Genomic DNA, 57,671 nt, shown 5'->3' with positions numbered 1-57,671 from the left:
TCCTAAAAATGGAAAGGGTTGCCGGATCCTCCCAGCGATCTCGCAAACAGGAAAGGTACAGCTCGTATTTTTCCTCCTCTAGCCTAATCTGTACGGGAACCGAGTATTCAGAATCGAAATACTCGATGTCCACGAGGTATTGCCCCAAGGCTTTGACCGTTTCCGTTTCCACGTTTTCGCCATGATAGATTTCGTTGCCGAGCAAGCCATCGCTGTAGACGGGCTTCTCGAACTCGAATGGCGTGAGCATGGGCACGTACAAGAACAATATCAGAGCTAAGGTGACTACGAGCGAAAGAGTGGACCACCCAGCGACAGCCCAGCCTGAAGCCTTCTGGCCAAGCTTTGCGAAGTGCGTCCGCAGCAGCTCGCCTTGCAGGTTTTCGGTTAGCAGGTAGGCGATCAAGCCGGTGAGCCCTCCCCAAGCGGCAGTTGGAATCTTGTCGAGCACGCTCTGCGGAATCTCGGATACGAGCCAGAAGTAGGAGAGGGTCAGTCCGAGGCCGAGCAGGTAAGTCTGGTTACGCTGCTTCTTGCGTCCGAGTTGAGAAAAGTTGAGCCCGAGTAGCGTCGTTGCCGCGAGCGGACCACCAATGAATGCGCCGATCCCTATTGCTTTGGCTGTGAAAAGTTTAGCGGACGGTGGCTCTACGTCTGGAATCGGAGAGGAGGAGGCTTCATTGCTCATGGCGGAGAGGGATTCGATCGTTTAGGGAATCAGAGCGATGCAGCATTCCCCGCACAACTGCAACCTTTCATCGCCAATTGGCGGCGGCCTCCGAAGGGCTCTCAAGCTAGGGCATTTTCAATGGCATGTAGGTCGAAGGCTAGCGACAAAATAGCCTGCCACCTCAAAACGGATGACAGGCCATCGACAAAAAGTCGCGATTCAAACGCGGCGCTTCTTTACCAGCTGAAAGTGTTGGTGAGCATGTAAGTGGTGGGTACGGCGAGCGAGTAGATGTTGTTGTCTATCACGGTGCCATCGGATGTCACGGATTCTGGATTTAAAGCTCGAACGCGCAAACCGTCCTTGTTGGAAGAGTCGATGAGACGAGTCGCGTTCAGCTGGATGTTCCAGTTGATGCGTCCATCGTTGATCTTTGTTCTGTATCCAATTTTCAATCCACCGGTTAGGATTGAGTCGCCGAAGATTGTGGCGTCGGGATCGCCCACCGTAGCGAAGAAGTCTTCTCCGGGCAGGTTCCCGAGAGCGGGCACGAAGTCGGCGACGGGTACGTCCTTCGTGTTGGACCCCAGAGCCTTTCCGTCCTCCCAAATCAAGTTGCCGCCCACGGAAAACCCTTTGAATCGACCATCGGTAAAGCTGTAGTTCGTCAAAAGCTTGGCGGTGTATTCAGAGATACCGAGATTCGGACGACCGTCATTCAACTTGGAGGTAACGTAACGGGGCATCACGCTGTTGAAGAATTGGCGCAGCAAGGTGCCGTCCGCAGCGGTCCCATCCGAGTTTAGGATATTTTCGGCAAGCGTGCCGTCCGTCTTGAGCCCTTCCTGAAAGAACGGGAGATAGTAAGGCGCTCGGGCAGCCAACCATGAGTCGATTTGAGCGCCTGCGTTGGAGCCTTCGTTCTCCAGGCGGCTGAAGTCGAATTTGAAGCGCCAATTTGGACTGGGGTTGTAGGTGCCCGAAAACTCGAAGCCCTTGGAGCGGGAGTCGAGGGTTGCATCCACATTTTCAGGACGTTGATAAGGGGCGCTCGAGAGCTGGGCGTTGGTGTCGTAAGTTTCCCATTCGTTGAGGCGTCCCGCCTCCTCGAGGGCGGAATAGAGGTTTTCCTCGAACCCGGGAAGGCTGATGGATGCGAGGAAGTTGAGACCGCCGTCGCTGGTGTTGACTTGCGCCGTGTCGTAGAAGGAGAGGCGAAGGTCGAGCTTGTTCTCCATGATGGTCGCGCCGATGCCGACCTCCTCCGTTTCGCCGCCTTGCGGAGCGATAATACGGCCGAAGTTGTCGGTGCGTGGAGCGGATACGTCGAAGTTCTCGGACCGGTTAGCAAACACACGCAGCTTGTCCGGCAGGATATGGAAGATCACGCTTTGCGTCGTCGTCGAAACGTCCTCCAAAGGATTGTTGGCGTCGCCACGAGGACTGTAGTACGCCTTGGAAATGTCCAAGGGGAAGAGCTCGCGTTCGGGGTCGTTGGGATCGATGCGTCCGATCGAATTGTCGAAAGCCTCGGAATCGATGGTGGAGCGGACGTAAGGATAAACCGAGTCGCTGCGGGCGCCCAGCAAGGTAACGATGCGGTCGTTCCACCAGAAGCTTTGGATGGAGCCGCTAATTCCCTTATTGATTTGCTCGCTGTAGTTTCCGCGGTCGATCGAACCGCGACGCAACTCGATAGCAGTGGGGGAGGTGCTGATGGTGTTCGCTCCCGTCCAGTAGTTGTAGCCGATGTCTTGCTCCTGCGCGAGTACGTTGGAGGGAAGCGAATTGATGTTGAGCGAGGTATCGCCGGGTTGTACGGGATCGCCGATGTACCAGAGGTTGTAGACGCGTCGTCCGGCATCGTTGAAGTTGTCTTCGCGTCCCGTTCGAAGGCCGGAGGTCAGAACGCCGTCTACCGTATTGTTGGCCCTGGTTTCCCAGCGGTATTCGAAGTTCTCCTGCCAGCCGTAAGTGTAGACCCCGGTGAGGCGATGCTTCCCGAGCCAGGAAAGTCGCTCGTTGATATCGCTGAAATCCAAGTCGTAATTGGCTTGGGCCTGGTACCCTTCGGTCGCCCTCTCACGGTAAAGTCCCAGCGGACGTCCGTAGATGAAGGGCCGCAGGAAGTTGGGATTCTCCACCTTCTCGCCATTCGCGTCGAGGAAAAGCATGTAGCGGTTGTTGTCCAGCTGGATGGCCTGCGTCTGGGCGATGATGGGGAAGTTCAGCTCGGCTGCGTAATCTTCTTTCATGCCGGAAACGCCGACGTAGAAGTTGTCGTTCACCTTGTGCTCAAGCGTGAAGCCTATCTTCTCGTCTTCTTCGTCGCGATAGTTGCCGGGCAAGGCATTCAAGTCGAACTTGTGGTAAGGGAAGATTCCTGAGTCGGTAACCTGCGGGTCGAGGAAGCCGCTGCGGTTTTCCAGGGGATGCGCGGTGCGGATCAGAGTGCGGCGTTCGGCATTTGGCCCGCGACCACCGTCCGGCAGGCGAGTGCCAGCCAGGTTCATCCCACCGAAGAGGGGCGTGTCCGGCGCATTTCCGTCGTAGTAGATGAGCAGGGCGTTGTCCTGCCCGTCCCAATCGTCACCCAGACGTACTTCACCTGCGGATACGCCGGTTCCAACGCCGTCAATGTCAGAGGTGGCCCCGATAACCCCGGTCGCCCGCCGCACCGTATCCATGTTTTGTGTACCATTGCTATTGCGTACGCCCGGATCGGTTGGATCCCACCAGAAGCCAGCGTCGAACAAAGACTGCTCGAGAGCGGCTCCACTCAATCCATTAGAAACCTGTTGCGCATAGAAGTCGTTGTAGACGGAGAGCCACCCGCTAACGTTGTCGTGTACTGGGCGATAGCCTGGCTGGCGGCTGTAGCGATCGATATTCTCGTAGAATCCAGTAATCGTCGTGTTTTGCGTAGGCCGGTAGGTAAACGTGGCAAAAGCTCGACGATCCAACTCGCGGGCATGTTCGACGTTGTATTGCTGATTCCCCCATTTGCCCGCAAGACGCACCGCGAGCTTGTCTTCCATTAGCACGCGGCTCGCATCGAAGGTCCCGCGCAAGGTGCCGAAGTTATCCGTCACAAAGCTGACATTGTTGATGTCTTGCCCTGTGTGAGCCGTTTTGGCTGCGTAGTTAATGAGTCCGCCTGGCTGTCCCAATCCGAAGAGAATTGAATTCGGTCCGCGCAGGAACTCAGCCCGCTCGATATTGTAACGGTCTCCGCCGATGATGACAGGCAAGAAGCCTTGGGTTTTCGAAGCGTCGCCGAGGCCGCGCACGCGAATCGATCCTTCCGAGGAACGCGGATCGCCGAAGTCGTTTCCGGAATATCCGTCGCCACCCACGATACGGTCGGAGGTACGATCGGTAAGGGCGTTGGTTTCGGCTCCAGCAACCTGCTCCAAAGCGGTCACGAGATCCGTAGCCCCCAAGTCGTCCATGAAGGCCTCCGTTAGCACGGATACCGAAGCGGCCACATCTTTCAGCTCCGTATTCAAGCGGCTTCCCGCAGTGGCGGATTCAGCGCGATAGCCTTCGTCCCTCGAGCCATCCACTTGGAAGGGGGACAAGGTAAATACATTTTCGTCCTCGTCCTGCTCGCCGCCAGCTTGGCCGTACAAGCTGAAGCAGGGGGCTGCGACGACCAGCGAGGCAGCGAGCCATGGCTTCGTTTTGTAGTATTTTTTCATATCTCGGTTTTTTGTAGTATTTGCAGTTTTGTAGTTACGCAGCTCCCCAAAGCTTTTCACATCGAGCCATTCGTCCCGGCATTCGCTTGCGACGAAACAGGCCCCGAAAAAACGGGGAGAGCAAGGGGGGTGGGCGGAGCCAACGAAGCCCGGGGAGATACTGGGCCAAGTCGCTTGCCATTGGAGAACGGGCGGATTTCCAGTCCGCCTCAGGATTCACCTATCCACTGGGCAAAAAGGGTAAACGGTAGAGGGACATGCGGTAGGGGGGGGTGGGTCGCATCGACCTGTTTGAAACGGAAACGGTGCATCCTACTCGATGCCATTTCGGTGGGAGTCTGTTTTTTCGTGCTTAAGGCTGCAGATGAGGGGCACCCGAAGGTAAATCGAGAGTCGCGCCGCACCTTAATGGGGTGTATTAAAAATCGCGCTACAGGAGCGAACCGTACAGAGGAATTCTGCGGATATATTTGTGCTTTTGAATCCGAAGCGGCGCTTCCAGACGAGCAGCATCCAGCGCTAATTGTAGGGGCTCGTGTCTGCGATTCTTAGCCCCTGATTCTCCCCGTAAAGATAGTCACTGCAAATGGCGTCTTTCTTGCTGTGGAGACGTATGCCACCGACCCGATCCTTTTTTCGCCACACCAAGATTATCGCGACCCTCGGCCCCGCCACGGACTCGAAGGAAATGCTCGCCAAGCTGATCACCGCAGGAGTGGACATCCTGCGGCTCAACATGGCGCACGCCAGCCACCAGTGGGTCGACGATGCCATGTGGCACATTCGAGAGGCATCTTCCGAAATTGGCCGCCATGTCGGTGTCATGATGGACGTCAAAGGCCCCGAGATAAGAACCGGCAGGGTCGAAGCCCCGATCAAGGTATCCGCGGGCGAGGTCTTCGAAATCCATTTGGAGGCGGCGATGCCAACCGGCGACGTGCCAGCTGTGTCCACTAACTATCCCGGCCTGCCGATGGACCTGGAGACGGGAGCCATCGTGCTGATTGACAGCGGACTCATTCGCATGCGAGTTCTTGCCAAGGACGAGCAACGGGTACGCCTCGAGGTTCTAACCCCTGGAGAAATCGGTTCCAAACGCCACATCAACCTGCCCGGCGTTTTCGTCAACTTGCCATGCCTGACACCCAAGGACGAAGAAGACCTGAAAGCCGGCGTGAAGGCGGGCATCGACTTCGTGGCTCTATCTTTCGTGCGGCAAGCCTCTGACATCAGAACCTTGCGGGCCTTCCTCGATGCTCTTGGTTCACCCGCTAAGATAATCGCCAAGATCGAAGATCAAGCGGGCGTACGCAACATGCAGGAGATCGTAGAGGAAGCCGACTGCATTATGGTTGCCCGCGGCGATCTCGGTATCGAAATCGACTACCATCGTTTGCCGTTGGTGCAACGCGATCTGGTTGCCGCCTGTAGGGCGGCGGGCAAACCCGTGATCATTGCGACCCATTTGCTCGAAACGATGATCAATTCTCCCATGCCTACCAGAGCCGAGATTTCCGATATTTCGAATGCAGTTCGCGAGCAAGCCGACGCCATCATGCTCTCCGGAGAGACCACCGTGGGCAAATATCCGCTGGAGTCGGTGCAGGTCATGAAAAACATCATCGAGAGCATAGAGCCATCCGTAAGCTACGACTTGAATCGAGACCTTACGCTGCCCAGCCCTAAGGCCAAGCTGCTACGATCCGCCGCAAAGCTGGCTCAAGACATGGAGCAGTCCGCGATTGTGGTTTTCACCCGCAGCGGCTACCTCGCCTATACCTTGGGAGCCCTGCGAGCTCGCGGCGCTCCCATTTTCGCTTTCACGGATGTCGAATCGATTTTCCGACAACTACTGCTGCCTTGGGGCGTCGAGCCCTTCCTCATCGAGTTCTTCGATGACCCGGAAGAGACCATCAGTCTCTCGCTAAAGATCTTGCGCAAGAAGGAGTGGGTGGAGAAGGGGACCACCGTAGCCGTGATCACCAATGCGCTGGCCGAAGGAAAGGTCATCGACACACTGCAGCTTCGCACCATCTAGCTCCAGAAAGGGAGCGCCGATATGACGACGCACTCGTATTTGGTAATTCCCTACGCAATCGGCGGAAGACGGCAATTTATTCCCTTTGGGTCTAATATCTCGAAGCTTGCTTCGACTCTTGAGGTGGATCGGCTTTGGGCGCTTCGCTTTGTCGGCAAGCCTCGGTACCGAATACGATTTCGCAATGGCGCCTTCGAAGAAGCCGCGCCACCTGTTTTTTGAATACCTCGCTGCCGCGCTCCGGCAGTCGACGAAATCGAGAGCTTGCTCCGAGGGTCTTTATTTACCTCGGAAGAGACGAGTGATCCCGAGGATCAAGCAAACCGCTCCGCCGAGCTGCAGCCAGATAGCCTTCTCGGAAGGGGATCCGGTGAACAGGCGGGAAAAGCTGGAGCTGATCGAATCCGCAGCGCTGAATCCATAGGCAAGAAGGATGATTCCGATGACAACGAGCGAAAGGGAGAGCGGCTTTTTCATGGGATGATAACTTGGTTCAGGTCGATTCGATGCGAAAGGGATATCACACAAACGTCCTCCCATATCAAACCGCTTTTTGCACGGCATGTTCTCTGCGGAACTAGCTCAGAATCAAGTGCAGTCCGAGCAGAACAGCAAAGGTCGCGACAGCGGCACACCCCAGAAGGTAGAGGTGGCGTGGCTTGGGACCCTCCACGCATTGCTCTCTTGGAGCCTTTGCAAAACGCCTCGAGCCCAACGTCAGTCCGACCATGGCGACCACGAAGCCGAAGAGATTCCACCAAAGCCAGCTCATCTGCGGCGCTGCCAGCCAAAGCGTCGCATTGGTCGCGATTCCAGCCGACAGGCACGCGACTCCCCAATAAGGGCTCTTGAGCTCGCGTCCTAGCAGAATGAATACGAAGCACGCGAGGATCGGTCCGTTGAATGCCGAGCTGATCGCGTTAACCAAAACAAGAACCGTCGCCTGAGACCCGCTGAAAAGGAAAGCCAAGCCGCAAGCTGCCAACCCAAAGACTACCGTCAGGCTGCGGGCCCGCACCAAGGGATGCCGTAGTCCCGGAAATGCGACTTCCTTGCCGCCTAGGAAGTCCTTTTCCAAGGCGGCGCTGAGCGAGTTGATATTCGAGTCCAAGCTCGACATAGCGGCTGCCAAAATCCCTGATACAATGATCCCTTTCAGTCCCGTCGGCATGTATTCGATGATAAAATACGGGGCGATGAAATCAGGGTTCTGCCCTTGCATCATCTGTTGCAACCACTCGGATTGCTGGTAAAACAACCCCAGAAGCACACCAAAGCTACAATAGGTCAGTACCAAGGGGAGGCGCAGCGTACCGTTCAGCAAAATCGCTTTGCGGGCTGTGGGAAGGTCCTTGGCGGCGAGCAAGCGTTGGGCTTGGCTTTGATCGCAGCCGTAGTAAGCGAGGTAGAGGAAAAAGCCTCCGATCAACATCGGCCATAGGCTATAGGCCGCTCCGTCGTTCAAGCCGTTGCCCGAAAGTTGGTAGATCGCGAGACGGCTTGAATCGAATGAGTTGAGAGCGTCACCCGGTGATTCGAGAAGGAAAAGCAGCACTACGGCGCAGGCAAGGGCGCTGAGCCAGAGGACGATCAACTGCATGATGTCGGAGTAAATATCCGCCTCGATTCCCCCGATGGTCGTGTAGACCATCGAAAGCCCGCCAACCACGAGGATGCTGTTGGAGACGGACAGGTCTAAGCAAACCGCGACCACCACCGACATGGCGTAGAGAGCCACGCCAGTTGCCAAGCCGCGTCCTGCGATGAAAAGCAGACTCAAGGTCTTGCGCGTCGCTGCACCCATTTGGCTTTCTACCGCGGAGAAGATCGTGGTGGTCCCAGCTTTTTTGTAACCAGAAACAAGATACAGAATTCCTATAGTCGCCAAGGGTACCGCCAACTCATACTGCAGCCACTTCAGCCCGCCTCCCTCCTTTATGGCGATGAAAGCAGGCGCGCCGATCAGGCTGATGGCGCTGCATTGGGTCGCGATCATCGAACCCGCGATCGACCAAGCTCCCAAGCGATTCCCAGCAAGGTAGTAGTCGCTCTGCTGTTTTTGTCGCAGTCCGATCCAGACGCTGAGCGCAACCACGCCAGCGAGGTAGACAATTACGATTAGCCAATCGAGGGGGTGCATACGCCCCCGAGCGAGCAACATCTGCGCCGGAGATGGAGCTGCTTAAAATCGTCACAGGCGAAAAGGGGTAAGGCGGTGGCGAAGGTCGCCTCGCTATTCAATCCCGGCGTTGAGGATAATTTGTACACTGATTTGAGCGCTGCATGTACGACGATCCCCCGCGGATGCCCATTTTCCAGCAGTCTCCCCTCTGCAGCTCCTCGCTTGGCGCAGTTCAAGTTTATCCTGAGGAGCAGCCTCATGCTGCCCTCTAAAAAAAACGAAACAATGATGTACAATTTACTGGCAGGATGGATAGGGATGGCCGCTGGCGTGCTCTCGGGAGCTGCGATCGGACTTTTCTTCCATCGAGACAAATGGCTAGGCGGATACAGCTCCTTCGAACGGCGAATGCTGCGTCTAGGACACATCGCCTTTTTCGGAATCGGATTTTTAAATATCCTTTTCGCACTGACGCTCGGCGAGGCTCAATTGGGCCACTGGGCTTTGGCTGGGAGTTGGGCCTTAGCGGCGACCAATCTTCTCATGCCGCTGAACTGCTTCCTTTCCGCATGGAAGAAAGCTTTTCGGCACCTCTTCTGCATTCCTGTTTTAGGAGCCTCATGGGGTGTCGCTACTGCAATTATCCATATTTTGAATACTTTATGAAAATCGTCTTTTTAGCCATGAGCGGCATTCGTGTCTTTGACCAAGAGCTGCTCGAAATCGGTCTTACGGTCCCGGGATTCGTCGAGCGAAGCAAGACCATCGCATCGTTGCCAAGCCTAGGGCTCCTCACTTTAGCGGCTCTCACTCCTTCGCATTGGGAAATAGAATACCGCGAGATTGATGAGATGAAAGAAGGGGACGTCGAAACCCTAGGCCTTGCAGATATCGTCGCCTTCAGCACCTTCACGGCTCGGGCTTTCGACGCCTACGCCTTGTCCGGATCGCTCAGGAAACGCGGCATTTACACGGTGATCGGAGGATTGCACGCGTCCCTCTGCCCAAGCGAATGCGCAGAACACTTCGATTGCGTGATTGAGGGGGAGGGCGAACCGGTTTGGAACGACCTGTTGTCAGATTTTGAATACGGTAGGCCGCGGTCCCATTATAAGGCGAATCGCGCCTACGATCTCTCCCAGGCGCCGATTCCCCGCTTCGACCTGCTCGAAGTCGAACGCTACAATCGGCTCACGGTGCAAACGACGAGAGGTTGCCCGTGGGAATGCGAGTTCTGCGCCGCCTCGATCAGACTCGGTGGGGGATACCGCTGCAAGCCAGTCGACAAGGTCTTGGCTGAGCTGGACGCCATCCGTTCCCATTGGCCGCACCCATTCGTCGAGTTCGCCGACGACAACACTTTCGCCAGCAAACGATACGGCCATCGCTTGATGGATGCCCTGCAGGGCTGCGACTTTCGCTGGTTTACGGAGACGGACATCTCTATCGCCCACGACTCAGCTCTGCTGGCAAAGATGAAAAAAGCTGGCTGCGCCCAAGTGCTGATCGGCCTTGAGGATCCCTCAGACGTGAGTGGCGTCGAGCTGAAAGCCGACTGGAAGGCGAAACAGCGAGCAAGCTACCTGGAATCCATAAAGCGGATACAGGACCACGGAATCACGGTAAACGGATGCTTCGTGCTTGGCTTTGACTCGCACAAGCCGGACGTTTTCGATCGCTACTGGGAGTTCATCCGCGAGAGCAATCTCTTCGAAGTGCAACTCACCTTCTTGACTCCCTTTCCTGGCACGCCGCTCTACGATCGCTTGGCAAAAGAGAATCGCTTGCTGCATGCCAATGACTGGCGACGTCGTACGCTCTTCGACATTTGTTTCGAGCCTAAGCAGATGAGCGCCGCGGAACTGCGAGACGGTTTCATCGACTTAGCGCGCAAAGTCTACGATGACGCGGAGGTCGATCGCCGCCGCAGGAACTTCATCCGTTCCAAGATGCTTGCGGATGTGGTGTGAGGGAGATTCCCGCTATCGATTCGCGGCACAAGGCCGCTTCCCACGTCAAGCGGCCAACTCTTCGGAAAGCTTCTCGAGGCGTTGCTTGACCTCCTGGAGGGCAGCGCGCACGTCCTTGATATCGAGTCCGGATTCCTTTAAGCGGCCCTGCGTAATGGTCCAGTAGGACTTCTCCCCTGGAGTCCCTCTGCCGAGATGCTCGGCGATGGCTCCAGAAAGAGCCAGCAAGTACGCGTGCACGTTTTTCTCGGGAGCTTCGTCTGGCGTGTACTGGTAGCGAAGGGCCTCAATGGCTCCCTCCGGAAAATTCCAGGCATCCAAAACGATGGCGGCGGCTTCTGGATTGGTGACGCCAAGGTTTTCCTCTTCCCAGAGGAGCAGCGGCGTTTCTTCTTTTGCGGAGAATCGAGGCGGCACCATGAACTTCTGCGAGCAAGCATCGATGATGGTCTTGCCCATGGTCTTGAGGAGACCCAGCGTGTAGGCCTCCTTCTCGTCGAGACCTCGAGCCTTAGCCAAGGCCTCCATCGCCAGACCAGTGGCCACGGCGTTTTCCCAGAAGAGCCATCCATCGATACCGTAGGTTTCGTTGCGGCGAGCAAATACGTTGGACGCGGCAGCCATGCCCACCACCTTGAAAAGCTCGGCGAATCCGACACGGCCCACCGCTTGCTCCAAGGTGTCCACCGGCTGGCCCAAGCTGAAGGCCATGCTGTTGGAGATCTTGAGGACCTTGGCGGTAAGCGAAGCGTCCGTTTTGACCAGCTCGACGATATCCTTGCTGACCGTATTGCGGTCCTTTAGCAGTCGAGTGAGCTTGGCAAATATCTGAGGGGAGGGAGGCAGCTTCTGGGCTGCGGCTTTTAGTTCCAGTTGGGAAATGCTGTAGGCCATAGGATTGAAAAATGCGGTGGTGGTTCACCCTAAAAACGGCAGCGAGCAAAGTCCCTGTAGAAGCCGAGTCGTTAAAGGGATTTTAAAAGCGCGCTGCCCTGCGGGGAGTGGGATTTGGGACGACTGAGATAGGCGTTTCACGTCGGTTCTGCAGGAAGGGCAATCGCCCTCGTCCGATGCCTATCAGCCTTTTCTGAGGTCGATTTTCCAAACAGTGGTCTTGTCTCCTGCGGGAGACTTGACGTAACGAACCGGAATTCGCTGGGACTCGCTCGCTCCGATGGTGTCTCCGGCTGGAATTGCTTCGCCGCGCTGAGCCACGTAGCTGAGCAGGTCGAAGAATCGTTCGACCGCAACGCTGGTTTCGTCCTGCGGAAATACCAGGTAGAGCTCGGGGAGACCTAGCTGGTTCATTCCCATGCTCAAGAAGCTCATGGAATGCTTGTTTTCTCGCCCGCGGCTAAACCCGTTCCAGAGGATGACGCGGGGCATCACGGAACAGTCGCCGGCTAGGGACAGGAAAAACTCTCGGGAGTGCGTCGCCCGCGAATTCCCCCAATAAACGCCGGTAGCGGAAGAGCTCTCCACGATTCCTGCAAGCAGGGACGTGAATGCATCGATCCCCTCCAGTGGGGTCGTTCCTTCGAGCGTCCCCAAGCTGGTGACCATCAAATGAGCCCTGTGCTCGATAGAGGCCTGCGGGGAACTGAGGGACTCGAGCGAATAGTCGCAGTGGTTCTCTGCTTCGTTGTTGGGAACCTTGGCGTCGACGAGGGCGATGAAGGCGGTTCCGAGTTTCGGCAAGGAAACAGTAATTATCTTTTGATTACCCTCACCTGAAGCTTCAACTACGAGCTCGCCTTGCCCGCAGTGGTACTTCGCGAAAGCCCTAGCCAATGCTTCGGCGGAAGGGAGGCTTGGCTCTTCGAGCAGGACGAAGGCGAGGTGATTGCGAACAGGTTCGATCTGTGGGGCTTTTTTGCCTCTCGCTTCGCTGAAAAATCCGAAAAAGCTCATAGCTACAAGGGTTGTGATTAATGAATGCGGTTTCACGATGTATTGAATAAACGGCTACGGTATTTAGCGACTGTCCAGTAGATAGGTTTTCTGTAGGGTTAGTCCTTGGTCCAGACCGCGTCGCGCTATGGAACGGGTTTGCGCTGCGGTCTGCAGCAAGCTGCAACCCTAGGAAGAAGAGTCGGTGTGTTTTTTCGCTTTGGGTTTAACACCTCGAAGCTTGCTTCGATTTTTGAGGTGGATCGGCTTCTCCGAAGACGATTTCGCGATAGCGTCTTCGGAGAAGCCGCGCCACCTGTTTTTTAAATACCTCGCTGCCGCTCCGGCAGTCGATGAAGTCGAGAGCTTGCTCCGAGGATCTTTATGACACAGTCTCATAGAGGAGTCTACCAAGGGAGTCGCCGGTGTCGAAACAGACCCCTTACTCGCCCGCTTGTCGCTTGAATTCGAAGGATTCGCCCTTGCGAAACCAACCGGCGAAAATGCGGGCTTCCAGAGTTTCCACAGACGGGTGCTCCACACCCGGGAAATAGGCGTCGACGATTTTCGTTACCTGGCCGGCCACTTCCAAGCCTTCTGCGTAGGCGAGGTAGTCAGGACCCAGCTCCGCGACGAGCAAGTAGGGAGCCACGTCCTCCTTGAGCAGATGATTGGATATGCCGAGGTAGTCGGTGCCGTTGATCTTTACCGAAGCCTTGGGACTAATGGCAAAGTCTGTCGCTGCTGGGTCCTTGGCCACCACGAGAAAAATAAGGCGCAGTCCGTGCGAGCGAGAGTGGAATCCCTTTTCGTTCAACCATTGCTTGCCGATTGGGTCGACGGACAAGAGATGGACGACCGAGGCTTCGCCTTGCTGCGAGGCCGGGAGCTTGAAGCTGGGAAAGCTTTCCGCCTGTAAGTGAGAAATCACTACAAAAAGGGTGAAGGCGAGTAGCATGAATTTCATGGCTTTGTATCAAGATTTTGGATTTTTCGGATTCTATGGGATGACACGAAAAGCCAGGATGGCATCGAGGCTCGCGTCCTCCCTTTGGGACAGGAGTAAGGTTTTGCTGCGGGCTTATGGTTCAGCTCGAAGGCGGATGAAGGTAGGGGGATCGACAAAGGGCAAAGTGAGCATGATTTCGCCTGAGCTTTCCTTTTTTAGCGATGGATACCCTCCCGCCAGCCACGCTTCGGGGACCATGCTCCAGCTGTCTTGCTGCAAGGTGCGAGAGTATTCGACGTAAACGTCGTCGTTACGGTAATCGCTTGGGATGCGCAACACAGCATTCCCGTGCTCGTAGCGCAAGGAAAGGGGAGCCTGCTGGTCGTCGCGGTAGGCCATGAACCCGAGGGCGTAGGCGAGGTAAAGAGGGACTCCTGCCTCGTTTTCCGAGTCGAGTTCGTTCCCATCGAAAGACCATTTGTTAAAGCTGTACCAGCTGCCGAAAGGAGTCGTCTCGCTATAGGAGTACGTCGCCGTGAGCTGTCCTGACTCCCGCAAGGTGAAGCTCGAATTTGACCCTTCGATAGTTTCGCTCTCCTCCTCGTCGAAGGAGAAGGTTAGGGTAAAGTTGAAGTGTTGCCCGTATAGGTCGTCCTTAATCCGCTCGACGGCGATGGTGGGAGAGCTTACAATTTCCTGTTCCGATGGTTCGACGGCGTAGTCAATCGTTTCCGTCTCTTGGACGTCCCCAATACCGATCGTAATGCTTCCGACACCTTGATCGCTGATCGCCGCTATATCATCGTCGTAGAGCTTTCCGTTCGCAGGATCGACACGTCCTCTGTCGCCAATCGTCATAAGCCGGGTACTTATTCCTTCGAACAGGAATGAGAAGCGAGTAGGAAAGGTTCCCAGCTCTTCGTAAGTCACGTCCGATTGAGTCTGCAGAGAGAAGTTCTCCCAGTAGATTCGGGAGCCGTCCAGGAAGGTGCATTCGGTGACCTCTAGCGTTTCTCGGTCAAAAGCCACCTTGGCATTCAGGATGCCCGAAAACCGTGGTGAAGCCGTGTCCTGTCCTCCTGTGGAAAAAGAGATGCTGTAGCTTATATCGCTTTCGCTTATCTCGAAAGGAACAGTGTATCTGAGCGTTTCCGAGAAGCTTGAGAAAAGGGGGGCCAATAGCCCAAGAGTAACGGCTGCTATGCGTTTCAAGTGTGGGACAGTGCTAAGAGGTTGGACGCTCGCAACAGAACCGCAATGCGCCTCGCAGGCAAGGCTTCACTGAGGAAAAGGAGCGAGCCGGTGGATGTACACGGCGGCCAGTCGGCAGCTTGGGACCCTTCGAGGCTAGGGGAGGGAGAGTTTTAACGGTCCGCTGTCATTAATTTCAACTACGGCCGCGTTAGCTCAAGGCCTCCGCGTTCCGCAATTCGGGCAGTGCTTGTAGCTCGCTTGCACGAAGAAACCGCATTTGCCGCAGTCGCAGCCCTCGTCTTCAGCGGCGATGGGCGGGCTTGGAACCGTCGTTTGCGTTCTCGCGGCGAATCGAGAGGGCGATCCGTCTCCAAACCAAAAAACACCAGTGAAAAGGCTCGTCTTGACCGTTGCGTAGATGGTTTCACCCTCAGGATTCAGGTAGGTGACCTCGTAGGTGCGGGAATTATCCTCGCCAAAGGATCCTTTTCCAAACGGTGACCAAGTCGCGGAAACCAGCTTGCAACCACTTTCTTCCAGTTCCACGGCGATGCGCTTGCGATCCCATTTGCCAGCCAAAATCCTCAAAGCGAGGATGCCCGCGATCACGCTGCCTACGATCCAAGGAAGGTAGTTCGGGTCAGCCTCTTTTCCAAAAACGTAAAACTCAGCGAGGACTGTCATGGGCGGCTTGGTTCTCTCGAGTCAGCGTGGAAACAGTGGCGTCTGCAAGCCAATGGGGCGATAGCGGGCGGACCTATCGTAGATCGATCGTTACCGAAAAGTCCTTCTTGAAGAAGCTGCCGCCCGGTTCCTTGTCCGAGCCGTAGCTCATCACCGTTACGGAATCCGCGGTCACGATATACTTGAACGGTTCGCCGATGTGGTCCTGCAGGTCTTCTTGGGGAAGCCCCAGCGCCTGGAGGGAGGTCGGCACCCGATCGTTCGTTTCAATGAAGGCCGTGATCGCTTTTTCGATACGATCGAGCCGATCAAGGGAGACTCGCTTCGGACTCTCCGCGTCGCCGTAGAAGACGAGCAGCAAGCCCATGGTCAAGGCGGCAGAGCCTATCGCTAGTCCGAATTTCAAATTTTGAGGAAGGGAACGCATCTGAGCCAAGCAAACTCCTATTTGCATCGTCACCTGTCAAGAGGGTGGAATGTGGCCTCAGCTAGAACCTGCCGCCAGTGAGGGCCACGCAGAGCCGAAAAACCATCGGAGCGCGCTACCTCGAGCAGGGAGACGACTCCCGCTTGGAGTCTGTCCCAAAACACCTCCAAGCCAGCAAATGCTTGATTTAACAAAAAGCCTCCTAGCTCCCGGAGCGGATTCGCCGCATCTTTTCGCGCTCGACCCGGAACTTCTCTCGGTTGCAGTTACAGTGCGGGCAGAGCGGGGTGTTGTAGAGAAGCACTATCTTTTCGCCGAGTTTTAAAGGACGCTCCTGTCCGCGCTCCACCATCTCCATCGCGGGGCCGCAGCTGGGAACGATCGAGCTTAACGCGCCGTAAAAGAGATCGCCCAGAGTCCGTGATTTTTCTTTCGGTTTATTACTCATGTTTCAGCGTAGTAGTCTTCCATTGAGAGCGGTTGCTCGGCAAGCCACCCCATGCGAGCGAACTGATTCATGCTCAGTCTAGCGAAGGCTTGAGCTTGTACGCAGCCAAACGGTAGAGGGCAGGTTTTTAGTGCGAAAATTTAGTACGGCTTGCAGGGACGTGTGAAGGTGTCGCTCCGTTTGGGACCAAGTCTGGCGCGCTGCAGGGCCAAGGGCATTACCCCGCCCTTCAAAACCTTATCTGCGTATTGCTCGAAAATCGGGCGTTCGGAACCTCGCCTGTGCTTTCGTAGCGAGCGATTGCAGCTTTCCAGTTCTCCAGCGTGTCGGATACGGACTTGTTGGTGTGATGCCGCGCAATGCCCAAGTCGAATCCGGTCCTCACCACGAATACGATAATATCAGACTCTGACAGGATCGCCTCGTCCTCGACGGCAAGGCCAATGAGCTCCAGAGCATATTCGCTTTCGGAGGGAATGGAGTGGGGCGGAAAGGCGACAATCTGAAGATAGGTTACGGAGCGAGACTCGTTGTTTGCCAAGCTGTAGCTTGTATTCAAATGTACCCCTGCTTGGCGAACGTTATCCTGCTGCTCCAGTTTTTCGTAAAGGGCGAGAACCTTGGTCAGATTGAAATTCTCCTCGGCCAAGTTGGATGCCCAAACCAGTACCGCAATAGACAAACCCGAGATTACGGAAAGAATTACGAAATGGCCTTTCCAAAGCCGCGCCACCTTCACTTCGCTCGCTCCAGGTTCCGCCCTTACGACATGGCTTCCGCAAAGAAAGTCGTGCAGGCTCCGACGTGTCCGGACGTTGAAAATCAGAAAGTAGCCTATGGCTCCGCCCACTCCGAAGATGGCGATTCCCAACACCAATGACACCGTGTGTTGATTTAATCCCAAATCAATATTCACCCCGTTCAGGAAAATGGGAGTGGCCACGATACCCTGGCGGATGAATGCCGTCGTGAAGGCGAGCGGCGCGCCCGCTTGATCAAGCACCTTGATCCCCATCATTCGCTTCCCAAGCGTCTGTCCTCCGCCTAGCTTGGAATTAAAGCTAGCAAAGTAGGCCATATAGATCGCGAGGCCATACAGTCTCCCCGTCTGTCCCAAGGACAGAAAGTACTCGTAGAAGGAGTAACCAATCGCTAAGCCCACTACTCCGAGCAAAATAGCGTCAATAGCGTAGGCCAAAACGCGACGCCAAAAGCCAGCGTAGCGGTAGCTTTGGGTTTCCGGTTCGACGTCTCTCGGCCCCGTCAGGCCCTCGTCTTTAGGTGTATTCATGAATTGGGGATATTGGCCCGCGGTTATATCACAGGTTGTTCGTTTTTGAATACGGCTTCTTGGAGGCGGAATTAGCCTTTTGGAGAATGCGCTCTGCTGGACTTGTGTGCGTCTCCGCCTTACCGCCACTCGCTGCGGCAACATGGGACCGAGCTCGCGTCAGCTGCTTTTCCAGATGGGCGTCCGAGTAATCGGCAGAAGTTTGCTTCCATCGTTTATGATAATCTAGGACCTCTTGAAACTGACCAAGCTGATTCATAGCAAAAAACAAGTTTCCCACGTAGCGTCTTTTTTCCGGGGCCATGCGAATGGCAGTTGCATAATGTTCGATTGCCTCCTCGTATTGACGATCCCATGACAGAGAATCAGCCAAGTAGAAATAGGTGCGATCGTCCGCATGTCGCTCGTATTTCAGCAACCAGCCTTTAGCGATATCCACCGCTTCCTCGTAGCGTTTCAATTCTATTAGGGTTACTGTGAAATTGACGAGCAAGGTAGCGTCCGCTGGGGCCAAGCCTAGCGCCTCCTTGAAACAGCGAGCTGCTTCATCGAAATTTTCTACGTCGAAATTGACGGCCCCCTGCATCTTCAGGAAGGCGGCGTCAATTTCACCTTTTTGCGACCAGTCTGAAGCCCATTCGACCGCCTCCTCCGACCTGCCTGCTCCCCGTAGCGAGCTGACATACTGGCTGGCGACATCCCCAGAGGGAGCAAGCTTGAGAGCCTTCAGAAGATAGGGAAGGGCTTCGTTATGATGATCCGCTTCAGCAAGCCCTTTGCCTACGTTCTCCCAGAAGTAGGCGTTCGGCTTGTTTTTGCTCGACCAAGCTTCCACAAATTCGTGTTGCGATTCAGGCCCTTCCACGACCGCCAGCAAGAAAGAGTGAGTCCCCGCCATGCGGGGGTCCTTTGGCAGGCGAGAGATACCGAGACGCGTAGCCTCGATCGCTTCCTCGTAGCGTCCCCACTTGGTGTAAAAGATCGCTATGTGCCGCAGCGTTCCTTTTGCCTTCGGGTTGTTTACCCAACGCCGGGCAACCGGCTCCGCTTGCTCAAATTCCTGCAGAACCTTGCTGTTGTAGAAAAACAAGTCGGTTGCGGTGGCGTCGTCGGGATCTGCCGCGATCGCTTGCTTCGCGTACTTGAGGCTTTCGGCGTATCGGTTTTCACCAAAGTAACACAGGGCCACTTCCCGCAATGTCCTCTGAGTTGGCTCTATGTCTTTGCCTATTGACTCGAACAGCGAAATGCCTTCGCCATTTCTCCCTTGTCTCTGGAGCTTTGCGATTTGGCGCTCGAGTGTTTTCTCCGGACTTCGACCTTCGCATCCGCTAGCGATCAACGCGAATATCAGAATAATGGGTAATGCCTTCATCGATGTAAGGGGATTTTTCCAACTAACGTCAGAGGTCGATGCTGAAGTCTATGTTCTCGATAACGGCCTCCACGAGGCTGCCGCCGACATCCACGAAATCCATGGCATTCTCAATTTCGGAAATCCGTTTCTTCCGTCCCCGGATTGCAACTACGAGGAAGTAAAGACCGATACCGGCAAGGAGGCTGAGCAGCCACGAGAACCCATCTGCAAGCTGCAGATAGATCATCGTCCCCAAGAGGGCGGATCCAATCGAGCCGACTAGGATTCGCGAGAAAGGGCTCGCGGTCGCGACCTTGAGATCTCGCAGCGTGCCGAGATCTAGGTCCCTTCGCGTGCGATCACGCTTCTTGTTGGCAGCCTTGACCGCCCGTTTGACGATAAGCTCTTGGTATTTATCGGGGTTCACAAGAATTGTGCCACAAGGCAGGGAGTAGAAACCGTTGTTTCGTGTATTTAAATTTCACAAGAGATGGATCAGTTGAAGAGAGAACACGATGCCCCAAAGATTGCCAGAGGGAAGTGCCAGGGCGTGTTCGCGGATAACCTTAAAGCTGGCAGGAAAACGGGTCCTGTCGCGAAGCGATCCGAGCCCAAGGCGAGGGTCACCCCGTCCGCCAAAGCCATCCGGCACTGGTGCCGCAAGGGATGGAAGATCCGGCGATTCCTAGCAAGGTGAAAAGGATGCAGCGCTTCCAACGATGCTGCCAAGAGCGTTGAGGATAGCGGTGGTCACTCGAGCTCTGTTGAAGACAATATCGCAGAGTGTCAGGAACAGGACACCGAGATAGACGAGGTAGGCAAATCCGGTGTAGTCGTTGTAAACGATGGTGAGCAGCCAATTTTGCTCGAACAAGTAGAAGTAAGAGCAAACCAAAGTGGTGAAAGTGAGCAGGCTGCCGGGCAGGAAGAGGTGCGCCATGGCTTGCGGCTTGGCGAAGGATACGAGCAAAAGGAGAAGAAATATAACAAAGTTGCTTCCTGTAAAAATGCGTATATCAGCTTTTAAATTGGTGGCGATTTCCGTGTATTTGTAGTGAATGAAATCAACCAACTTGTCGTTGGCAGACTGGAGGAGGTTCATTTCGAACTGGAATCCCCTTTTATAGTATTCGGCCCATTTGTCGCGACATTCGCAATCTAGATCTCTGATCTTAGCAATTGCGTCCGCCATGCGTTCATGCACCTCCAATCGAATCTTTTCCCTCAGTTCTTCGATGCGTTCCTGGTTTTTGCTCTGCAACGAGCGGGCAAAGGCCCCGATCAGACCTTCGCCTTGTGGCAATTGTAGTGAATCAATGGATTCATCAATCTTTTCGGTCGCTTTGCGCTCAATGAAATCAGCGGCGAACGTTTCGACCCAGTCCGGGATGGCATAGGTAAAGGTGAAGAAGATACCGAATACGACGATTCCACCAAGGCCGATCAGCCTGAGGACTATTCTTTGCAGCTTAGGATTCAATGGAGAGTTGGTGCTGTATGCTTCAAATAGTATAAGGGGACCTGCTTAAGAAGTTCGGAATCTGGAATCTTTGCAATGCTACCGGGCAGGGCGGTATCTCCAGTCGCCTACTCCAAGCGAGGATGCGACTAGCTCCTGCAAGGAAATTCCGAAATGTTCGACCAAGCTAGCTTCTCCGGCATCCGCCTTTTGAGCTCCGAGGACAAATGCGTCGAAAGGTGTCCTGTTTCTGATTAGTCGAAAAGTTAAAAGCTGTGCGAGGTGGTAGCTAAGCGCTTGAGTTTCGTCGGGAGTGTGAAATCCACTGCCATTCCAAAATAGTTGGATGTTCGTCTGGTTCCAGAATGAATCGATGTTCTCTCGAACGGTTTCCATGTCGAAGGACATGTACCCCGTGATTGACTCCTCGCAAATTTGAGTGAGGCCTTCGTTGAGCCACAGTGGAATGTCAGTGTTTCGCATCAAGGAGTGAGTCAGTTCGTGAGCGAGAGCTCCTCCCAAATTGTGTTTAGAACAATCAGGGATAGCAAAGTGCCCATAACCATCGTTTAGATAGATCCCGCCCGATGTAGCCCATTCGCCTTCGTCATAATAATTGGCGATGTACTCATAATAGTCGTCGTCGTTCCCGAAAACCAACACGGGTGTTTTGCCAACAAGCTCCGCATGGCCCAAAGGTCCGAGCCGCTTTTGAATTTTCTGCAGCGTAGCCTCCAGCCACTTGACCTGATCAATCGCTTGTTTCGGCGAGTAGGGCGAAATGAGCCAGAAGTGAGGAGATTCTGTGACCTTATAAGGAGCCTCGAAAAACTCGACCAGCAAGTCCATCCAACTGCTTCCCACATCGGTCCAAAATGCGTTCGAGTTTTCCGCTGGTTCACTTTTCTCAATCTCGGACCAATCGGGTATGGGCCATGTAAGCTTGTCGCGCAAGGGCAGTGGGGATCGCATTCGCTTCAGTTTATTGAGAGTTAGTCTAGTTGTACGAAACTTCTTAGTTCGCGGATCGAGTGGGCTCTCGGCTTAAAGGAAAAATCTCCGCGGTAACCATAAGGTGATCGGAAAGGGCGGAAGGCACTGCTTGGCTGTTTCGGATACTTAATTCGGAATCAACTAGAATCCAATCGATACCTCGGTCAGGCGCTTCCGAAGGAAAGGTCTTCCAACTCTTGAAATCAACGTCTGTCTTGAATCCATGCTGGTCCAATAGGGCATCAACAACAGTGCTGCCAGCATCCGACCTCTGTGAATTAAAGTCACCTAGCAAGACAGATGGCACGTTTGTTTTTTGGATATGTTCGAGGATCTTTGCAGCGCTGCCCATGCGTGTTTCGTAAGACCTCGTTTCGATATGAATGGCTACAAAGCGAAGTGCTTTATCGCTGAAACCAACAGTCGCTATCATTCCATTCTTCTTGCCAGCAAGGATGGGCTCCCAAGGTTTCACAGGAGGCAGCTCAATAAGAGAGATATCTTTCAAGGGAATTCGACTCAGAATCGCGTTGCCAAACTTCAAATCGAAAAAGGGAAAATCTATGTCGATGTTTGTCAGAGTGGATACAAATCGGTATCCGGCATTTTCAGCGATAAAACGAGCCTGATTGTGTCCTCCGCTCCAGCTCGCGTCAAAATCTACTTCGTTGAGTACTACCACATCCAGATTTTCCGCTCGTATTTGCTTCGCTATTTTTAACAGGTGAGCTTCTCCGAGCTTTCTGGTTTTACTGGTCCAATTGCTTTCGCCAAGTTTCCCCCCGCGACCATGGGCGATGTTGTAGGCTCCGACCCTCAACGAGTCACCTTTCGGCTCAACCTGGGAGATTGTTGGTATTTCGAAGGAATTAAGAGCGGTTGAACTCGCGGCTAATCGATGGACTCCATACCAGGCGATAGAGAGGACTACTAGTCCGAGCAGTAATTTGACTAGACGTAACAAAGTTTTTTTGAACATGAAATCTTTGTCTATGGCATACCTATGCGAACGATAGGAACTTAGGTTGGATGTAGGGTTAAAATAGCACAAGCGTGCAAGTACGAATTAGGGTAACTAAGAAGCGGCTCGATTCCGATCGGGTTTATCGCTATTCGAGTCCCTCGCGTAGATACTGTCGTTCGCAAACGAGAGTGCTACAATGCTGGCGAACTGCTCATCGATAAAAATGAATCCTGAGTTCGAGGATCATCGGTGCATATCTGTGTAATCAGTGGTTTAGAATCAAAAATTGGGAAAGCTCGCTATCGACGCGGCGTCATGGCCAGGATCTTATTGGCTGCGCGCGATACCGAGCGGCGGACGCCGGGGGAGAGGGGATCGATGAGCTCTGGGCTTAGGGAGAGCTTCACTTCGTCCGCAATTTCTGGATACTTCTCCACCGTAGAGGCGATGAACTGAAAGGCCTTCCAGCGTACGGAGGCTTGCTTCTCGGTATCCAGCCATTGGCGCATGGCCATGTCGAACAAGCGGCCTTCCTGCTCGTCGTTCAGGCTCATTTTTTCTACGATCTTCATGAGCTCCCGCCAATGGCCGTCCGGTTTGTCGGGCATGGCTGCGATAAGGCGATCGAGCGAACCGCGCACCCGGGCGTCGTTCTTCTCCATGCAATTCCCCACCATCCAAGCCGCCCGCCACGAGTAGCGTTCGCAATCTCCCACTGCCAAGTCGATGGCCTCGGGAAAATCTTCCGGATGCTCCTTCAGGTAGACTTCCATTTCCTTCGCATAGGCGTTGACCAGGATGTCTTCGAGCGGGGTGTTCATGGGTAGGGAGGGGAGCATGATCTCCTAGGCTCCGAGTCGAAGGAGGTCGAGCCCTTTTGCCCAATCAGAGGCTATCTGATGAATGGTTTTAAACCACTGATGGGAGCCGACAGGCACTGAGATTTAAGCTGCCTGAATTCCCCTCTATCCAAGCCATCGGTTTAGATCAGTGTTATGGGTGGCTCAAAGGGACCGCTCGCTGCCTGGAGCGACCTCAAGCATTACGAGTTGACCTCTTTGTCTGTCTCCTCTTTGGAAAGCCGCACTACGGATTAAATTTTTTAGGCAAAAAGGTCTCAGAACATGTATTCACTTCTCATTTCAGCGCTGGTCTCTGCCGCAATAGGCGGTGCCTTGATCGCCTCTCGGGCAAGCACCGGGGCGATCGTCACCCTAAGCGTAATCGGATTTTTCGCCACCTTCTTCCTCGTTGGCTTTCTGGTTCGGAGGAAGATGTCCAAGGCTCAGGACGCCCTCCAAGAGAGCATGCAGGCCGCTCAGAGGCGCATGCAGCGGAAGGTGCAGCAGTTCCAGAGCAAGCCGGGCGGAAACGTAAAGCAGATACAACGGCAGCTCGACATGGACCAGAAGGCCATGTTCCGAGAAGGACTGGAGCTCACCAAGGGGCTCGAACCGTTTCGGAACTGGTCATTGCTCACGGGCCGCCAGATTGCGACCATGCGCACGCAGTTTCACTATCAGCTCAAGGAGTACGATCAGGTTGACGAGATCCTTGCCACTTGCGGATTCTTGAGGGGTCCCATGATGATGGACCCCATGGCAGTCGCCATGCGAATGGCCCGCTGCTACAAGAACGACGACCTGGAAGGCGCCAAAAAGCTCTTCAAGCGCCGGATCAAGTGGTTTCGCGGCTCGCGCGGCACCTTGCTCTACGGCTTGATGTCGTGGATCTACGTCAAGGCAGGCGAGCCAGACGAAGCCCGTCGCCTTTTGCTAAAAGCCAAGGACGTAACCGGCGTCGAAACCTTCAAGCGGAACTGGGAGCACCTTTCCAACGATCGCGTAAAGAGCTTCTCCAATGCCGGTCTGGGAGACGAGTGGTACAGCCTCCACCTTGAAACGCCCCCTATGCCGAAGCAGCAGCGGATGCGCGGCAACGGTCGCAACATGCGCGGCTTCTAGAACGCGTATCCAGCGGGAAGCGCCGCTCCTGCAGCGCGGACGACGCAGAGGTCGTTCCTCCATTTACGCTTTGTCTGGGAGGACCGTCCGCCTCTTGTAGATCTTCCCCCAACTGGCTCCCGGTTCCCCAAGGCAAAAAGATACGCCGATCGCTTCCATCGAACTCGCGAGCCCGTTCAGCGTCCTGCAAAGCGCAAGCCGCGCCTTGCAGGCTGGAGGATTCTCAATTGATGACCTCGAGCTCGACGAGCCCGACACCATCGTCGACGAGTCCAATCTCACGCGCCGCGGCTCGCGACAGGTCGATGATTCTATTCCCTGAATGAGGGCCGCGATCGTTAACTTCCACGACTACGGATTCGCCCGTTTCCAGGTACGTCACGCGGACTTCCGTGCCGAACTCAAGCTCTGGGTGGGCGGCGGTAAGCTCCGTTCTATCATAGGGTTCGCCGCTAGCGGTCGGCTTGCCATGGAACTTGTCCGAGTAGTAGGAAGCCCGGCCTTTCATGCGATCACCATCTATGGTGAAGATTGCGATGAGCAGGAAGGCAGCAATCGCGCCGTAGAGTGTGAGTTTTTTATCTTTATGTTGCATGGCTAGACTTTCTGCTAATGCCGCGCCATCCGGGCGAACCCCAGTCTCGCCGCGGTCCGCATTGCTGCAAATAACACCCGCTCGCGATTTGCCAATGGAAGATGAATTTGGGGCAGGGTGGCTAGCCTTTCCAAATGCTGCAGCAACTGCGTCCTAGCGCCAAAACCACGCCTGTACGGCTCGCTGTTTCAGCGCTTTTAGCAAAAGCCGTCTTCTTCGCCAACGCTGGCGAGAGCTAGCAAGCGGACGACAGGCAATTCCCCATCGAATCCAGGAGCTTCTTGAAATCGACCGGCTTCCCTTGCAGGTCGTCGAAGCCGAGGGACTTCGCTTCCTTCCTGATTTCGTCGGTCAAGGAGGCGGTCACTGCAATCACTGGTTGCGTATAGCCTCTCTCCCTCAATGCCTGGAATACCTCGAATCCGCTGATTCCGGGTAGTTTCAGGTCGAGCAGGACGATATCGTACTTTTCTGCGCCGATCCGTTCCAACGCCTTTTCGCCCGTTTCTACTGTATCCACAATATAGTTGCAAATAGACAGGCCGCAACTCAGGAGCCGCCGGTTCGGTTCGATATCATCCACGTAAAGCACCCGTTTGCGCTCGCCGTCGCTCGCCAAGACCGAGCGAGAATTGACAACATCCTCGTCCGGCAGCTCTGAGGCAATCTGCCCCATCGGCATCGTGATTGTAAATTTCGTGCCTTTCCCGACCTCGCTTCGCAGCTCGATCTCGCCTTCGTGCAAGGTCACGATTCGATTCACGATAGCCAAGCCGAGCCCCGATCCAGACTCCAGTTCCGCGTCGAAAGGACTGACCTGTTCGAAGGGTTCGAAAATCCGGCCCTTCCATTCGTCAGGAATTCCACGGCCTTCGTCCCAAATCGTCATGCAAACCGCTTTTCCCTTCGCGTTAACCTCCATGCCAATCCGCTTTCCCGAGCCAGTGAATTTGATGGCGTTGCTCATGAGGTTGTGGATGACCTGGCGCAATCGCTTCCCGTCCGCTTCCACATACAGAGGCTTGTCCCCGTAGTCCGCGACCAGCGTCAGCTTCTTTTCCTCGATCGCTAACTTAAAGGTTCCCGCCGCCAGCTCCACGAGTTCGCGCAGGTCCAGGATTTGCTTGTCGAGCTGCATTTTTCCCGCCTCGATCCGCGCGAGGTCAAGGATGTCGTTGACCAATCCGAGCAAGTGCTTGCCTCCGGTGCGAATAAATCCGGCGTACTCGCGGATTTTCTCCTCATCCACCTTGCCGAGCTCGAAGTCGATCAGCTCGCTAAACCCGATCACGCTGTTCAAGGGCGAGCGAAGCTCATGGCTCATATTGGCTAGGAACTCGCTTTTGCAGGCGTTCGCCTTTTCCGCCGCTTCCTTCGCTTGAACCAGCTCATTGTGGTATTTTTCCCTGCTCAGGGTCGTTCCGATCGTTTCGCAGGCAATTTTCAGCAGGGCGAAGTCCCTTTCGCCCCACGAACGGAACTCCTTAACCGCGTCGAAGCCCACGAACCCGAGCAGGTCCTCGCCGTGAAACATGGGATAAACGATCAGCGACTTGATTGCCTGACTGTCGAGTATCTCCTTCAAGGGAGAATCCTCCATGTCCGGAATGGACGGCAGGTACACCCGGTCTCCACGCTCGAAATGATCCACCCATTCCCGCAAGTCCTCAATGCTGACGCTAGGCACTAAATCGATTTGGGGTTCCGTTCCCTCGGCGCACCATTCGAAATCGTAGTAGCTCAGACCCTCTTCGTAATTGAAAGTGAATACATAAACACGCTCCACCTGCGCGTAGCGGCCCAGTATGCCCAAGACCTCGTTGATGGTCTCGCCAAGCTGTCCCAGCTTGTTTTTGGCCAAGAGCAGCGAAACCTCGGTGGCTACCGAGTAGAACTCATTTAGTGATTCGAAATCGCCTCTATCCATCTTCCACGGGCAATAGGTTCTGCATTCGAAGCACAAACAATCAGCATTACGTATGATTGCGAGGCTAAAGGATAGCCCTATTATTCGGGCACATCGCTAGACTCGTCCCAGTGCACCGTCATACCAGTTCCTTGCACGTTTTCTATCCTGCAATCCTTCCGTAGGAAGCGACCTTGCATCGCGATCAAGCGGTCTCCAATCGCGACGCAAGATCGCTTCCCGCAAGACGTAATAAAAGCAAGGAACTTAGCTAACATCAAACCCTCGGGGAGCCCTAAGAGTCAGTCCAATAAAACACGCCCATCTCCTCTCCGTAGAGCAGCAGCTTGCTACAGACCGCAGTGCGAACCCGTTTCACAGCGCGACGCAGTTTGGAGCAAGGTCCAAGCCTACAAAAACTCGACCTATTGCACAGTACTCAAAGCACCCCGACTAAACGCGCTGCGTTTTTGTGCTCTCTATTCCGGTAGATCAGCCGCGCTGAGGCGACGCTCACTATAGGATAGCGCCTCGGCGCCACGTCCTGCCGCCTCGAAAGCCACCGACCCCTGCTCGTTTAAAAGGCCCCATCTACCTGGAGTCGCAGGAACGAATTTCCCCATTTCTCCAACGAGAGGTCGAGGGTGGCGCTTACCTGTTCGTAGGGGCCATCGGTTGCTGCCGTTGACTCGCTTAAAGCCGGATCGGTATTCGGTCCCAGTTGAGTCCATTGCTTCAGGTTCGATGACAAGAGGAAGTGGCCAGTCAAGCCAGGCATGTCGGAGCGGCGAAAATAGCGTAGTTGCGTTTTCACTTCACCGCTTTCCAGGACCTGTTGTACATCGATCGCGTCTTCGCTGTTCGTAAACTGGTTGGGATCGGTCCCCAGATAGAATTCCGCGATGGTTTTCAATCCGTCTTTGTCTGGATCCCCGATGGGGGATCCCAACGCGGCATCCTTCGCGAGGGCATCGCCAAACGCCGCTAGGAGGAAGCTTTCGTAAGGGGTCTCTCCGCCTTCAATCGAGAGCAATAGGGGTCGGGACCTGCTTTGAAAACCGTCGGATACCCAAACGTGCAGGGAGGCGGATCCGGAAAAGAACTCGGAAACCAATATCCTAAGGCTGCGTTCCGCTCCGGTCCCTTCCAGCCCGATGACAGACACCTTTTGCGGGTCCAGGGACTCAGCTTTTAGAGTCAGCTCCTCCACCGGCGTGTCGCCATCGGAAATGCTTACCTTTATCGTGTATTCTTCCCCAGGTTTCGAAAGAAGCGTTTCGAAAGGAGCAATCTGAGGGCTTTCAGGGCTGCTTTCGCCAATCAATCCGCCTGTTCCGTCGACGAAGTTCCAAGTCGCGGCAATCCGGTCCAGACCCGGACGCTGGTAGTGCATGGCCCACGCTTCGAAGGAGAACTCCACCGACTCCTGGATGGAAGCGTCGCTTCTCGCCTCACTCGGGTCGACCGTGGAGGTTTCGAGAGCGACCACGCTGGCATTGGTGAGCTCATAGCGAAGAAGGGCATCCCCTTCCTTTCCGATCGAGCGCTCGGACTCCAGGACAATCGAAGGAAACACACTCTGTTGGGCTGACGCTAAGAAAAGGTAGGGGGAGGCTGCGTCGAGGAGCTTGCCGACCTTCATTGAATCTGGGGAAGGAGCGCTGCTAGTCCGAGTCGACCCTGAAGCATCGGATCCCTTAGACCCGATGCCTGCGGAAAAGGACTGAAGCTCTATCCATCCCACGTGATCGGCATCTTGGGATTCGCCGTCGATATCGTCGATCTTGAGGTAGATTCCAGCGTGACCAGCGAATCCAAAGATTGAATACGAAAGGCTCAGCGCTGCCAAACGCAACCAGCGGATCGACAGGCCGCAATGATTTATCAGCATACTTGTAGGCATCGACTACACTCCCGCAGCGATGTCGTATTCGATTTCATGTTCGTCCCCTGCAGAGTGGTCGTCCGCTTGGACCACGTATTTGATATTAATCGTCTCGAACGATAGGCTAACTTCCTCGGACTGCTTGTCGTCCACGCTTGTCCCGCCCGTGACTTGGTAATTCGTGACGACGCAATTGCTCAAGGTGATCGTAAGGTAGGGGAAGCTCCCGCTGTCGGGGTTGGAACGAATAAAGGTTATGGTGATTTCATCAAACGACTTTCCCTGAGCAGCAGAGAGGAAAAGGTAGGGCGAGGAAGCGTCGTAATACTTTTTCAGGGTGATGGCGCTGACCTCCGCCCGGGCCCGTGTCCGTCCACTGCCATCGTCCGCAGCTTGGGCCTCCACGCCCCAGGAGATTCCATGAATGTCGATCTCGTCCTCGTGTTCCGCACGTTGAGACTCTCCAGGGATGTCCGGTATCTTAAGGTAACCCGTCAACGCTGCATGGCTCGCAGGGACGAAAGCGGCTACTGCCAGTAGGAACGTGGCCAATAGCCCACGTTTGGAAAGAAGGGGAAACAGGGTCGCTAAAATCATACGTAACGCTAGCGGCCTTAACTTCGGCTGTAAAGCCTTCGCAGATTATGTGGGCTAATTATGGTACGTAGATGGACTTATGAAAGAAGGATACGGTTGCTCTAAGGGACCTGGCCCTTGCCGTACTGGGGCAACCCCTAGGGGAGGGGCTTAAGAACAAGTCAGTGAGAAACAGGTGGGTGTAGTTGTTGTCTGACTACGTAATGACGTTTCATTCGCCGCGGGTCTTCGCACTGTTGCCGCTCAAAAGTTGAGTCCTTAACTTCTCTTGCTCACCTACAATGTCATCGAAGCTCAATAGAAGGGATTGGATTTCGTCGTATGCTTCCTCGCCGTAGGTGTAAGTGCCGTCGTCAAAGACTGCCCGGTGCTCCCAGTTTTCGTTGATAACCAGGAAGATCTTCTTCAATCCATCGATTAGTTCGAGTTCGTATTCATTGATGCCCAACACTAATCGCTTTTGTTTCTGGATCGTTGTTTCAAAACCTTCGTAGATCGATCCCGCTACCCGCTCGCTTAAACCGGATTTGGCGAGATGATCTTCGAAGTCGGTCTCGATTGTGTCGTAGTCATCAATAATGTTGATTACGCTATTGGTCAGAGTGTTTAAGATTTTGATCCGTTCCTCAATGTCTTCTTGGCTTTCTACAGTAGTGTAATCAGATTTTGGTGACTCGGTGAACTCGGCCATCTGCAGGGCGTAGTCACGAGCTCTTAGAATGATGGGTTTCATGAATTCGTTCGTAACTTCAGACGAACGACGTTGAGAAGGTGAAAGACTCTCGCTTGTACTGTCGAGTAGACCTGCGAGCTCTTCTTGGATGCGTACGATTTCACGAGGTTCGTCAGTATCCAGCAGTTGCAGTTTCAACTTTTGAATTTCTGTGCTGGTTTTCTCAAGCGCTTCTTGGTCCGAGCGCTGGTCAATGGCTTCCCCAATTCTAGGGAGCGAGATGAAAAGTGTTAAACCCCAAACGGTCAGTAAAACGATCGATTGTGCCCTGGAATTCCTCATACTCTTTGAGATCGCGATCAAGGCCATGACTATCGCAGGGAAAAAGACCACGGCCCCTATTACATATCCTATTTGGTAGTCAGGTCTAGAACTTGGTGCTGTAGCAATTGCCACTGCTAGCCGCAACGTTCCGACGATAACCAGTGCAACAAGGAGTTTCGTAGAGACTTTCGATTTATCCTCCTTGGGAGTTGTTTCGTTCGCTTCAAGGTTCGGTTCGCTCATTGGCTAATTGTTGTTTAGTTTGATTTCCATCCACGCTTGGTCAGGAGTTCGCGAATGAGCTCCTGGATTTCCTCTTCGTCGCTTTCGTAGTTCTCCAAAAGTTCTCGAGTTTTGGGATGGGCGTGGGTGCCGATGACTTCGAGGGTAGTATATTCCAGGAGTTCGTCTTCCATTTCAAGGAGCCGAAGGAGGAAGGATGGATCGGACTTTCTCCTTTTGTCACCAAAGGCCGAGATCGCATCCTGGAGAGCATTGGTGTCGCAAGAGCTAGCAATGATCTGCTTGGCTTTTGGTATGCTCATCGGCTGTGGTTCATTGATAGCTTCCCACTCTTTCCGTGCTTTGGCGCTATTGGGTTCCCCAATCGACCCACACGCAGGGCAGTAGCATGGTGTTGTCCTTTTCGCGTTAGGAGAGTAGCGCCAGCCGATAGGGCGGGACTGGTTGCGAATGCGAACGACTTCCTTAGGGGAAACTTTTCTCTCAAGGTAGAACTCGTATCCCATGGGGTCCTCCAGTTTCAAGAACTCGCCGATGGCTTCGGAGATGGGAAGATGTCTGTGTTCTAAGGCGTATTTGCCAGCCCATACCATTTGATCATCGGGTAAGCGAAAGTGCACGGCCGCGTAATTCTTCACGCCCTGTCTTTTCAGCTCGCGGCCCCGTTGATAGGATACCCTGAAGTTGGAACTGATTCGCATGAAGCAGACGAAGCGACTGTGCTTTCCAAGTCTGATCTCTGAATGTGGAATCGAAGCAGCGTTCTTTTCATCTATTATGCGAACTAGGATGGCACCCTTTTTTGGGTAAAGGTCTTGGAGACGGCTGTTTCCCAATATTGTTGTTCGATTTAATCTTTGGCGATCAATCCAGCCAGAAGAGCAGCTTTTTCCAGAAGGGCTTTGGCCCAGAAGACGATTTCGGCGTCTGATCAGAACCAGCATGAGAGAGCTCATTCGCTTTATTGATTGGAACTAACGGAGCAGGGATCTTTGGCTTAGCTTCAGGCTTTGCGCGGCGCTTGTGTTTTTGAACCATTCGAATCGCTTTTACCCTAGCTTGTAGCAGCTGGCCTTTTTCAGGCCTAACCATGGCGACAAAGTCCGCATAGCCTTGGATTGAGTTCAGCAAGTTTACGCTGTTGCCTTGCCAGGACTTACCTTCGATTCCGCTCTTTTCTATTTGATGAAGCAAGGCTCTAAACCTGCGCAGAGTATTACGATTGATACTGAGCGTTTCGTTTACTACCAATCCTGTGACTTCCTGGCGACGGCCCTTGCGCATTACGCGGAATTTGTCGGGGTGGAAGTTGAACCCTTCTTCCTCGATGATCTTTCGTACCTGCCAGATCAGTCTACAAATATCGGATACGGCTTCGCCTGAGGCAGACAGGGTGATGTCGTCAGCATAGCGAGTGTAGTTAAAGCCGAGCTTATCGGTTGCCCCTTTGATACGGCAGTCCAGCCGATAGCAGATCAGGTTGGTGATGGCTGGGCTAGTAGGAGCTCCTTGCGGCAGGTGGCGTTCACCCTGGTGGATGAACCAGCTTTCTCCGTCGAGCTTAGCTTGTTGCACTTCAGGTTCGGTGCAGAGCAGCGAGAAAATCGTAGAAATCTGATTGGAGTAACCGAGCGCGTTGAAGAGTCCTTGTACGCGTGATTGGCTTACCGTGGGGAAGAAGTCCTTGAGATCAATGTTAACGACAACGTCTTGTCCAACGTGTGGTGCGGCGTTCGTTTTGATCGATCGATCAGGCACGAATCCGTGAACGCACTCGTGCACGGGAATCTTGTATAGGATGCTGTGCAGAATCCAGTACTGAAGACGCTTGAGTCGAGGCATGGGCGCTGAAATCAACCGCTGCCCGCCGGATTTCTTCTTCATGAAGAATCGCTTGTAGTGGGAAACCTTGGACACCTTCCGGTTGTAGGCGAGGAACTTGAGCTCGCCTATGGGAACCTCCATGGAGGCCGCGAGGGCCTTGGCATTCACAAAGTTTGGAAGTTGGCGCTCGGCGAGCAGATCAGGACGTGGCTCCTTTTTGTTGAGCTGAGTGGATACGTCTTCGCCGAGATAGAGGATATCTTCCTCTTTGAGTTTTTTCCAGCGTTCGGCTTTCTCTATTCGTTCCCGCTCACGGCGTAGCTTGGTTTCCTTTTGGCGTTCTCGGGATTCAGCCATCCGCTTCTTTCGAATGTCGGCCAACAGGGTATCGCGATTGTTCATCCGCTCCTGCTTTCCGCGAAGCTCTCTCAGCTCCTTCGTTAGCCGGTCGTATTCCTTGAGCCAATCGTCAGCGACTTTAGGTTCCGGCGCGTTCGGGTTCCAGAAGCCGAGACGTTCCATCTCCGAACGGATGACCTCGTTTTTCGAGCTTTCTCGGATGCGCTCGTATAGCTCTTGGCGCGTGGCGGGTTGTGATTGATTCATTGGGATCGGCTTGTTGTTCCGGAATCATCACGGATGTCTTTCCAAATCGGGACGAACGAAGGCGCCTGACTTTCGCGTACTCTTATGACTGGTGCGGTCAACTCAAGCGAACACGCATAGGTGTGTCTGTTTAGACCCGCAGGGTCGGCACTGTAAACGACACACCTATGCGTGTTCGCACAGTGACGACCGTTCCAGTGAAGCGATGCTAGGCTGTGTGCATGAACGGCGATACGCCGCTCGGGTTGCAAAGCCAGGATCGCCTTCGTCGTCCCTCTTTTAAAATGATTTTTGGAAAGAGCAGTGATGGGAATAAAGATGGGTTGTAGAGGTTTGGCTAGGAAAATTTGGCGTAGTAGAAAATTAATTACTGCTTTCGCTGGTCGGCGATGCGGATAGCGATCATGTGTTCACACGGTCCTTTCCTTAGCCCGTTCTGTTGGGCGAAGTTACAGGTGCAGCTACCGGAAATAATGCGTTCGTCGGAATCGATAACCAGCTGCGGTTTGTGCTTTCGGTTATTGAATACAGTCTGCCCACTCATGTGCCGTTTTCCTTCGCGTTCCGTAACGGTTACGGTGGTTTTGCCAGTAGCGACGAGTTGATATGCCCGTTCTTCCCGCTCGTTGGAGAAGCGCAGCGTCGAAAGCGGCAGTGGGTCTTTTGCCAGCTCGCGAACGCGGTAGGTTCCGGTCGTTAGGTCAAGAATCACTCGGCCCGCTTGGGTGAGAATCGACAGTGCGCCTAAGACAGTCTCGCGATCGAGATTCGCGCGGCGGGCGAGTGTATCGGCTTCTTCGAACCAAGTTTCCCGTAGACGATCGTAAACGAGCTGTACTGTGCTTGGGTCGACTTCCGCTCGCGGGGCCATCAGGTCGAAATTTCCAAGCTTCGACCAATCGTTTGCCGTCCAGCCAGATAAGCCGAGCGTGAAGGTCATGTTCCCCATATCCGCTTCGTAGAATGAAGGCATGCCCTTGCCAAGCAGGGTGACACGAAAACGTTTGGTAATTGGGAGGAGGCGCTGAAGAATCAGCAGACGACGGCGGCCCCAGATGCGAATTTCGTCTTCGTGCTCGCCCTTGAAGATTGAACGCGGGCACTTGATCACGTAATTCCATGGGTCGACACTGACCCGGATCGGCTCTCCTGGTTTTAGAATAAATCGGAGCGACCGCGGCCCAACCTTCTCTTTGTTGCGGATAAGCAGGGCGCAGATGTTGTGCATATCCATGGGATGCAAGTCGAACTGAGTCGCCGGCAAGGTCATGGCCGAACTCACCTGAAGAAAGCCGCGCACCCAGCTGTCAGGAAGGTCGATTTTCATTTCCTTGAAGTCTTCCTCCTTTTCGGTGCTGATTTCGAAACCGCTCGGATCGATCTTGAAGTCGGTTTCCTTGTAGCTGCGAATCTTCTGAAACTCCTGATAGAGGGCGTCCGAGTAATCTATGTTAGTCGTGCCGCAAGCGAAACTGTCTATATTCTTGAACACATCATAGCTAATCGAGAGCTTTCCGTAGCTGGATTCGTCTTGGCTAAAGCACTCGAAAAACAGTTGGTCAGGGTGCACGGTGATCACTGGGTCGAGCACGAACCACCAGTCACGGTTCACCTTGTAGAGGTAATTGAAATATCGGCGTTGGGCTTTGTAGAACGGACTTAGGATGGCAGTCCGCTCAGTATTCATCGCATTGATACGTGCCTGAATTGCATCGATCTTCTTCTCCGCCTCCTTGCCTTCTGCCAAGGCTTGGGCAATCCAAATGTCCTCTTGGCTCTTGGCCCAACGCTTGTACTCTTCCTTGTCCTCCGGTTTCCAATTTAGATCGGAGACCACCACGTCGTGAAGCGTTGATATCGCTTCGCGAAAAGGGAGACTTTTATCAAGAGTTCCGACGAAGAAGGTTGGTTCGCGGTGGGTATCGGGAGCAAAGGAAAGCCCGGTCTTGGAGCCTGAGTTATTAACGCTAGAGCTACCGTGGTACTTGTATTCGAAGTTCATTACGTGCGAGTCCCTCCAGCTGACAGGGCTTCGACTTGCAGTTCACTTTGCAGGTTCGGGTACACAGTGGAAAGTTTGGCCATTAGTTGAATGCACTCTGTCTTGTCGCGCAGAGTGGAGGTTAGCGATTGACGTTCGAGAAGGCCAAGGGCGAGTTTTGCGGCGGATTCCGACTTTAAAGATTCATTTTCGAGGAATCGGTAGATGCGTCTTTTGGCTACCCGACCTTTGTTGATCAAAGAAAGCACACTCGTGAATAGGGGCTGTAGGGTTTGCAACATCTCAGGGTTTCCGGAGGCGTGCTTTTCGATGTAGTTAACGGCGAAGATCTGCATGTCGGCTGATGGATGTTCGCAGAGGCATTTCAAGTACTCCGGGCCGTCTTCTTTTTTGAAGTTTCGAGTAATCATCTCGCGTCCGTAGGCTTGAATGGGTTCTCGGATGCTGTCGCAAAGGCTGACCAGCAACTCCGGCGTCCATTCGTCCTCGGTCACGTTCTCTTTGAAAAACTCGATAGCGAAAGCCCGGGTGTCGTCCCAATCCGAATCGACGATGCTCAGCATCGTATCCAGATCTGCCTTTACTCGACCCACGTTTTGAGCGAACCAACGCTGAGCCGCTTCTCTGACTGTTAAGAGCTCGCAATTGGCGAGTTTGGCCAACTGGGAGTTGCTGAGCTTGTCAAGGTCGACGAAGCGGCTGAGGAGCTCCCAGCCGAGCTCTTGGCCGGCCCTGTGCTTGGACTCCAGCATGCGCAACGAGTACTCGATAGGGATTGTTTTTAGAAAGCCCTCCAATGGGCCTCGCAAAATGTTGAGCAAATCCTCGTGCATGCCTTCCCGCCGCTCCTTGCGTAGCAGCAGCGGGTAGTAGCTCTGGGTTAGCGCTTCGCCAAACGCTGGAGATTGTTCCGCCAATTTGGCTACGATCGAACGAACGGCAGCCCGGATTTCCGGATGTTCGGAAAGGCAGAAACTCGCCACAATATCTTGGCGTTTCATCAGCTCTTCGTCCGAGAACCGGTTGAAGAGCTCCACTGCCAAACGTCGTGCCTCTGGGTGTGGAGAGTTCAATGCCTTTTCGAGAAGGCCCGCTGGATAGGCGTCTGGAACGATGCTATGGATCGAGAGGATGCGCCCCGCTAGGATATGCAAGTCTGGGGATAAGTGGGAAAGCAGGTCCTCGATCACGCTGAGGTGCACTGTTGCGAGACGTTCCTGGCAAACGGCTAAAAGGGTGTCACCGACGCTACGGACAATTTCGTTCACGCTTTGCCCTTGGCTGTCAATGGTCAGCAACGCTGCGAGCACGCGCGTGATCACGATGTCCCAGTCGTCGCCAGAGAGTGGATACTTTTCTAAAAGGGCCTTGGCCTGATCGCGAACTGTCGCGTTCGATGCGGTAATGATGCCGCTGGCAAAGCGGCTGTCCTTGAGGAACTTTTCAGGAAGCTCGTTCACCCACTTGAAAGCAAGTTCCTGAGCGGGGCCAAAGGAGCTATTGACGAGGGCCAGCGCAAGTTCGCTCTCCACCGATTCGGCTGTAAACTTCTTTTCGATGATCTGAAAGGAAAGTTCCTGCGTGGAGGCGTAGCTGCTCTTCAACCAGTTGAGCAGATCCCGAGTCTCGACCTTTCGGCAGAAGGCATCCTCGTTTGCGAGGAAAACGTTTCGAGCGAATCGATGCACACGCTCCGACTTCGCTTCACAAAGCAGCTCTATTACTCGCGCCGGAGCTCTGTTCCAAAGTTCTGGATACGCTTCTCCTCGCTCCTTTTCGAATTCCTCGCCATCGCTAAAGCCTGGTTTGACGCGCCATTTCAAGCCACCCTGCAAAGCTTCGTACTTACGACTGTTTGAGTAGAGGAGGTAGTTGAAGGCGCAGAGGCGGGCATTGCCGTCATATTGAAAGGTGACGGTGACTGGATTTCGCCAGCCGGCGCTGTAGTCGACATGGGAATGCGTACTCGCTTCGCCAAAGTCATAGGCGTCATCGAAGCGCTTGAGGAAGCTCGTGGCGCTGCTTACGAAACTTTCAGCCAGTGCGGCTTCGCCTAGACGGCGGAAGTAGCGGGCCACACGAATAAGCAGGTAGTTCCGCGTCTTGTTCGAGAAGGCGAGTTTAGAGTTCGGAGATGTGAGCTCTCTTTTACCCGACTTGTAGAACTGTCCCTTGTGGTAAACGTAGTCGCCCCATTCAGGCATGCTGAAGCAGTGGGGAACCGTTTCGAAGCGATAGGCTAGCAAAGCGTAGAAGTCCGCGTCGTCGCGTAGCTCGGCCGCCTTGAAGATCCAGCGGATCGGCTTGAAGTAACCTGCTTCCAGCTTGCATTGCGACAGATGGAGGAGGAGGGCTTTTCTCAGTTTCGAATTTTCGAAACTAATGAGATAGAGGTGGAAAAGGAATAGGTAGGGCGGTTCGGCGCGCTCGCCCACGCCAGCAAAAGCAAGAGCCATCTCTTCGGGAGTATCCATAGCGAGGGCGTTGCGGAGATCGGCGTTGAACGCCCCTTCGAGCTCGGAACGAAGAGCTGTTTTCTTTTCTACGGAAGCCGCTTCCAGCAAACCTATGGTGGCTAGCCGAGATATTGGAGCCTCTGGAAAGGCCTCTTTAGACCGCAAGCTTTCAAAAAGCGAAACGGCATCTGGCGACTGCAGCCGAGCCAATGCCCAGACGACCGAATAGTCCTGCAAGTCAATTCCGCGAATTCCGATTTTGAGCAAATCGGAAACCGCTTCAGCGAGCCGGAGCTCTCCAGCTCGCCAGACGATACGTGAGAGTTTCCAGGTGCTGGGTAGCGGCTTGCCTTGCGCAGCGCTGCGCAAATAGTCCAGCACCCGTTGAGTCCGGAGCGAATCGGCCTTCGTATCGCGAGGGGAATCGAGCTCGTCGACACTCTCGTCGACAGATTGTTCTGTCGCCTGCGCCTCCTCATTTTTCATGTTCGGAATTTCGGATACATATCCCTTGCGTCGGTACTGCGCTACAAGGTTGCCGTAGATCTCGCGAGCTCGGGCTTGGTCCACTGGAAACACAGTGGCGGTATTTTCTCGGTAGACAGTATCGAGTCTACCTTGACGGTAGTTGACGACGTATTCGCCGTCGCCGCAGTCGCAAAGGTCAACTTGGTACAGCTCGATTTTCGAGTAAATGCGGAGGTAAAGGGTCGTTTGCTCCAGGAGTTTCACAGTTTGGATCGGAGTTGGAAAATCAAAGGAATGTTGTTCGGAAAACGATGCATAGGAAAGTGTCCAGACCGGGCATCTTACTTCCCCTTCAGCCGTACCGAGAAGATGGTTCCGGTGCCGTTTTTCTGCTTCTTGGTTTCGAAGCTGTCGATGGCGGCGAAGAGTTCGCTGAGCTTGGAGAAACCGTAGTTGCGGGAGTCGAAGGAGCCTTGGTTTTGGATGTGGTTGCCCACGGGGCCGAGACGAGCCCAGCCGTCGTCATCCGAACTGGCGTTCACGGCGTTGCGCAGCAAGTTCATGAGCTTGGTATCCCCCTTGAGCTTCTGGGTGGAGCTGGTCTTGTCGCGTTGCTTCACCTTGGCCTTCTTTTCGTCGTCGAGGTAGAGGAAGCGGGTGCAGCTGGCCACGAAGGGGTCGGGAGTCTTGGCGTCGCCGAAGCCGATGACTTGCTTGCCGTCGGCTCTCAGGCGCAGGACGAGCGGGGTGAAATCGCAATCGGAGGAGACGAGACAGAAGGTTTCGACGTTCTTGGTGTAGAGAATGTCCATGGCTTCGATGAGCAGGGCCATGTCGGATGCGTTCTTGCCCTTCACGATATCGAAGTGCTGGATGGGTTGGATCGCGTACTCGTGCAGCACCTTTTCCCAGCCGGCGAGCGTGGGCTTCTTCCAGTTTCCGTAAGCCCGGCGGATGCTGACGCTGCCGTAGCTGGCCAGTTCGGCGATGATGAAGTTGATCTTAGCGGCCGGCGCATTGTCGGCATCGATGAGCAGGGCTATGTTATCGCTTGCTTTTTCTATCATAGACAATTTTCAGGTCCCCGCTTCCTTTTCGGAGGGAAGCGGCTGGGAATCTTCTTGGTTCAAGGGAGCCAGTCGCGAATCCGTATGTTTCTGACGGATACGCTCATGGAGAGCATGGTTTTCGATTTCTGCTTGAGTGAGCGTCCAGGAGTCTCGGATACGATTCAACCACTGGTAAATCTCATGAGGAACGGCTCCCTCGTGAATGGTGCCAATTTCGTCGCGGCCTTCGTTTTCGCTCACCGTCCACGTTATTTCGTGCTCTTCAGAGAGAGCCTGCAGCAGTCCGATAATACGCTCCGCATCGATGAAGCACATGAGGGCGTTTTCCTGGAGCGGAATCTCTCGGCCGATAATGTGGATCTCGTCCTGGTCGACGGGATCGGGGCGAAAGAGCCGGGATTGCCCGGTCAGGCGGTCGGGATCGCTGATACGGTCGAACAGCCAAAGCGGCTCGTTCCACCATTCGAAAGCGCCTGCCATCTGGGCGGCTTGCTCGTAGATCTCGCTGCGGTAGTCGGCCTCGAACTTGTCGATCGAAACGTAGCTGAGGGAATCAGGGATGGAAACGGCCGGCTGACGAGGCAGCGCGTGTCTTACCTGGCGAGAGGTCGACTGTTCAACAGGGTTCGTGATTCCGGCAGGCAATAGGTCGCGTATGGCTCCCCAACGCCCGTGCTCGATCTCCGCCTTCAGCGTCTTGCCTCCGATCTTGAAGATGATAAACTGGCTGTTGCCGGCCTCCTTGAATGTGACGGACTGCAATTCGCTCATGTGCCAGCGTCGCTCACTCCCGAAAGACTTGGTGCGGATTTCCGTATCGGTCACGGTGATACGACTGGGACAGACGAAGGAAGCGTAGAGGAAGGTGAAAGGGAAGAACGGAATGGTAAACGCTAGAATACCGAAGGGCGGACCGAGGGCATTCATGAACTTTAAAACGTCGTCGAACGCGGTGTGGTCTGGCGCCTGATAGAGGAAGCTCGAAACCTCGTCCCGCGGTGCCTCGCCATAGAGAAGCCAAAATACGCAGTAGACTCCAATCCCTCCAATCACTGCGTACGAACCTGCCAGAATAAGGCGGGAGGAAATAGGCGAGGAGAGGCGGACCATGAAATGCGGGAGGTAGGATCTGGAAAAGGACGAAGCGATGAATACTTACCCAAGATTTCCAGAGCAAGATCTTTAACAGGAAATACGTAGACGAAGAGGCTCGGCGAGCAGCGAGGAACGATGCTTATCAAGGGACTAGGACTCTCGGTTCGTTTCGGGAGCCGCCCAAGCGTTGCTGCCAATCAAAGCATCAACCTTAGCGTCCGAGAGGCTAGCTTCGTGAGGGAGCGTAGGGCAGTATCTCCACCAAGCCTTTGAGTGAGCGAAACGGGCGCTCCGCTCTGCCGGATGGCAGTTTGTTTCTAAGTTGACTTTAGGTTACTCGAAAAGCGTCGTGATTCCTCGATCCTCTTCGCCCAGTCGATGAATTCTCCAGCGGATGAAGTAGGGGTAGGTTTCTGAAAGAAAAGGAAGTGTCGCGATCGTTTCGTCGTAGTGATCGTCAACGCTCTGCGTCTGCAGTTCTGGGCGAACGGGGAACCACTCCGCCAAGTCGTAACTGATTTCGTAAGAAATGGAGTACTCGCGCGAACGGGCAGATAGGAATCGAATGCTTGCCGTGGGCGATTGTGCTGTAACTTCGGATACATTCCAGGCGGGAAGGGTGCTTGCCTCCGTTGGTTCGAGCCCGAGCACAAACTCCATCCAATTCGAAATGCCATCCCCGTCCACGTCGCCCAGGGGCTCAAAACGAGATTCGGACGGTGGTGAGGTCGATTCAGTCGCTTTCGAACGTAGCCAATTCTCGTAGCTGAGTTCCGGCAGGCGGATGACGCGGGCTCGGTCGAGGCGCAAGCTGCGATTCAGTGGTCCGCCATTTTCTTCAAATTCAGATACCGATAATTCGATCCTCTGCGTGTTGGTCGGGCCGAAACGACGCGAGTGATGCGTCATCCAACGGTTTGCCTGAGGCTCATCGTTTACTCGTTCAAGGCTCGAAAGGTAGGAATAAATGCTCCAAATCGAAGGTGGGTCCACATCGATGACGATCGTCGATGTTTCGCCTGTCTCCAAGCTTCCGGATACGATGGAACTCGGCCCCTCGAGCGAGCGGCTGAAGTCGACCTGCCAAGGCTTGGGGCCGATTGTCGTAATGCGGGCTCCGGGGAAACCGATCGCTTCCGCGAGTCCGCTCTCGAGCAGCGACACGGTCGCAGTTTCGCTGGCGATGACCTCTCCGTTTGGAGATGTGGCTTCGGCATGATACACGCCTAGGTCCTGCTCAGTCACCGGGTCGATCAGGAGATGGGCGCCCTGAGAGGGAATCTCCTTGCCGTCCTTAAACCAACGCAACCCCAGAAAGTAAATATTGCCCTCCCTCGCATGAGCCTTGAGTTCGATTCTGGCGCCGATGTAGGTAGCGGTATTTTGCGGGTGAGTGATGAACATTCCCTTTCTCTCGTCTCGAAGGTCGTCTATCCAGACGCTGCTTTGCTCTGTCGATTCCGGTAGCGTTACAGAAACGCCGGGACCGACCAAAATATCCGTCCACTCGCCATTGGCGGGAATAGATATGGTTTCACCATCGAGACTATAGTGAATGTAGCCGCCCTCTGAAAACCCTCTCGTTCGGATTTTCAGTCGAGCATAATAAGCGCTAGTAGTAAGCCGTAATGAGTATGGGTTTCCATCGCCGAACGGGCCGTCGATCCTCAGGGAGGCGCTTCCTTTGGTCTTGATGTCGGTATCGTAATGATAAGTAGCGGGTTCACTGTCGCTGAGGTTAAGTCCGCCACTGGACGAATCGAGAACCTCCCGCATGTAGGAGCCTAGGGCATAGTGGACCGTATCGGAGGTTGACTTGTTGCCAAGCGAATCTTCGACTTCGATATAGTAATCTCCCCTGTCGGCGATACCTGAATCCCGCTCGAAGGGATAAGACTCACCCGAAATAAGGTTCGATACTTTCTTTAGGAGCGCCCCGTCCTTATACCATGATACGGTGAGCGGCTCAGCCCCTGCATAGGTCGCGAAGGGAACATACTGCTCATTGTAGTGGAGTTCCTCGTTCAAGCGCATCTTCGCCAGAGGACCGCTGCGTAGCTTGAGCGAGTAGATCTTGCCTACGTTAGACTGGTACGAGTCCGAAGTGGATATTGAAAGCGTGTGGGTGCCGGCAGGAATGAAAACTTGCCTTTCGAAGCGAAACCCCGTCGGTATCCACATTTCGGCGTCACCCACCTCTATATGGGCATTCGTGCTCGAAAAATCGTAGTCCATTTCCAGAACTGCCGGTCCGGTGACTTGTGAGCTTAAACTCCAGCCCAGCGATGTATCCAAATCACCTGGGCTACTATTCTCGATTCGCAAATGATGTTCATCCTCTGTCGGACTTGTTTTTTCCAAGCTCACTTTGGGATTCGGACTTCCGTCGTAGCTAAGCTTGAGCGGGGAGGGAGCGATGCTCGCTAATGAATCCAGACCAACATAAACCGCTGAAGTGCTCGCTTCACCATGCGCGTTTGTGGCAACGAGCTTGTAGTTCCCCGAGTTCGCCTGGGAGAATGATCCAATCGTCAATACGGATTCTGTTTGGCCACTGATGGGCTGATTGTCCTTGTACCATTGGTAGGTGGCCCCGTTCCGGAAAAACGACGCTTCGAGAGACACGTTTTTCCCAACCGCAGGGGGAGTGAAGTGAATATCTCTCAACACAACGGGAGAGCGAACCTCTTCTAAGTTATCCAGCCACGCCTTTGCTGGAAGCGCTCCAGGGTCGAGCCGCAACCGTAGAGTGTGTTCCGCAGGGATGAAGAATTGTTGCTCCACCCAGCGCCCGCTTTCATGCGACTCGAATAGGAAATCGGAGCCGTATCTATTTCCTAGATACGCCTCAAATACGGCATCCGAGTCTGCGTTCAACTTCCAGCGGAACTTCAGAACTCGGTCGTACTCTTTGCTACCGAGCGTGAGTGACTCACGGCTACGCTTCGAATACAACTCAAGGGCGTCTTCTCCATCCCAACTTTCCGCCGTCTGGAAATTCACGTACGCGTCTTCAGCGCCCGTGAAGGTTTCGCCGACAATCGTCTCGCTCGGAGCGTCTATTGCCTCGATTAAGACAGGAGTCACGCTCACCACGATCCTGTGGCTTTGATTGTTGCCGAGACCGTTGCTTGCCTCAGCGTAATATGTGCCAGCGTCCTCCCAGCCTACATCTGCTTTGGAAAACAAATGAGCATTTGAAATGGCTTCATTTTCGATGGCCTCTCCGTCCTTGTACCATTGGTAGGTCAACTGAGGCGAGCCTTCGGCTTGAGGAACTTCAAATCCCATCGTCGAACCAATTGGAAAGGAATAGTGCTCCTCATCGAACGGTACAGGTGGGAACCTTGGCGGGAATATTTCTTCGTAAACCTGTACGGTGTACTTTGGCCGGTATCCAGTGGCTGATCCTAGTTCGTTGGTGAGGACAAGTTCATACTCCCCCGAGTGAGCGAGGCTCGCCGCACCTAGGCGTAATACATTGGTTTCGGCTCTGGGAATCAACACACCGTTCTTATACCACTGGTGTTCGATGGGGAGCGCTCCGAAGACTTTCATCGACAGATTGATCGGATCACCAGCTTTGACAAGAAGGTAAGAGCTTCCCTCGATTTGCGACGAAGGCCTCTGAGGCGAGGTATCGATTTCGATCGTTGCAGTTTTGCTGCGAGTGCTGTCGTAGAGATTAGTCGCTACGACGTAATAGTCTCCGCCATCGCTTTCCGTGACCGCATCGATCTTCAATATGCGGCTGGTCGCCCCCTCGATGGCTTGGCCGTTCTTGAACCATTGGTAGGTTAGGTTCTCTTGCGTCGACCAAACGGTGAGCTCCAGGCCTTTCCCCAGCGCAACTGATCGAGAGTACATGTCTCCTACAATCAGGGGAGGGAGTTTGTCGCTTTCGAAAAACTCGGGGATCTGAAGCTGTAGCGAATCTTGAGGCAGGGCTGTCTCCGGATAAACGGCACGGTGGGTGATACGAGCGGTAAAGCCGCCTTGTTCGGTGATAGATCTAAGCGTTTCCCAGCCTGCTCCCAAGAACACATCAAATCCGTTCGGTCCAATTAACGTCGTATTGGTAGCTGCTTCTTCGATGTGGTTCTTGCGTGCCGTCAGATAGAGCAGGCCCGCTACCGGCACCCTAAATTCAAGAAACTGTTGTTTGTCTTGGGATAGGTTTCCGCTTGAGATCAGCTGTAGGCCTTCCTCGGATACAAGTCTCCAATGGTCTTCGTGACTGGCGTAAACCTTGATGCCGCTTCCCAGAGCTTGTTCGATATCGTCCATCCGAGGAAAGACTTCCAAGTTATAGAGGACGGTCGTTGTCGCTTCCGCATTACTGATTTCCAAGCGGTACTCGCCTCGCTGACTAGGGAGGATTGACTCCAAGCTGAGTGTCGACGAGCTTTCGGAGAGCAATTCATCTCCTTCATACCACCTGTAAGTGATCGGGGAATCACTCCGGGCGGAGACGGAAAAGCTTACCGACTCTCCCTCGTACGCTTCAGCGTACCGAGCTGATGTTTGAGTGACGACAGGCGGAAACGTTACCTCATCCGCAAGCAAGCCATCTCTCAGGTTCACGATGCCACCCGATGCGCAATATTGAGCGAGACCTTCCCATTTCTGGCAGGTCGAAACAAGTCTTTGGATCTGCAGGGTGTAGTCATCGTCCGGATACTCTTCGAGAAAGAGGGCCATCGATCCGGACGCGAATGCTGTGGCCATCGATGTGCCGTCCTGTCTAATGTACGCGTCAGGGGCACTGGACCAAGTCGAGAAGATATGCTGTCCAGGCGCCAAGACATCTACGAGACTCGGGTGAAAATTCGAAAACCACGAGAGTTCCCCAGAGCTGCCCACCGCTCCTACAGATACTACGTTGGGCAACTCGGAACGACTCGGGTAAGCCGGAGTCTCGCTAGATTCATTACCGGCTGCCGCTACAACAATGACCCCAGCTTCCTCGGCTCGCCCAATAGAGCTCTCGATAACTCCGCTAAAACTGTTCGCGCCCCAGCTCATGTTTATGATCTGAGCTCCATTTGCCACAGCGTAATCGATACCTGCTGCAAGCGCTTGGGCAGTACCTTTGCCGTTTGCGTTCAGGGCCTTGATCGGCATGAGATTGATGGACCAAGCGACTCCCGACATCCCTTTTGCATTGTTCCCCGCCGCTCCGACGATTCCGGCGATGTGCGTGCCGTGTCCATGGTCGTCATCCGGTACCGAAAGAGGATCCAGCGCATTGAAGCCGTGGGTATCGTCCACATATCCGTTCTTGTCATCGTCGATCCCGTTACGGGTCGAGTCGCCGCTATTGGTCCAGAGATTGGCCTTCAGGTCCTCATGATCTAGGCGGATGCCCGTGTCGAGAATGGCCACAGTTATAGAGGGTGACTCACGCCTAATTTCCCATCCCTCCGGAGCGTCGATATCTACGTCTTCAACATGGTCGAGGCCCCATTGAAGCCCAGACTCAAACCTGGGATCATTGGGCACGAGAGATGCGTAGAAAATATGGTTCGGCTCTGCTTCAATTGAAGAATCAGACAATGAGACGGCAGCAAGGGCTTCGGTCACGGTATCCAAATCCGCGGTAGAGGATTCTAGAACCGCCATGTAAGGAGTGCCCTCACTTTTCAGGTAAGTCCAACCCAGCGAGTTCGCGATATCTTCAATGTCCCCTTCGCTGATGGGGGAACCCGAATGAAGGATTATCTGATTTGCGGCATACGCAGATAGTTCAGCCAGCTTGCGCGGCTCTCCGGATTCTTCGACCGCGATCCTGTCCGTGATGCGGATGGGAAACGGGAACCCTTCGTCCTCAACAATCCTGTGACGCAGCGAATAACGCTCCGAACCAAGACCGGCCGCCTCCAACCTCTCAGATAGCACAGTCGCCCCACTCCAATCTCCAGGAGGCAAAAGGGACGGCGTTGGGATTGTTGAACTAGCTTCTTCCAACACCTGGGCGTCGCGCGCCACCTCGGCTGGCCCAGGCGTTTCTCGCGGCACATCCGACTCCTGCTGAGCCGCTTCCCGCTCCGCACCCGCCGAAGGGGATCGACGCGATTGAGAGCACCAGAGGACGATTGCCGCGATTGAAAAGATCGCGAGGGGAGCCAGGGCAAGCTTGACGACGGATTTCATCATTAAGTCGCGTTTACATGATACCCAGTAGCCTGATTAACGTAATGCGGGCCTTGAGCAAAGTTGGACATGTAGCGAGGCATAAATCCGAATCTGACTTAGGCAAGTCTCCCTCTCGATAGCCCGCGCTTTTTTGTATTTCCAAACCGTTCGGTAACCGTATCGGGAAGCCCTCTAGTCTCGCCGTACTGCAATGCCATCCAGCCAATCCAGTGGGGCGACGTTCCCCGGTATTTATCGAATTGCTCCTGTTTGAGCAACAGAGAGGGATTCCTTCCTCCGATCCCCGAAAACGCCCCACGACGCGTCGCCACCGCGTGCGCGGATGCATGCTTCGAGCTGAAGGGGCGGGAATTTGGGTTGCAAGCATCGGCACAAGACATTGCGTGATTTTACGATAAACAACTTGCAGAACCCGTCACCGCTTGCAGGTTTTACTACGGTGAAACATCTAGCCAAACCCCTTGCCCTATGGATGGCTCTCGCCTCGACGCTTTGCTTGGCCTCGGCGATTTATGCCGACAAAGACGAGACGGACCTGCTTCCTTTTGAAGCGGTTCCAGCGGAGGTGCTCGGCCGGAAAATTCCCAAAGTCGATCCGAATTCAGATATTGAATACTTGTTCTACGGACTGAAGGTAAACGACAGAAGGTATGGTCACGCTCGGGTGCGGGAGCGACACATCAAGCTGAAGGTGTACACCGAGAATGGCGTGAAGGATTTAGATGTCATTCACCTCCCTTACATCAAGAGGTGGGAAAAAATTTCAGGCTTCAAAGCGAGAATAACCCAACCAGACGGGAGCTTTAGCGAGTTCGACCGTTCGGACCTGTACGAACGCAGATTGCTAAAGGTAGACGACTTTCGCGGAGACGCCCTCAGCTTCGCGTTGCCCAATCTGCAGGTGGGGAGCGTTGTGGAATACACATGGAGATCGATCGTCGATTACGGACAAACGTGGTACATAGCGGAATTCCTCGAGGAGGAATGGCCGTCGGAAGAAACGGAAATAGAATTTATTCCAAGTGCCAGTCACTCGTCCATCTTTCAAGCGTTCAACTACGAACTCGAGTTCGAACAAACGAAGGACAAAACCTACCTCGTGTCGGCTGAGAATGTCCCTGGTATCGCGTCTGAACCCTATTCTCCTCCGGCGCGAGACTACCGAGGCTGGCTCTTTATGGTATATAACAGCGAGTTTAGCATGCTGAACGCCCAAGCCTTTTGGGATGGCGAGTCGGAGTACCTGACAGAACTTAGCAGAGATCTGGTCAAGTCGAAGCAGCGGGCCGTGAAAAAGCTAGCCGACTCCTTGTTCGAGGCTGGAATGGCCCCTGAGGAGAAGCTTTGGATCGCTTTCAAGTATTGCAGCAATGAGATAACGAACATTTGGGCGGTCCAGTCTGGCTTCACCGACGAAGAGCGCAGCAAGCTCAAGGACGTTGACACTCCGGCAGAAACGATCAAGCGGGGTTACGGTACGGGCAGCGACATCAACCAGCTCTTCGCTTCGCTGGTCGCGGCCGCTGGATTCGAGGTATGTTATGCCTACACCACCGACGCCGAGTCTATGAAATTCAATTCGCTGGCTCTCAGCAGAAGGCTCAATTTCCCGGAACGGGTGGTAGCTCTGAGGAAAAACGCGAAAGCGGATTGGCGCTATTTCGACCTTAGCTACGTCTATTTGCCCTTTGGCTGGCTCGACGCAGCAAATTCAGGACAAGTTGTTTTACTCCCTGATGCGAAGAAGGCCCGTTTCGACACGACAGAATTCCTTTCCGCAGATTTGAGTCCGGTGTTTCGAGACGCTCGCTTCGACTTGAACGAGTATGGTGATTTGAGCGGCTCGGTGCAGCTTGAGTACAACGGCTACCCAGGGGTGCGGCGGAAGCGATTTTACGACGCCCTGTCCGAAGGTGAAAGGGAAGAGCGTTTTTGCGCTCGGCTGAAAGAGCTTTTTCCTCAATGCGAAATTCGGAATTTTAAAATGTCCGGCATCTTCACTCGCGACAAGCCCTTGGTGGTTTCCTATGATATAGAGATTCCTGGATACGGCGAATCTGTAGGTGATCGCGTTTTCTTCCAGCCAAGCTTCTTCGAATTCGGCGAGGAGCCAATGTTCATGGAGGAGCAAAGGCGTACGGATATAGCCTTTCAGTATGCTTGGAAGGAAGAGGACACAGTGTGGTTCAACTTTCCCGAGGGATTCCATCCAGAGGAAGCGGCATCGCCAGGCAAGCCAATCGACCTTGGGTATTTCCGCTTCGCCTGCGCTTACGCCCTCAACAAATCGCAAAGCAAACTGCGCTGCAAAAGGGAGTTTCGCATGGATAACAGCGGTTTCCAGAAAGACAGTTATGACATGCTGAAAAAGATTCTCGAGGATGCGAACACGCAAGACTCTCATGTCATGACCATTTCGAAAAAGGAGTTTGCAAATGCTCGTTAGAAAATTCGGCCGAGCGTACTTAGCTTGTCTAGCGTTGTCTTTTATATGTGGATACGCTGACGCTTCGCGGGTTCCAGCATGGCTATCTTCAGCAATCCAATCGAAAACGCAGGCTTCAAACGTTGCTGCAAGCTCGGTCTGCCTCTTGGACGAGACCGTTTACACAGTGGCAAGCAACGGAAAGCGTACTGAGGTAATCCGAATGGCTTACCAAATAAACGACCTGAGCGATCGCGGGTACGCAAGACTCGAAGTCGGGTTCGAAGAGGGATACTCGAGCGTGAGTGAAATTAAAGCTTGGGTGCTGGATCCCGGAGGAAAGGTGTACAAGTACAATAAAAAAGACACCTGGGATATCGCCTCGGATGTCAGAAGCCTGCATAGCCAACTCATGGAACGTCGGCTTGACGCCCAGGGGGATATTCGCGAGGGCAGCGTTTTTGCATACGAATACACGGTCACGAAAAAGTCGATTTTCTCGCAAATGATTTGGCGGCTTAATCGAAATATCCCCGTGCTCCTGACGAGAGTCTCCATCGAACCGCCTCCTGGATGGGCGGTAAAGGCGACCCCACTCAACGGGGCCCAGGTACAAGAAAAGCATGGTGGTCGGTCCTACGCATGGGAGGCAAGAAACCTTGAGGCAATTGAGGGGGAAGCGGGATCGCCAGTAGCGAGAGCATACCTGCCTTTCGTTGGTTTCGACCTGTATCCAGAGGATGGAGCATCCAAAGGAAGCTTGGAATTGTTTAGCAGTTGGAACGACGTGGCGCGTTTTGATGTGCGCACGAACGATTCCCAGACCGAACCCAGTGACGGCATTCGAAGAAAAGTGACGGAACTGGTGAACGGGAAAACGGGGGTTCTAGAGAAAGTTGAGGCATTGGCTGAATACGCACAATCCGTTAACTACGTATCAATCCAAACAGACCTAAGCATGGGCGGAGGGTACAAGCCATTTCCCGCTGCCGAAGTATTCGAACGACACTACGGAGACTGCAAGGACAAGGCGGCTTTATTGCGGTCTATGTTAGGGTGTATAGATGTTGAAAGCTATGCAGTTTCTATTGCATCCGAAGATGCAGCCTATTTGGACCTAAATTGGCCGTCACCTAGGCAGTTCGATCACTGCATCGTTGCCATCGCAGTGGAGCCTGAGTCGAAGATGCAGGCCCTCGTCGAGGACGCAGTATTGGGAAAGATGTTACTCTTCGATCCTACCAGCCAGAACACTCCATTTGGCATGCTGCCCCAAAGGTATCACGGCGGTTTTGCCCTCGTGGGGAGCGAACGAGTGACCGGCCCGACGCCCATACCGCAGGCAGTTCCAGAGCAGAATAGCGAGAAGCGAACGGCGAGGATCGAGCTAATGGGGGATGGAAGCGCGGTGGCGGCATTCGAATTTGAATACAAGGGCGGCAGGGCGCTCGCCGCCCGGGCGACACATGTCAAAAAATCAGAACCGGAGTACTCGGAATTTCTCAAAAGGAGATTAACCGATAGCGGGGTTCAAAGTTCGGAGATCCAATACCTCGTCGACGACCGGATAAAGGAGGCGACCTTCGAGCTAGATATCGAATGCAATTTGTCCGGATTCGGGCGATCTATGAGAAACAAGTTTCTTTTGCTAAAGCCGTTCTTCCTCACCTGGCAGGAGCGTTTGTCTCATGAAGCGGATTCTCGCACCCTGCCGTATGTAATTCGATCGGAGATGAAAGAGGAAGAGGTCATTGTATCGATCCCTGAAGGCTTTTACGTTGAGGACCACGCTGAACCGGTCTTCGTAGAGACGGACTTCGCGCGATTCGAACTCTCTTATCAGGTCGTCGATGGCGATGTCGTTTGCAAGCGTAGCTTGAGAGAGTCAGCGACCACCTTACCTCCAGAACGCTACGACGAGTTTTTATCGTTCTATGAGCAAGTTTACCGAGCCTGCAAAGCGCCAGTCCTGCTGGCACGTATCGAACAGTAGGCTGACTCCGAAGTCAGTTGAATGAAGTAGAGAGCCGGCTGGATGGTTTTCAAGGCTGCACTGTGAGTGAGTACGCTAACAAACTACGCGTCGATCCGAGCTAGGTCGCATTCGGTCGCATGGATTTTCCTTGCTGCCGTACCAAAGCCTATGCCGCCTAAATAAGGGGCCAGGGGAGAGAAGGGGCCAAATGTGTATCCATCTCTTCAGGACCCGTCCATCGCTCGCAAGCGGAAGATGCGACATTAGCTCGGGCGGAGCTCGTTTTTGCAGTCCCCCGTCTTCTCCAACTCGCTCAGGTTGTCGAGGGTGACGCGGGCGATCTGGGTGAGGGCGGTGTCGGTGAAAAAGGCTTGGTGACCGGTGACCAGCACGTTCGGGAAAGTGAGCAAGCGGGCGAAGACGTCGTCTTGCATCACCGTGGCGGACTGGTCCTCGAAGAACATCGATTCCTCTTCCTCGTAGACGTCGATGGCGAGGTTCCCAATGTGACCGCTCTTGAGCCCTTGGATAACGTCGGCCGTACCGATCAAGCCGCCGCGGCTTGTATTCACAATCGTAACACCTTTCTTCATCTTCGCGATGGCTGCCGCGTCGATGATGTGATGCGTCTCCTTCATCAAAGGACAGTGCAAGCTGATAACGTCGGACTGAGAAAAAAGCGTATCCAAATCCACATACGTCGCTCCCCGTTCCTTGAGTTCCTCGTTCTCGTACTTGTCGTGGCAGAGCAGCTTGCAGCCAAATCCCTGGAAAAGCTTGGCCGTGATGGAGCCGATCTTGCCAGTTCCAATGATCCCCACCGTCAGGCCATGCAGGTCAAAGCCAACCAGCCCCTCCAAAGAAAAATTGCCTTCGCGTACGCGGTTGTAGGAACGATGGATCCGGCGATTGAGCGTGAGCAGCAGGGCGAGGGTGTGCTCCGCCACCGCGTGCGGCGAATAGGCAGGAACGCGCACCACTTTAATGCCAAGCTCCGCAGCCGCCGCCAAATCGACGTTGTTGAAGCCGGCGCAGCGCAAGGCGAGGAACGCGACCCCGCGTTCCCTAAGGCCTTCCAGCGTTTCGCGGTCGACCTTGTCATTGACGAATACGCAGACCGCGCGAGCGCCTTCCGCTAGGGCAACCGAACGCGGAGCGAGCTTCGTTTCGAAGAAGGCCAACTCATGCCCGTCTTCGTTGTTCTGCTTGAAGAAGGTTTCGTCGTAGCGCTTGCTGCTGAAAAAGGCGACTTTCATGCGAAGACCTTATTTAAAAGAAGAGACAGTCTTCAACTTATTTACTGCTTCAATCCGGTAGCGTCTCGTGGGGGGAGCATGCTCAAGTGTCGTTTCACTCGCTACAGCGAAAGCCGACCTGACACGATTCAATTACATCGATAAAGTGGCGGGACCTTCCAGGTCGCGTGTTGGGTTGAACCTTGGTCCAGACCGCGTCGCGCGGTGCGATACGTTTTGCGCTGCGGTCTTCAGCAAGCTGGAACCCTACAAAAACTCGAGTTGTAGACAGTGGCCCCACGCGGCGACTTACATTCACTGCAAGCCCAGCAGTCGATTCTTCTGCAAACCCGTTGAGGAAGCCATGCGATTTCAGGATCTCAAAGATCGGTTCCAGGCCTCCGAGCGGATGCCCGTAGTCTTCCTCGGCCACGGCAATCCCATGAACGCCATCGAGGACAACCAGTACTCGAAAATGTGGCGGGAGCTGGGATCCGCATTGCCGCGGCCGCAAGCGATCCTCGTCGTGTCCGCCCACTGGATGACCCAAGGATCAACCTTGGTGGACATTTCCCAAGCCCCGCGAACCATCCACGACTTCGGCGGCTTTCCGCGGGAACTCTACCAGCAGCAGTATCCAGCATCTGGAGACCCGAAGCTCGCCCGCGAGGTGATCAGCTTGCTCGAAAGCCACCACGCGGAAGGCGACGACAGCTGGGGTCTGGACCACGGTTCGTGGTCCGTCTTGAAGTGGCTCTATCCCGATGCCGACATCCCAGTGTTCCAGCTCTCCATCGACATGAGCAAGGACCTTGATTGGCACCTGCAAATCGGGCGCACCCTGTCTCAGCTGCGAGACCGTGGCGTACTGATCCTCGGCTCCGGCAACGTCGTGCACAACCTCGGAGCCTTGCGCTTCGACGGCGGCATCTACGACTGGGCCAGCGAGTTTGACGCAAGGTTCGCCCAACTCCTAGAAGAGCGGAACCTCGCGGCCCTAGCGTCGCGCAGCGAACTCGGCTCGCTCTTTCGCCAAGCTCATCCCACAGTGGACCACTACCTGCCAGCCCTCAGTGTTGCCGGCGCCAGCGACCAGAAGGACACGCTCAGCTTTACCAGCAGCAACATAGAGATCGGCAACATCTCCATGCGCGGATTCATTTTCAGCTGAAGACGTCGGGTAGGGGGTAGCGACCAAGGAAGCGAAGCCCCAATACACGATTAAACGTTATCAAAAGTCGCGTATTTGTAGGGTTGGACCTTGGTCCAGACCGCGTCGTGCTGATAAACGGCTACACTGCGGTCTGCGGCAAGCTGCAACCCTGCTCAGAGGAGCGTAGTATGTTTTTAATGGACAATCTCTGAGCATCCGAGCGCTACAACGTAGGGTCGGCGCTTGCCGCCGCACCGCGTCGATATTAACCTGTCTCCACAGCGCGGCCGCTAACGCCGGCACTACTAATGTCGCGTTTTTGTAGGGTTGGACCTTGGTCCAGACCGCGTCGTGCTGATAAACGGTTTACACTGCGGTCTGCGGCAAGCTGCAACCCCACTCAGAGGAGCGTAGTATGTTTTTAATGGACAGTCTGTGAGCATCCGAGCGCTACAACCCGTAGGGTCGGCGCTTGCCGCCGCGCCGCGTAGGCTTGATCCTGCCTCCACAGCGCGCCCACCAGCGTCGGCACTACCTATAGAATCCGCTCAAGCAATTGTTGCAGGCAACGGTCGCTGTCGCAGCGGCCATGGCCCTAAAGCGCAGCTCGTTTATGGCCGATTTCAAGAGACATGCTGTTATCCATAATCATTGCCGTCTCCCTCTTTGTCTTCTTTCTGATTTGCGATAGATTCGCCGCCAGAAAAACCCACGACTCTTTTCCGCAGGCGGACGCGCTCCCAGCGGAGGAGAGCGAGCCGGGTAGGGTGGCGAGCCCAACCCACGAACTCGCGGCGCAGTTTGAGGCCAGGGCCGTGTTGCTCAGTCCTGCCGAACAACGCTTCCATCAAGAGCTAAGGACAGCGTTGCGGCCGGGGCATGAGATATCCTGCAAGGTGCGGCTCGAAGACGTGTTCCAAGTGAAACGAGGGCTGTCCGACAAGCGCCAGCGTCACAGCTTGCGCAACCGCATCAAGTCGCGCCACCTCGACTTCGTGGTCACGAACGCGGCCGACTCGCGAATCGTATCGCTCATCGAGCTCGACGACGCATCCCACCGAAATCAAAAGGCGCAAGCCAACGACCGCTTCAAAGACGAGCTGGCCCGCGCCTCTGGACTCAAACTCCATCGCTTCGCAGCCCGTTGCCATTACGAATCCGCCGACATCCAAGCCAGCCTCTACGGAGACAACTGAAGCGCCCAAAGCGCCAAGCAGTTTCCTGTGGGAAGCGACCTTGTCGAAGACCCTGAGCTCGCCGAGGGTGCGTCGCGATAGCTACGGTTACCATCGCCGCACAAGACCGTTCCCCAAAAAACGAATAGGCGGCGCCACACAAGCATTCGCTTGTATGCGAAACCGCCCGCTTCGCTCAAGGCCGCCAAGAACACGAAAGCCTGCGAAGGACATGCTTCAGAAAGCACACGGAAAGAGGGCGAAAACAACTTTCTTAGTTTTGGCGGATACTTTCATTCCCTTGGGGTTTAACACCTCGAAGCTTGCTTCGACTTCTGAGGTGGATCGGCTTCTCCGAAGACTATTTCGCGATGGCGTCTTCGGAGAAGCCGCGCCACCTGTTTTTTGAATACCTAGCCCGCTCCAGCAGTCGACGAAGCCGAGAGCTTGCTCCGAGGATCTCCATTGGAACCTATCGCCATGCTCGAAACGGCTTCCGAGTGTAGCGACACTCGAGAGACAAAGTCCGAGACATTCCAGATTTCGTAGGGATTCCGTTTCCGTCAACGGGTGCAAAGTGACGGCAAACGACGGAAGTCAGCGACGATTGACACTAATTATCCAATGCCTCAACTTTCCTTATCACATCAACATCCCTTGATATAATTCAAGGGAGTTTCCTCCAACTCTTACATCCGACATACTACTATGAATCTTGACATCCGGTTGGCTTGGGACAGGTATAAAGCCGACCAAGCAGATATGGCATTCGCTGACCATCCTTTCGAAACGGCAGCAATCGATCAGAACTTGGATAATTGGTTAGGCCTTTTGGGGAAGCGACTACCGGATTTTCATCCATCGAGATCCGAGATCATAGAAATACCGAAACCAAGTTTTCATTTGAGGCCAGGATCCATCTTAGAGCCAGCTGATGCTACTGTATTAAACGCTCTCTTGCTCAACGATATAGACAAGCTTCGAGATGTCCAGCAATGGAGTGCTGGCCACTGCAGGTTTTCATATATCCTCAAAGAAGATCAGAACGGAAGAAAATGGTTTGAAAACGAGTACAAAGGGTGGACTAATTTTAGAGAGAAATCCATTGAGTACCTAAACAACGGATACAGCTGGGTGGTTTTTGCCGACGTTTCAGCATTCTTTGAAAATATATCCATTAACAGATTGGTTGGAGATCTCAAGACTCATGACATCGCCCCAGAATGCGTCAATTTGCTTTCCTCCTGCCTCAACCGCTGGGCCGAACCAAGATCCAAAGGCATTCCCCAAGGCTATCGCGCTTCGTTTATTCTGTCTGAGTTTTATTTTAATAGCATCGACAGGAGGCTTGATAACGCCAAAATACGCTTCTGTCGCTATGTCGACGATATGAGGATTTTTTGCAAAACCAAAGAGGATGCAATCGATCAACTGCACACCTTGACCGCACTGCTCAGAGAAAAGGAACTAAACCTACAAACGGCCAAGTCTTTTATAGCGGATCAATCCCAGGCGCGTCGTGAGATTGATAGCGTCACGCCAAGAATCAAAGAACTTGAAACTGCTGTCCAGGAGGAGCTATCCGAGTTCCTTGGGCTCTCGATTACCTCTGTCACCCCTTCTGCCCTACAAAAATATTTTGAGTCAATTGATGCAGACTTGAAACTAGAGTCGGTAAAGCGAGCGTTTGTAGAGTACTTCATCGATCAAAATGATTTCGATAAGACTCTCTTTCACTATTGTATCAACCGACTTGGGGCTGCAGAAAACAATTTTGCGGTCGACTATTGCGTTGAATGCCTATCGGAGAGACCCGAAGAATTCATTCACATCCTACCATATTTTTCTAAACTGTCTGACCAGTGCGTTGAAATAGCAGAGAAAATCATAGATAAAATTGAAGAAGGAACGAAGTCCACGGACTACACCTCCTTTTTATTCCTGAGGTGGTTATATCAGCAAAATCTCTGCTCTGAAAAGATCCTCTCTTTTTGCCGTTCGATTCAAAGCTCTGAGAGGTTAGGTCGCCATTCAAAGAGCTACGTTTGGGCCATAATCGGTGAAAATGGCGATTATTCTGATCTGGATTCACTGGAATCAGAATATGGTAAAACAGATCACAAAGCTTCAAAAGCCACTTTGATTTGCGCGATTAGAAAAATGGAAAAGTCGAGAAGGAACGCAATCTACAGCAGGGCAGAAGGCGATGACATCTTGGTGTCCTACGCTATAAATTACGCGAAACAAATTACGCACAAGAAATAGCACCAAGCGAAGCTAAAACTCAGAGATCTATCGACTCAAACGTGCTGTTAAGAATCCCCCAAGAGGTGCCTCTCTGAATTTCGTCCTCGATATTCGCCACAAATTGCCCCGGCTTGAGGTCGCCAGCGATCGCACCGGGCCTTGGCTCTTCACCAATAGTTCGACGTCTTCCGCTTGTTTTTGGCGGAAGGCAATCAGCAATTGCCGCGAGCGTTGGGCGGCATTTGCATGATTCGGGGTTCTTGAGCCCACATTGATAGTTGTCGCTTTCACTAAAATTGCTAAAGAATCGGGTAGGGTGATTCAGTATCTGAAAGGTAAATACGCTGAGGCGCAGCGCCAGGAGATGCACACCGACTACGAGTCGGTGGCGACATATCCATCCTACGAGGAAGCGAACGAACGCCAGACTGAACTCTTGTCATATGGGCTTTCGGCCTTCGTAGTGCGGGAATCGACGGGGTTCTTGGAGGTCTACATGGGCGTCGTTCCGAAATTCCATTTGTTTGTGCCCAAGGATCAAGCTTCGGAAGCGCGTGAGATCGTGCAGCTGGAAGCGGATGCTGACCACGTCCACATCGCCAACTGCCCAAAATGCGGCAGCAGCGAAGTGAAAGAGATCGGCGTGGTGAAGAACTACCAGAGCGGTTATCTCGCGCAATTCCTTGAACTCTGCTTGGTGGTTTCGCATCGGGCTTTGGCCGAGATGCTGCGAGGCCCCAAATACCGCTGCGAAAAATGCGACAACGTATACCGGACCAACTTCCGTAAACCGATCCTGTGAAGTGAAGACGTGCCTTTAACCGCCCGCGCTGCTCGAGCACGCAGAGGTCGCGGAGGAGAATAAGGGCTTTTGCAGTAGCGTGCTTGTAAGCGAGCCGTCGTGTTCGTCGATTGGGCAACCTGCCTGGAATTTTTTTTGAACCACAGATGACGCAGATGTACTCAGATATTGCTTGAGGAATGCTGAGGGATTCGTCGACGAAAGCGTCATTTGACTTTCCAGGCGGCCAGCAGCCACTAGCTTCATGGAGTTAACCGCAGGGTTGAAACAGCTTATTTCATGAAGCTGTTTTTTTACATTTCAGCCCACATTGCGGAAACTACTCATCCCCATTCCCAAATCAAACAACCTTCGCACAATAGATAATCTGATTTGCGCGATTACTAAGGCAATTATGCCTTAATAACTTACACAGCACACGTAGTCATCTACGTTGCTTCGTCAACGCAATTACGCTAAAATTGGTGAAATTTGGTCGATAACTCAGTACCTAAACACCAATGACTACCGAAACCGCACGAAAAACCGCTAAAGTTCGACTCAATTCAATTATGCTCAGGGATTCTACCCTTGAGCACCTTACGGACCTAGCGGATTCGCTTGGTAAAAACAGCCCAGCAGGGTTGGCTGCAGATATA

The 57,671-nt window shown here is 53.9% G+C and carries 40 protein-coding genes (1 of these 40 only partly in view); 10 read left to right on the top strand and 30 right to left on the bottom strand.

The annotated features are described in order from the left end of the window. On the bottom strand, window positions 1-688 hold the 5' portion of the coding sequence (locus IEN85_RS22735; RefSeq protein WP_191619414.1) for a hypothetical protein. 101 nt of this gene lie to the left of the window's left edge; only the first 688 of its 789 coding nucleotides appear in the window; the start codon lies at window positions 686-688; its stop codon lies off the left edge, out of view. Window positions 689-906: 218 nt separating this feature from the next. Continuing rightward, on the bottom strand, window positions 907-4,371 hold the full coding sequence (locus IEN85_RS22730; RefSeq protein ID WP_191619413.1) for a TonB-dependent receptor plug domain-containing protein: 3,465 nt from the start codon (window positions 4,369-4,371) through the stop codon (window positions 907-909). 613 nt (window positions 4,372-4,984) lie between these two features. Here IEN85_RS22730 and pyk point away from each other — a divergent pair. Beyond that, entirely contained in the window at window positions 4,985-6,409 is a 1,425-nt protein-coding gene (gene pyk / locus IEN85_RS22725) for a pyruvate kinase (RefSeq protein WP_191619412.1), read from the top strand. Window positions 6,410-6,688: 279 nt separating this feature from the next. On the opposite strand, the gene IEN85_RS22720 is transcribed toward pyk, so the two are convergent. Further along, window positions 6,689-6,886: a DUF3185 family protein gene (locus IEN85_RS22720; protein ID WP_191619411.1), complete on the bottom strand. Its 198-nt coding sequence runs from the start codon at window positions 6,884-6,886 to the stop codon at window positions 6,689-6,691. Window positions 6,887-6,986: 100 nt separating this feature from the next. Next, window positions 6,987-8,549 (bottom strand): sodium:solute symporter family transporter, encoded by a 1,563-nt coding sequence (locus IEN85_RS22715; protein WP_191619410.1) that lies wholly within the window; start codon window positions 8,547-8,549, stop codon window positions 6,987-6,989. 204 nt (window positions 8,550-8,753) lie between these two features. Between IEN85_RS22715 and IEN85_RS22710 the strand changes: the two genes are divergently transcribed. Further along, a complete protein-coding gene (locus IEN85_RS22710; RefSeq protein ID WP_224772877.1) occupies window positions 8,754-9,197 on the top strand; it encodes a hypothetical protein in 444 nt (147 codons plus the stop codon). Beyond that, window positions 9,194-10,501, top strand: coding sequence for a B12-binding domain-containing radical SAM protein (locus IEN85_RS22705; RefSeq protein WP_191619408.1), 1,308 nt, complete (start codon window positions 9,194-9,196; stop codon window positions 10,499-10,501). The genes IEN85_RS22710 and IEN85_RS22705 overlap by 4 nt, the downstream gene beginning before the upstream one ends. A gap of 45 nt (window positions 10,502-10,546) precedes the next feature. On the opposite strand, the gene IEN85_RS22700 is transcribed toward IEN85_RS22705, so the two are convergent. The 13 genes from IEN85_RS22700 to IEN85_RS22640 form a co-directional block, all read right to left on the bottom strand. Further along, a complete protein-coding gene (locus IEN85_RS22700; RefSeq protein WP_191619407.1) occupies window positions 10,547-11,395 on the bottom strand; it encodes an HDOD domain-containing protein in 849 nt (282 codons plus the stop codon). Between the two features lie 183 nt (window positions 11,396-11,578). Further along, entirely contained in the window at window positions 11,579-12,412 is an 834-nt protein-coding gene (locus IEN85_RS22695; RefSeq protein ID WP_191619406.1) for a DUF4261 domain-containing protein, read from the bottom strand. A gap of 421 nt (window positions 12,413-12,833) precedes the next feature. Next, the gene (locus IEN85_RS22690) at window positions 12,834-13,358 is read right to left on the bottom strand and encodes a hypothetical protein (protein ID WP_191619405.1); all 525 of its coding nucleotides are present in this window, start codon (window positions 13,356-13,358) and stop codon (window positions 12,834-12,836) included. Between the two features lie 114 nt (window positions 13,359-13,472). Further along, complete coding sequence (locus IEN85_RS22685; protein WP_191619404.1) at window positions 13,473-14,552, bottom strand: hypothetical protein; 1,080 nt, start codon at window positions 14,550-14,552, stop codon at window positions 13,473-13,475. Window positions 14,553-14,747: 195 nt separating this feature from the next. Beyond that, entirely contained in the window at window positions 14,748-15,218 is a 471-nt protein-coding gene (locus IEN85_RS22680) for a zinc ribbon domain-containing protein (RefSeq protein ID WP_191619403.1), read from the bottom strand. A gap of 73 nt (window positions 15,219-15,291) precedes the next feature. Further along, the gene (locus IEN85_RS22675; RefSeq protein WP_191619402.1) at window positions 15,292-15,624 is read right to left on the bottom strand and encodes a hypothetical protein; all 333 of its coding nucleotides are present in this window, start codon (window positions 15,622-15,624) and stop codon (window positions 15,292-15,294) included. Between the two features lie 698 nt (window positions 15,625-16,322). Continuing rightward, entirely contained in the window at window positions 16,323-17,384 is a 1,062-nt protein-coding gene (locus IEN85_RS22670; RefSeq protein WP_191619401.1) for an RDD family protein, read from the bottom strand. A gap of 28 nt (window positions 17,385-17,412) precedes the next feature. Then, the gene (locus IEN85_RS22665; protein ID WP_191619400.1) at window positions 17,413-18,759 is read right to left on the bottom strand and encodes a tetratricopeptide repeat protein; all 1,347 of its coding nucleotides are present in this window, start codon (window positions 18,757-18,759) and stop codon (window positions 17,413-17,415) included. A 28-nt stretch (window positions 18,760-18,787) separates the two neighbouring features. Then, window positions 18,788-19,168 carry a hypothetical protein gene (locus tag IEN85_RS22660; protein ID WP_191619399.1) on the bottom strand — a complete coding sequence of 127 codons (381 nt, stop codon included), beginning with the start codon at window positions 19,166-19,168 and terminating at the stop codon, window positions 18,788-18,790. Between the two features lie 258 nt (window positions 19,169-19,426). Beyond that, window positions 19,427-20,221 (bottom strand): hypothetical protein, encoded by a 795-nt coding sequence (locus tag IEN85_RS22655; RefSeq protein WP_191619398.1) that lies wholly within the window; start codon window positions 20,219-20,221, stop codon window positions 19,427-19,429. Window positions 20,222-20,299: 78 nt separating this feature from the next. Beyond that, complete coding sequence (locus tag IEN85_RS22650; RefSeq protein WP_191619397.1) at window positions 20,300-21,172, bottom strand: hypothetical protein; 873 nt, start codon at window positions 21,170-21,172, stop codon at window positions 20,300-20,302. Between the two features lie 43 nt (window positions 21,173-21,215). After that, window positions 21,216-22,172: an endonuclease/exonuclease/phosphatase family protein gene (locus IEN85_RS22645; RefSeq protein ID WP_191619396.1), complete on the bottom strand. Its 957-nt coding sequence runs from the start codon at window positions 22,170-22,172 to the stop codon at window positions 21,216-21,218. Window positions 22,173-22,456: 284 nt separating this feature from the next. Then, window positions 22,457-22,978, bottom strand: a complete 522-nt coding sequence (locus IEN85_RS22640) for a hypothetical protein (protein ID WP_191619395.1) — start codon at window positions 22,976-22,978, stop codon at window positions 22,457-22,459. A gap of 303 nt (window positions 22,979-23,281) precedes the next feature. Here IEN85_RS22640 and IEN85_RS22635 point away from each other — a divergent pair, with 303 nt between their 5' ends. Continuing rightward, window positions 23,282-24,121 (top strand): hypothetical protein, encoded by an 840-nt coding sequence (locus tag IEN85_RS22635; RefSeq protein ID WP_191619394.1) that lies wholly within the window; start codon window positions 23,282-23,284, stop codon window positions 24,119-24,121. 223 nt (window positions 24,122-24,344) lie between these two features. Here the strand turns inward: IEN85_RS22635 and IEN85_RS22630 are convergent, their stop codons facing one another. The 12 genes from IEN85_RS22630 to IEN85_RS22575 all read right to left on the bottom strand — a co-directional run bounded on the left by IEN85_RS22630 (window position 24,345) and on the right by IEN85_RS22575 (window position 46,021). Beyond that, the gene (locus IEN85_RS22630) at window positions 24,345-24,716 is read right to left on the bottom strand and encodes a septal ring lytic transglycosylase RlpA family protein (protein WP_191619393.1); all 372 of its coding nucleotides are present in this window, start codon (window positions 24,714-24,716) and stop codon (window positions 24,345-24,347) included. Window positions 24,717-24,951: 235 nt separating this feature from the next. Then, window positions 24,952-26,643 (bottom strand): hybrid sensor histidine kinase/response regulator, encoded by a 1,692-nt coding sequence (locus IEN85_RS22625; protein ID WP_191619392.1) that lies wholly within the window; start codon window positions 26,641-26,643, stop codon window positions 24,952-24,954. Window positions 26,644-27,199: 556 nt separating this feature from the next. Continuing rightward, the gene (locus IEN85_RS22620; protein WP_191619391.1) at window positions 27,200-28,513 is read right to left on the bottom strand and encodes an Hcp family type VI secretion system effector; all 1,314 of its coding nucleotides are present in this window, start codon (window positions 28,511-28,513) and stop codon (window positions 27,200-27,202) included. Between the two features lie 15 nt (window positions 28,514-28,528). Beyond that, complete coding sequence (locus IEN85_RS22615; protein WP_224772875.1) at window positions 28,529-29,059, bottom strand: Hcp family type VI secretion system effector; 531 nt, start codon at window positions 29,057-29,059, stop codon at window positions 28,529-28,531. Between the two features lie 256 nt (window positions 29,060-29,315). After that, entirely contained in the window at window positions 29,316-30,344 is a 1,029-nt protein-coding gene (locus tag IEN85_RS22610; RefSeq protein ID WP_191619389.1) for a hypothetical protein, read from the bottom strand. Window positions 30,345-30,358: 14 nt separating this feature from the next. Beyond that, window positions 30,359-31,180, bottom strand: coding sequence for a hypothetical protein (locus IEN85_RS22605; protein ID WP_224772873.1), 822 nt, complete (start codon window positions 31,178-31,180; stop codon window positions 30,359-30,361). 28 nt (window positions 31,181-31,208) lie between these two features. After that, a complete protein-coding gene (locus tag IEN85_RS22600; RefSeq protein WP_191619387.1) occupies window positions 31,209-32,774 on the bottom strand; it encodes a reverse transcriptase family protein in 1,566 nt (521 codons plus the stop codon). A 367-nt stretch (window positions 32,775-33,141) separates the two neighbouring features. Continuing rightward, complete coding sequence (locus tag IEN85_RS22595) at window positions 33,142-34,776, bottom strand: SWIM zinc finger family protein (protein ID WP_191619386.1); 1,635 nt, start codon at window positions 34,774-34,776, stop codon at window positions 33,142-33,144. Beyond that, window positions 34,776-37,964 carry a hypothetical protein gene (locus tag IEN85_RS22590; RefSeq protein ID WP_191619385.1) on the bottom strand — a complete coding sequence of 1,063 codons (3,189 nt, stop codon included), beginning with the start codon at window positions 37,962-37,964 and terminating at the stop codon, window positions 34,776-34,778. The genes IEN85_RS22595 and IEN85_RS22590 overlap by 1 nt, the downstream gene beginning before the upstream one ends. A gap of 77 nt (window positions 37,965-38,041) precedes the next feature. Then, on the bottom strand, window positions 38,042-38,767 hold the full coding sequence (locus IEN85_RS22585) for an NYN domain-containing protein (RefSeq protein ID WP_191619384.1): 726 nt from the start codon (window positions 38,765-38,767) through the stop codon (window positions 38,042-38,044). Between the two features lie 9 nt (window positions 38,768-38,776). Continuing rightward, on the bottom strand, window positions 38,777-39,880 hold the full coding sequence (locus tag IEN85_RS22580; RefSeq protein ID WP_191619383.1) for a hypothetical protein: 1,104 nt from the start codon (window positions 39,878-39,880) through the stop codon (window positions 38,777-38,779). 318 nt (window positions 39,881-40,198) lie between these two features. Next, complete coding sequence (locus IEN85_RS22575) at window positions 40,199-46,021, bottom strand: S8 family serine peptidase (protein WP_191619382.1); 5,823 nt, start codon at window positions 46,019-46,021, stop codon at window positions 40,199-40,201. A gap of 439 nt (window positions 46,022-46,460) precedes the next feature. Between IEN85_RS22575 and IEN85_RS22570 the strand changes: the two genes are divergently transcribed. Beyond that, entirely contained in the window at window positions 46,461-48,467 is a 2,007-nt protein-coding gene (locus IEN85_RS22570) for a DUF3857 domain-containing protein (protein WP_318186865.1), read from the top strand. Next, window positions 48,457-50,439, top strand: a complete 1,983-nt coding sequence (locus IEN85_RS22565; protein ID WP_224772871.1) for a DUF3857 domain-containing transglutaminase family protein — start codon at window positions 48,457-48,459, stop codon at window positions 50,437-50,439. Before IEN85_RS22570 ends, IEN85_RS22565 begins: the two co-directional genes overlap by 11 nt. 245 nt (window positions 50,440-50,684) lie before the next feature. Here the strand turns inward: IEN85_RS22565 and IEN85_RS22560 are convergent, their stop codons facing one another. Then, window positions 50,685-51,677: a 2-hydroxyacid dehydrogenase gene (locus tag IEN85_RS22560; protein ID WP_191619379.1), complete on the bottom strand. Its 993-nt coding sequence runs from the start codon at window positions 51,675-51,677 to the stop codon at window positions 50,685-50,687. 343 nt (window positions 51,678-52,020) lie between these two features. Here IEN85_RS22560 and ygiD point away from each other — a divergent pair, with 343 nt between their 5' ends. From ygiD to IEN85_RS22540, 4 genes are all read left to right on the top strand, one after another. Next, entirely contained in the window at window positions 52,021-52,827 is an 807-nt protein-coding gene (gene ygiD / locus IEN85_RS22555; RefSeq protein ID WP_191619378.1) for a 4,5-DOPA-extradiol-dioxygenase, read from the top strand. A 614-nt stretch (window positions 52,828-53,441) separates the two neighbouring features. After that, the gene (locus tag IEN85_RS22550; protein WP_191619377.1) at window positions 53,442-54,005 is read left to right on the top strand and encodes a DUF2726 domain-containing protein; all 564 of its coding nucleotides are present in this window, start codon (window positions 53,442-53,444) and stop codon (window positions 54,003-54,005) included. 687 nt (window positions 54,006-54,692) lie between these two features. Next, window positions 54,693-56,249, top strand: a complete 1,557-nt coding sequence (locus tag IEN85_RS22545) for an RNA-directed DNA polymerase (RefSeq protein ID WP_191619376.1) — start codon at window positions 54,693-54,695, stop codon at window positions 56,247-56,249. Window positions 56,250-56,547: 298 nt separating this feature from the next. After that, entirely contained in the window at window positions 56,548-57,033 is a 486-nt protein-coding gene (locus tag IEN85_RS22540) for a hypothetical protein (protein WP_191619375.1), read from the top strand. Window positions 57,034-57,671 lie beyond the last annotated feature (638 nt).

Source organism: Pelagicoccus enzymogenes (genome assembly GCF_014803405.1).
GTDB classification, from domain to species: Bacteria; Verrucomicrobiota; Verrucomicrobiia; order Opitutales; family Opitutaceae; genus Pelagicoccus; species Pelagicoccus enzymogenes.
This window is presented reverse-complemented; position numbering and strand designations above follow the sequence as displayed.

What these genes read in the sequence shown, in the direction of transcription:
- IEN85_RS22730 (WP_191619413.1), bottom strand. Translation starts at nt 4,371, where the DNA reads ATGAAAAAATACTACAAAACGAAGCCATGGCTCGCTGCCTCGCTGGTC.
- pyk (WP_191619412.1), top strand. Translation starts at nt 4,985, where the DNA reads ATGCCACCGACCCGATCCTTTTTTCGCCACACCAAGATTATCGCGACC.
- IEN85_RS22720 (WP_191619411.1), bottom strand. Translation starts at nt 6,886, where the DNA reads ATGAAAAAGCCGCTCTCCCTTTCGCTCGTTGTCATCGGAATCATCCTT.
- IEN85_RS22715 (WP_191619410.1), bottom strand. Translation starts at nt 8,549, where the DNA reads ATGCACCCCCTCGATTGGCTAATCGTAATTGTCTACCTCGCTGGCGTG.
- IEN85_RS22705 (WP_191619408.1), top strand. Translation starts at nt 9,194, where the DNA reads ATGAAAATCGTCTTTTTAGCCATGAGCGGCATTCGTGTCTTTGACCAA.
- IEN85_RS22700 (WP_191619407.1), bottom strand. Translation starts at nt 11,395, where the DNA reads ATGGCCTACAGCATTTCCCAACTGGAACTAAAAGCCGCAGCCCAGAAG.
- IEN85_RS22695 (WP_191619406.1), bottom strand. Translation starts at nt 12,412, where the DNA reads ATGAGCTTTTTCGGATTTTTCAGCGAAGCGAGAGGCAAAAAAGCCCCA.
- IEN85_RS22690 (WP_191619405.1), bottom strand. Translation starts at nt 13,358, where the DNA reads ATGAAATTCATGCTACTCGCCTTCACCCTTTTTGTAGTGATTTCTCAC.
- IEN85_RS22680 (WP_191619403.1), bottom strand. Translation starts at nt 15,218, where the DNA reads ATGACAGTCCTCGCTGAGTTTTACGTTTTTGGAAAAGAGGCTGACCCG.
- IEN85_RS22670 (WP_191619401.1), bottom strand. Translation starts at nt 17,384, where the DNA reads ATGAATACACCTAAAGACGAGGGCCTGACGGGGCCGAGAGACGTCGAA.
- IEN85_RS22665 (WP_191619400.1), bottom strand. Translation starts at nt 18,759, where the DNA reads ATGAAGGCATTACCCATTATTCTGATATTCGCGTTGATCGCTAGCGGA.
- IEN85_RS22650 (WP_191619397.1), bottom strand. Translation starts at nt 21,172, where the DNA reads ATGCGATCCCCACTGCCCTTGCGCGACAAGCTTACATGGCCCATACCC.
- IEN85_RS22645 (WP_191619396.1), bottom strand. Translation starts at nt 22,172, where the DNA reads ATGTTCAAAAAAACTTTGTTACGTCTAGTCAAATTACTGCTCGGACTA.
- IEN85_RS22640 (WP_191619395.1), bottom strand. Translation starts at nt 22,978, where the DNA reads ATGAACACCCCGCTCGAAGACATCCTGGTCAACGCCTATGCGAAGGAA.
- IEN85_RS22635 (WP_191619394.1), top strand. Translation starts at nt 23,282, where the DNA reads ATGTATTCACTTCTCATTTCAGCGCTGGTCTCTGCCGCAATAGGCGGT.
- IEN85_RS22630 (WP_191619393.1), bottom strand. Translation starts at nt 24,716, where the DNA reads ATGCAACATAAAGATAAAAAACTCACACTCTACGGCGCGATTGCTGCC.
- IEN85_RS22625 (WP_191619392.1), bottom strand. Translation starts at nt 26,643, where the DNA reads ATGGATAGAGGCGATTTCGAATCACTAAATGAGTTCTACTCGGTAGCC.
- IEN85_RS22620 (WP_191619391.1), bottom strand. Translation starts at nt 28,513, where the DNA reads ATGCTGATAAATCATTGCGGCCTGTCGATCCGCTGGTTGCGTTTGGCA.
- IEN85_RS22610 (WP_191619389.1), bottom strand. Translation starts at nt 30,344, where the DNA reads ATGAGCGAACCGAACCTTGAAGCGAACGAAACAACTCCCAAGGAGGAT.
- IEN85_RS22600 (WP_191619387.1), bottom strand. Translation starts at nt 32,774, where the DNA reads ATGAATCAATCACAACCCGCCACGCGCCAAGAGCTATACGAGCGCATC.
- IEN85_RS22595 (WP_191619386.1), bottom strand. Translation starts at nt 34,776, where the DNA reads ATGAACTTCGAATACAAGTACCACGGTAGCTCTAGCGTTAATAACTCA.
- IEN85_RS22585 (WP_191619384.1), bottom strand. Translation starts at nt 38,767, where the DNA reads ATGATAGAAAAAGCAAGCGATAACATAGCCCTGCTCATCGATGCCGAC.
- IEN85_RS22580 (WP_191619383.1), bottom strand. Translation starts at nt 39,880, where the DNA reads ATGGTCCGCCTCTCCTCGCCTATTTCCTCCCGCCTTATTCTGGCAGGT.
- IEN85_RS22575 (WP_191619382.1), bottom strand. Translation starts at nt 46,021, where the DNA reads ATGATGAAATCCGTCGTCAAGCTTGCCCTGGCTCCCCTCGCGATCTTT.
- IEN85_RS22565 (WP_224772871.1), top strand. Translation starts at nt 48,457, where the DNA reads ATGCTCGTTAGAAAATTCGGCCGAGCGTACTTAGCTTGTCTAGCGTTG.
- IEN85_RS22560 (WP_191619379.1), bottom strand. Translation starts at nt 51,677, where the DNA reads ATGAAAGTCGCCTTTTTCAGCAGCAAGCGCTACGACGAAACCTTCTTC.
- ygiD (WP_191619378.1), top strand. Translation starts at nt 52,021, where the DNA reads ATGCGATTTCAGGATCTCAAAGATCGGTTCCAGGCCTCCGAGCGGATG.
- IEN85_RS22550 (WP_191619377.1), top strand. Translation starts at nt 53,442, where the DNA reads ATGCTGTTATCCATAATCATTGCCGTCTCCCTCTTTGTCTTCTTTCTG.
- IEN85_RS22545 (WP_191619376.1), top strand. Translation starts at nt 54,693, where the DNA reads ATGAATCTTGACATCCGGTTGGCTTGGGACAGGTATAAAGCCGACCAA.